The sequence below is a fragment of the Patescibacteria group bacterium genome, assembly GCA_026417895.1.
In the GTDB taxonomy this organism is placed as follows: Bacteria; Patescibacteriota; Patescibacteriia; order UBA2591; family CALHIP01; genus CALHIP01.
In genome coordinates, this window is the sequence record JAOACJ010000002.1 from 1 (window position 1) to 52607 (window position 52607).

The 52607-nt window shown below is 34.8% G+C and carries 49 protein-coding genes and 6 tRNA genes; 7 read left to right on the forward strand and 48 right to left on the reverse strand.

The window, feature by feature from the left end; translation table 11 throughout:
* From N2259_00185 to N2259_00280, 20 genes are all read right to left on the reverse strand, one after another.
* Positions 1 to 947 (reverse strand): hypothetical protein (locus N2259_00185; GenBank protein MCX7778660.1); only part of this gene is annotated, 947 nt, incomplete at its 3' end.
* Positions 948 to 980: 33 nt separating this feature from the next.
* Positions 981 to 1385: a four helix bundle protein gene (locus N2259_00190; GenBank protein MCX7778661.1), complete on the reverse strand. Its 405-nt coding sequence runs from the start codon at positions 1383 to 1385 to the stop codon at positions 981 to 983.
* 95 nt (positions 1386 to 1480) lie between these two features.
* Positions 1481 to 2410, reverse strand: a complete 930-nt coding sequence (locus tag N2259_00195) for a hypothetical protein (protein MCX7778662.1) — start codon at positions 2408 to 2410, stop codon at positions 1481 to 1483.
* Between the two features lie 33 nt (positions 2411 to 2443).
* A complete protein-coding gene (locus N2259_00200) occupies positions 2444 to 4174 on the reverse strand; it encodes a hypothetical protein (protein MCX7778663.1) in 1731 nt (576 codons plus the stop codon).
* Between the two features lie 143 nt (positions 4175 to 4317).
* Positions 4318 to 5937 (reverse strand): hypothetical protein, encoded by a 1620-nt coding sequence (locus N2259_00205; GenBank protein ID MCX7778664.1) that lies wholly within the window; start codon positions 5935 to 5937, stop codon positions 4318 to 4320.
* A gap of 17 nt (positions 5938 to 5954) precedes the next feature.
* The gene (locus tag N2259_00210; protein ID MCX7778665.1) at positions 5955 to 6389 is read right to left on the reverse strand and encodes a hypothetical protein; all 435 of its coding nucleotides are present in this window, start codon (positions 6387 to 6389) and stop codon (positions 5955 to 5957) included.
* Between the two features lie 29 nt (positions 6390 to 6418).
* On the reverse strand, positions 6419 to 6943 hold the full coding sequence (locus N2259_00215; protein ID MCX7778666.1) for a hypothetical protein: 525 nt from the start codon (positions 6941 to 6943) through the stop codon (positions 6419 to 6421).
* A 43-nt stretch (positions 6944 to 6986) separates the two neighbouring features.
* A complete protein-coding gene (locus N2259_00220; protein ID MCX7778667.1) occupies positions 6987 to 7358 on the reverse strand; it encodes a four helix bundle protein in 372 nt (123 codons plus the stop codon).
* Positions 7359 to 7391: 33 nt separating this feature from the next.
* Positions 7392 to 7904: a class I SAM-dependent methyltransferase gene (locus N2259_00225; GenBank protein MCX7778668.1), complete on the reverse strand. Its 513-nt coding sequence runs from the start codon at positions 7902 to 7904 to the stop codon at positions 7392 to 7394.
* Positions 7905 to 7961: 57 nt separating this feature from the next.
* Positions 7962 to 8234 (reverse strand): GxxExxY protein, encoded by a 273-nt coding sequence (locus N2259_00230; protein MCX7778669.1) that lies wholly within the window; start codon positions 8232 to 8234, stop codon positions 7962 to 7964.
* A 36-nt stretch (positions 8235 to 8270) separates the two neighbouring features.
* Entirely contained in the window at positions 8271 to 8666 is a 396-nt protein-coding gene (locus N2259_00235; GenBank protein ID MCX7778670.1) for a hypothetical protein, read from the reverse strand.
* Positions 8667 to 8796: 130 nt separating this feature from the next.
* Positions 8797 to 9516, reverse strand: a complete 720-nt coding sequence (locus tag N2259_00240; protein ID MCX7778671.1) for a hypothetical protein — start codon at positions 9514 to 9516, stop codon at positions 8797 to 8799.
* Positions 9517 to 9545: 29 nt separating this feature from the next.
* Positions 9546 to 12605 (reverse strand): hypothetical protein, encoded by a 3060-nt coding sequence (locus N2259_00245; protein MCX7778672.1) that lies wholly within the window; start codon positions 12603 to 12605, stop codon positions 9546 to 9548.
* A 5-nt stretch (positions 12606 to 12610) separates the two neighbouring features.
* Positions 12611 to 13282, reverse strand: a complete 672-nt coding sequence (locus tag N2259_00250) for a hypothetical protein (GenBank protein ID MCX7778673.1) — start codon at positions 13280 to 13282, stop codon at positions 12611 to 12613.
* A gap of 50 nt (positions 13283 to 13332) precedes the next feature.
* Entirely contained in the window at positions 13333 to 14859 is a 1527-nt protein-coding gene (locus N2259_00255) for a hypothetical protein (protein ID MCX7778674.1), read from the reverse strand.
* 17 nt (positions 14860 to 14876) lie between these two features.
* Positions 14877 to 16388: a cohesin domain-containing protein gene (locus tag N2259_00260; protein MCX7778675.1), complete on the reverse strand. Its 1512-nt coding sequence runs from the start codon at positions 16386 to 16388 to the stop codon at positions 14877 to 14879.
* A 177-nt stretch (positions 16389 to 16565) separates the two neighbouring features.
* A complete protein-coding gene (locus tag N2259_00265) occupies positions 16566 to 16775 on the reverse strand; it encodes a hypothetical protein (protein MCX7778676.1) in 210 nt (69 codons plus the stop codon).
* Positions 16776 to 16926: 151 nt separating this feature from the next.
* On the reverse strand, positions 16927 to 18405 hold the full coding sequence (locus N2259_00270; GenBank protein MCX7778677.1) for a hypothetical protein: 1479 nt from the start codon (positions 18403 to 18405) through the stop codon (positions 16927 to 16929).
* Between the two features lie 2 nt (positions 18406 to 18407).
* Positions 18408 to 20153 (reverse strand): arginine--tRNA ligase, encoded by a 1746-nt coding sequence (argS, locus tag N2259_00275; protein MCX7778678.1) that lies wholly within the window; start codon positions 20151 to 20153, stop codon positions 18408 to 18410.
* Positions 20154 to 20175: 22 nt separating this feature from the next.
* The gene (locus tag N2259_00280) at positions 20176 to 20562 is read right to left on the reverse strand and encodes a hypothetical protein (protein MCX7778679.1); all 387 of its coding nucleotides are present in this window, start codon (positions 20560 to 20562) and stop codon (positions 20176 to 20178) included.
* A gap of 232 nt (positions 20563 to 20794) precedes the next feature.
* On the opposite strand from N2259_00280, the gene rpmA reads away from it, so the two are divergent.
* Both rpmA and miaA read left to right on the forward strand, forming a co-directional pair.
* Positions 20795 to 21067 carry a 50S ribosomal protein L27 gene (gene rpmA / locus N2259_00285; protein ID MCX7778680.1) on the forward strand — a complete coding sequence of 91 codons (273 nt, stop codon included), beginning with the start codon at positions 20795 to 20797 and terminating at the stop codon, positions 21065 to 21067.
* Between the two features lie 145 nt (positions 21068 to 21212).
* A complete protein-coding gene (miaA, locus tag N2259_00290) occupies positions 21213 to 22160 on the forward strand; it encodes a tRNA (adenosine(37)-N6)-dimethylallyltransferase MiaA (protein ID MCX7778681.1) in 948 nt (315 codons plus the stop codon).
* Here the strand turns inward: miaA and N2259_00295 are convergent.
* From N2259_00295 to N2259_00330, 8 genes are all read right to left on the reverse strand, one after another.
* On the reverse strand, positions 22157 to 22624 hold the full coding sequence (locus N2259_00295; GenBank protein MCX7778682.1) for a flavodoxin family protein: 468 nt from the start codon (positions 22622 to 22624) through the stop codon (positions 22157 to 22159). The genes miaA and N2259_00295 overlap by 4 nt on opposite strands.
* A gap of 22 nt (positions 22625 to 22646) precedes the next feature.
* The gene (locus tag N2259_00300; GenBank protein ID MCX7778683.1) at positions 22647 to 24137 is read right to left on the reverse strand and encodes a DUF4070 domain-containing protein; all 1491 of its coding nucleotides are present in this window, start codon (positions 24135 to 24137) and stop codon (positions 22647 to 22649) included.
* Positions 24134 to 24679: a hypothetical protein gene (locus N2259_00305; protein ID MCX7778684.1), complete on the reverse strand. Its 546-nt coding sequence runs from the start codon at positions 24677 to 24679 to the stop codon at positions 24134 to 24136. The genes N2259_00300 and N2259_00305 overlap by 4 nt, the downstream gene beginning before the upstream one ends.
* Positions 24680 to 24743: 64 nt before the next feature.
* Positions 24744 to 25316: a CDP-alcohol phosphatidyltransferase family protein gene (locus N2259_00310; protein ID MCX7778685.1), complete on the reverse strand. Its 573-nt coding sequence runs from the start codon at positions 25314 to 25316 to the stop codon at positions 24744 to 24746.
* A gap of 10 nt (positions 25317 to 25326) precedes the next feature.
* Positions 25327 to 26574, reverse strand: coding sequence for an ABC transporter permease (locus tag N2259_00315; GenBank protein ID MCX7778686.1), 1248 nt, complete (start codon positions 26572 to 26574; stop codon positions 25327 to 25329).
* 44 nt (positions 26575 to 26618) lie between these two features.
* Positions 26619 to 27329 carry an ABC transporter ATP-binding protein gene (locus N2259_00320; GenBank protein MCX7778687.1) on the reverse strand — a complete coding sequence of 237 codons (711 nt, stop codon included), beginning with the start codon at positions 27327 to 27329 and terminating at the stop codon, positions 26619 to 26621.
* 9 nt (positions 27330 to 27338) lie between these two features.
* Positions 27339 to 28970, reverse strand: coding sequence for an efflux RND transporter periplasmic adaptor subunit (locus N2259_00325; protein MCX7778688.1), 1632 nt, complete (start codon positions 28968 to 28970; stop codon positions 27339 to 27341).
* 334 nt (positions 28971 to 29304) lie between these two features.
* Positions 29305 to 30285 (reverse strand): L-threonylcarbamoyladenylate synthase, encoded by a 981-nt coding sequence (locus N2259_00330; GenBank protein MCX7778689.1) that lies wholly within the window; start codon positions 30283 to 30285, stop codon positions 29305 to 29307.
* A 52-nt stretch (positions 30286 to 30337) separates the two neighbouring features.
* On the opposite strand from N2259_00330, the gene amrS reads away from it, so the two are divergent.
* The 5 genes from amrS (at position 30338) to priA (ending at position 38990) form a co-directional block, all read left to right on the forward strand.
* The gene (gene amrS, locus N2259_00335) at positions 30338 to 31351 is read left to right on the forward strand and encodes an AmmeMemoRadiSam system radical SAM enzyme (protein MCX7778690.1); all 1014 of its coding nucleotides are present in this window, start codon (positions 30338 to 30340) and stop codon (positions 31349 to 31351) included.
* Positions 31352 to 31486: 135 nt separating this feature from the next.
* The gene (clpB, locus tag N2259_00340) at positions 31487 to 34093 is read left to right on the forward strand and encodes an ATP-dependent chaperone ClpB (GenBank protein ID MCX7778691.1); all 2607 of its coding nucleotides are present in this window, start codon (positions 31487 to 31489) and stop codon (positions 34091 to 34093) included.
* 696 nt (positions 34094 to 34789) lie between these two features.
* Positions 34790 to 36145, forward strand: coding sequence for a hypothetical protein (locus tag N2259_00345; protein MCX7778692.1), 1356 nt, complete (start codon positions 34790 to 34792; stop codon positions 36143 to 36145).
* 100 nt (positions 36146 to 36245) lie between these two features.
* Positions 36246 to 37031: an MEMO1 family protein gene (locus tag N2259_00350; protein ID MCX7778693.1), complete on the forward strand. Its 786-nt coding sequence runs from the start codon at positions 36246 to 36248 to the stop codon at positions 37029 to 37031.
* A gap of 36 nt (positions 37032 to 37067) precedes the next feature.
* Positions 37068 to 38990, forward strand: a complete 1923-nt coding sequence (gene priA, locus N2259_00355) for a primosomal protein N' (protein ID MCX7778694.1) — start codon at positions 37068 to 37070, stop codon at positions 38988 to 38990.
* A 79-nt stretch (positions 38991 to 39069) separates the two neighbouring features.
* Here the strand turns inward: priA and N2259_00360 are convergent, their stop codons facing one another.
* The 20 genes from N2259_00360 to N2259_00455 form a co-directional block, all read right to left on the reverse strand.
* Positions 39070 to 39786 carry a glycosyltransferase family 2 protein gene (locus N2259_00360; protein MCX7778695.1) on the reverse strand — a complete coding sequence of 239 codons (717 nt, stop codon included), beginning with the start codon at positions 39784 to 39786 and terminating at the stop codon, positions 39070 to 39072.
* 181 nt (positions 39787 to 39967) lie between these two features.
* Positions 39968 to 40038: transfer RNA gene (locus tag N2259_00365), tRNA-Gln, on the reverse strand.
* Positions 40039 to 40121: 83 nt separating this feature from the next.
* Positions 40122 to 41234 carry a DNA polymerase III subunit gamma/tau gene (gene dnaX / locus N2259_00370; GenBank protein ID MCX7778696.1) on the reverse strand — a complete coding sequence of 371 codons (1113 nt, stop codon included), beginning with the start codon at positions 41232 to 41234 and terminating at the stop codon, positions 40122 to 40124.
* Positions 41235 to 41263: 29 nt separating this feature from the next.
* Positions 41264 to 43831 (reverse strand): type IV secretion system DNA-binding domain-containing protein, encoded by a 2568-nt coding sequence (locus tag N2259_00375; GenBank protein MCX7778697.1) that lies wholly within the window; start codon positions 43829 to 43831, stop codon positions 41264 to 41266.
* Between the two features lie 38 nt (positions 43832 to 43869).
* The gene (locus N2259_00380) at positions 43870 to 44397 is read right to left on the reverse strand and encodes a hypothetical protein (GenBank protein ID MCX7778698.1); all 528 of its coding nucleotides are present in this window, start codon (positions 44395 to 44397) and stop codon (positions 43870 to 43872) included.
* A 129-nt stretch (positions 44398 to 44526) separates the two neighbouring features.
* Positions 44527 to 44597, reverse strand: a tRNA-Trp gene (locus N2259_00385).
* A 26-nt stretch (positions 44598 to 44623) separates the two neighbouring features.
* Positions 44624 to 44785, reverse strand: coding sequence for a 50S ribosomal protein L33 (rpmG, locus tag N2259_00390; GenBank protein MCX7778699.1), 162 nt, complete (start codon positions 44783 to 44785; stop codon positions 44624 to 44626).
* 22 nt (positions 44786 to 44807) lie between these two features.
* Positions 44808 to 44880: transfer RNA gene (locus N2259_00395), tRNA-Thr, on the reverse strand.
* An 18-nt stretch (positions 44881 to 44898) separates the two neighbouring features.
* Positions 44899 to 44982: transfer RNA gene (locus tag N2259_00400), tRNA-Tyr, on the reverse strand.
* Positions 44983 to 44993: 11 nt separating this feature from the next.
* Positions 44994 to 45066: transfer RNA gene (locus N2259_00405), tRNA-Thr, on the reverse strand.
* Entirely contained in the window at positions 45057 to 45887 is an 831-nt protein-coding gene (locus N2259_00410; GenBank protein ID MCX7778700.1) for a hypothetical protein, read from the reverse strand. The genes N2259_00405 and N2259_00410 overlap by 10 nt, the downstream gene beginning before the upstream one ends.
* 115 nt (positions 45888 to 46002) lie before the next feature.
* Complete coding sequence (locus tag N2259_00415; protein ID MCX7778701.1) at positions 46003 to 46872, reverse strand: class II fructose-bisphosphate aldolase; 870 nt, start codon at positions 46870 to 46872, stop codon at positions 46003 to 46005.
* A gap of 9 nt (positions 46873 to 46881) precedes the next feature.
* Entirely contained in the window at positions 46882 to 47664 is a 783-nt protein-coding gene (gene tpiA, locus N2259_00420; GenBank protein MCX7778702.1) for a triose-phosphate isomerase, read from the reverse strand.
* Positions 47665 to 47683: 19 nt separating this feature from the next.
* On the reverse strand, positions 47684 to 48151 hold the full coding sequence (locus tag N2259_00425; GenBank protein MCX7778703.1) for a small multi-drug export protein: 468 nt from the start codon (positions 48149 to 48151) through the stop codon (positions 47684 to 47686).
* Positions 48148 to 48675: an SMC-Scp complex subunit ScpB gene (gene scpB, locus N2259_00430; GenBank protein ID MCX7778704.1), complete on the reverse strand. Its 528-nt coding sequence runs from the start codon at positions 48673 to 48675 to the stop codon at positions 48148 to 48150. Before scpB ends, N2259_00425 begins: the two co-directional genes overlap by 4 nt.
* A gap of 54 nt (positions 48676 to 48729) precedes the next feature.
* Positions 48730 to 48803 (reverse strand) — tRNA-Val (locus N2259_00435).
* Positions 48804 to 48811: 8 nt separating this feature from the next.
* Positions 48812 to 49504 (reverse strand): segregation/condensation protein A, encoded by a 693-nt coding sequence (locus N2259_00440; protein MCX7778705.1) that lies wholly within the window; start codon positions 49502 to 49504, stop codon positions 48812 to 48814.
* Between the two features lie 54 nt (positions 49505 to 49558).
* Positions 49559 to 50029, reverse strand: coding sequence for a YbaK/EbsC family protein (locus N2259_00445; protein MCX7778706.1), 471 nt, complete (start codon positions 50027 to 50029; stop codon positions 49559 to 49561).
* A 7-nt stretch (positions 50030 to 50036) separates the two neighbouring features.
* Positions 50037 to 50330, reverse strand: coding sequence for a hypothetical protein (locus N2259_00450; protein ID MCX7778707.1), 294 nt, complete (start codon positions 50328 to 50330; stop codon positions 50037 to 50039).
* An 11-nt stretch (positions 50331 to 50341) separates the two neighbouring features.
* Positions 50342 to 52607: GNAT family N-acetyltransferase (locus N2259_00455; GenBank protein MCX7778708.1), on the reverse strand; the 2266-nt coding region annotated here is incomplete at its 5' end.

Sequence of the window (52607 nt, forward strand, 5' to 3'; positions counted from 1 at the left end):
TTTTTATTAAGATCACAATTAAGATTAACTTTATGACAGCCAGCAGGTAGTTTTATTTCTTCTTTTTGCTCTTTCTTCTTTTCTTTCTTTTCGGCGGATAAAACATGAAAGGTTAAGGTCTTTGAGAAATCAGTAATCAGACCATCCCCATTGGTGGCTTTGACTTTGGTCAAGTGTTCGCCAATTTCTAAAGGAGTAGTATCTAAATGATAAAAATAAGCACCAACTAAATCAGCTTTTGTTTTTTTAATTAGAGGTTCTCTCGATGAGTAAACATAAATAGTAATCTCACTTTGCGGCGCGCTTTGACCCAAAATACCAAGTAATTCACCTTGCCTAACTTTATCAGTTGTAAGATCAATGGTGGGAGGAAGAAAGATATTAGAAACTGTCGTTGTCATCCCACCCTGAATACTGACCGTAAAACTAAAAGTTTGCGACCGTCTGCCTTTATGATCTTCAGCCCACAGAGAAAAAGTCCAAACACCGGCTGTAATGTTAGTAATTTCGCCTTTGAAATTGGCTAAGTTATCAGCTTTTGTCACCACCGCTACTTGTCCGTCTTTTAAAATAGTGACATCAACACCAGGATAAGCTAAACCTTGAATGATAACCTTTGTTTCGGTAGGTGGTGGAATAGATGGCATCCCCCCACCGCCACCTCCACCGGTGAGACACTTAGAAGTATTAAAAGTACAATTTTGATAACAGCTGAGAGTTCCGCCTTGATAGCCCAAACTTTGACAAGTGGCATTACCTAAATCAACACCATCGCATTGCTCACCACTTTCCTTAACATTGTTACCACAAACCGTGACCACTACCGAAACCGAAGTCGATAGATTACTGGCAAAAACTTTTTGAGAAAATAAAAAAGGACTAAAAAATAGTCCAAAAAAAATAGATAAAACAAGAACGATTAATAATCTTCGAAATAAAAGGGGCATAACATAATTAAATTGAAACTTGCCTCGTGAAACTCATTGAAATTTATTGAAATTTATTGTTTTAGATTTATAAGTAGATTGAATGAAATTATTTAGCTTGATTGATAATCTTTCTGCGATTTCTCTAAATTTTTTATAATTACCACTTTCAATTTTCTTGCGTTCTTTTAAAAGTTCTAACCAATGTTCAGTTGCTTCAGTAAGTGAAGCTCGGGCATTATAGAAAAATTTTATTTTCTCTAGAAAATGAAATCTGCCATACCCCTCAGCAATATTCGCTCCGGTAGAATCAGCAGATTCAATAAATTGATTTCCTATTATTTTCTTATCTTGCCATGATAGATCTTGATAAATTTCCCAGGCAATTTTTGAAAGTTCTCGTGCCAATTGATAAACATCTAAATCCTTTAATAAAATATATTTCTTTTTAATTTCCATATAATTCCATTGTTTTCCTTAAGTTTCTATCAATTTCTATTTCTATCTATTTCTATCTATTTCTATCAATTTCTATCAGTTTCTATCAGTTTCTATCAATCTCTATTTATTTTTTTCTTTTTAAAAATTAAATAACCAGCAAAAATTAAAATAATAAGAATAATAGAACCGCCAAGAATTCTAAATTTTATAGGCAGATCAGCCAGACTGATTTTTCCTTTAGAAATTGTGCCATAAGGTAAAAGACTGAAATGAAGACGAGCCTCTTGAACAATTTCTTCATTTTTATAAATTTTATATTCTGCCCAATAACCACCGGCTTTTAATTTAGTTGGTAATTTAGCTAAAATCCATTTTGTCTGAAAAGGGGGCACTTTTTCTAACTTTGTTGTTTCGATAACTTCTAATAATTGAGTTTGTTCTTCATTATAAATTTCGAATCTAACTTTAGTCGGTCCAAATTTAACATTTCCTACATTTTCGATATTGAGCCAAAATTTTATTTTCCCTGGTAAATAACCAAACCAGAATTGGCGTCCCTCTTCTGAATCTTCTATTTTTACCCCTCTAACTTTAAAACCAAAAATTTCTTTTGAGACAGTTAAATCAATTTCAATTCTGCCACCTAAAGCAATGGCTACTGTGCCTGGAGTCGGTGGATTAAGGGGTGTGGTTTTAACCCTCATAACCCCACGGTATCTTTTGTATTCAGCATCTTTTGGCACATCAACGCTGACTACCAGTGGAACCTGGGTTTCTCCTTTAGGAAGAATAAATTTATTTCCTTTGTCGATTGAAAGCCATTTTTCAATTTCTCGTGCCTCAATAGTAATTTCCGCCTGCCAGTCTTCAATTGGATTATCTCTCACTAAGACAATTTTTTGCTCAAAATGCGAACCGCGACCTAAGTTTTCATTCATAACATAAGGTGGAGAAATGCCAAAACCAGCCAGACATTTGTTAGCCAGAATAAAAAATAGAATTAAATTCAAAACCAAAAAAACAAAAACTTTCTTGGTTTTCATAAAAAACCTAAATCCTAAATTCTAATCCGCCATTTACCAGTTATCTTCGCTTACAACCCCAGATAAAGTATCTGTCCCAGTGTAAGTTCCGGCTGGTTGACCAGAAGGAATAGAGATGCGGAAATAAGTGGGTTTGGTCTGTGGCGACGCCGGATTAGTTGTTTTTGGACAATTTAATTCTCTTTCGATGGGGGCACTGCTAAGAATATATGTCATACTGTCCCAACTTTGATCAGTAAAATCATATTTTTGTTGAGACACAAGAATGTCAGGTTTGCCTGAAGCAGTCATATTAGTGCCGGAATATTCAGCATCTAAACCAGTATTACCTTTGGCGACAATAGTGGCTGTCGCACTCGAAACAGATTTTTGGCCAGGCGCTAAATTGCCATAACCAATACTTGATTCCTGGTAAGCATAAGCCATAAATAAGCCTAATTCATTACCATCGTCATCATCAATCCAGCCGGAATCAGCATTATCATCATCAATGGCTTTAACTTCTGCCTTCCAGTTGTAGGCATTTTTTGGTGGCGTTGGCGTACCAACCGTTGGATCAGCGACATACCATAAAGGAAAAGTACAAGTCCAGTTTACTTCCGTATCATTTTCACCCGCACAAGTTCCTGCATCTTGAGAGCAAATTAAATTCCAAGCACCATAAGCGCCAGGGTAGCAATTGTTGGCATTATAATCTCCGGAAACTCGACAAGCGCTCGCGGCCAATTCTGTCATTCGCACGTTAGCGGTTGCAGAAGCAATCTCATTACCACCACCCTTTTTAAGACAACTATTATTATCAGTGACAGTAAATTTAATTTTAAAACCAGTTGTCTGAGCCTCTGGTTGGGTCAAGGTCAAATCTCCGCTCTCATCCGTATCTAAAAGTTGAATGGTTGTGTTGGTAATACTTGGCGCAACATTGTTGACTTCAAAATCCTGTGTTGAACCTTGATAAGCACCACTGGCAGCAAAATGGTGATTATCAATGACATAAGGATAATAGTTGTAAGAGCCATCTGGTCGCGGGACATTAAAGTTGCAAGAAGGATTTGAAGATTGGCCAGTAACCGAACACCAAGTACCACCAGCGCCACAACCAGTACCAGTGAAGTCATTCTGTTTACAAACATAAAGAGAAACCGTATCATTATGACCATCGGTATCAGCATCAGAGGCAATAGCTGTAACACTACAAGAGGCGGCTGGATTAGCATAGTTGCAATCAGCGACACCAGTAAAACTGGGTCGGTGATTGACTTTAAAAGGTGAACCGGAATGACCTGAACCTTGATGAGAGGAAGAACAAGCAGGATTAGTAGCTGTCTTGTCACAAACAAAAGCCCACCAATTGTTTGATTCTGGATCAGCGTCCTGAGTTTGGTAGGAACAAGTAGCCTGACTTTCAGAATTGGTAGCAGAAGAAATACACCAAGCACCACCACCACAAGTAGGCGGAGCATTATTGCCGGGAGTGATTGAGTTTGTCTTGCAAATAGCTAAATAATACTGGTCGTTGTTTGGATCAGTGCCAGTGGCTTTGAAAGTAACATTTAAACCAGCATTGGTTGGTGAATCAGTATAAGAGGCAGGATCTTCATAAGGATAAACGGTCCAATCTGGTGCCGCATTAGCAACGGTCACTGAAGTGCCTAAATTAGTTTGGGCCCTTACTCTCAGGAAAATTAGGCCGTTGAGAAGCAAGGTAGTAATGATGATTAAAATTAGAAGCCAAGGTAAAGATTTTTTCATTATTTTTGCCATAACTTTCCACTAAATTAAACTAAAATTTCGACCTTTCTTTGTTTATTATAATCTATAATTTTAGAAAGACAAGAGAATAATAAGTTATCAAATCTGTGGATAAAATCAAGAAAAAGTAACGCATCCTAAATTCCCGATCTTTTTTATGGACAAACACTCTCACTGACTACTTCAAAATAAGCTGTGCCATGATAATTGCCGGCTGGTTTACCGATTGGTACTTTTAATTTCCAATAGATATATTCAGACTGATTGGAGGGATGAGTCGTTGGTTTTTGAATAGACATTTCGTAACAGGTTGGTGTAGTTGTTAGCTGGGTACCCTGTGTTTCATAGTCAAAATTGTTAATGGAGGAATATTTTTGCTCATTAACTGGAATTATATTTGATCCCCAAACTAAATTTGCCCCGGAAAGTTCTAAATCAATGGCTGTATTGCCAATGGCTGTTACTTTGACGGCCACTTGATTACTAATTTGATCTGGATAAACAGTCCCATAATTAATATTGGAGATGTCGGTTTCTATTGCCGCTAAAGTATTGACATCAGGAGATCCAGTTGGACTAAAATTTTCTCCGCTCTGATTTTGTGAATCAGTCGCTTTCAGCCACGCTCGCCAATATTCGTTTCGCCAAGGAGATCCATTATCGGTTGGGTCGGCGTGAAACCAAATTGAAATTGTACAAGTAACATCACAAGAACTTCCAGAACAATTACTCAAAGAACAAGAAGAAACGGCATAACAATTATTATCATTAGGCGTACAATTTTGGGCCCCAGAAACCCCTGATCGATAAATTTTTGCCTGAACATTAATAATATCTGAATAACCATTAGGGTCAGAAACAGTGGCGGTGGCTGAAACTGATGTTGTTGTCCCAGCGGTTAGGATAATATCATTTTGTCCATTCAACTGAACATTAGAAACACTCGGCGGTTGGTTAGTAAAAACAGTAACCGTTGGATATTTTGTATAAGTAAAATTACTCGTTGAACCGGCATTAGTTAAGCGAAAACAATATTGGGCATTCTGAGCATTGGTTGTGGGACGAAGACTAAATTCAATTTCGGTAAAATTTTCAGACGTCACAGTGATAGCTGAGGTTTGGTTACTGGTATCTTTGACTTGACCAGCAACAAAAAAAGCATTCTCATCAGTTAAACCATTGGTAATGTTAGTTGTGGCTGAACCATCAGTTAAATAAGTTGAGTCAGCCATTTCCCAATGTTCGGTGGTGGCAACGACTGGGACAGCCAGATAAGAGCCAGAGGGACAATCTGAAGTCTGGGCATATTCAAGACGAAAACTTAGTCCACCGCCCCTTGTCCAGCCTTCATTAGAAATCTCAAAACGCAAGCGTTTAATGGTGTTGATGGGTAGATTATAGATCGGTGTATCTTCATCAGCTGCCCAAGTCGCATTGGTTTCACTGCCATCATCATTCCGCCAACGATAATGAATTTGCTCATAATTTGGTGCAAAACGAGTATAAAGCCAATAAAGAACACCACTATAAACTCGTTTAAGATTGGTAATAAGACCAGTGGCAATTTGTCCTCCCGCACTTCTGAAACCAAAAGTATCGGAAGTACTTTGGCCAGAAATACTTTCCATACTTCCGCCGTGAATTTCGAAACTTTCAGAATTTGATTCAAAGGCATAAATCTCAGAATTGGAAAATAGAAAGTAGAAAATAGAAAATAGAAAAATAACAAAAAAAATGATAAGATATATTTTTATTTTTCCTCTTTGAAGAAACATTGATTTTATTATTCAAGTTATCTCTTTGTTTTTTTGATCCATTGCATAATTTCTGACTCTTCGCCCAATTTTTCCCAAAAAAGAACGGCCGAACGATTAATAAAGAGAACATTATCCGTTAAAGTCAAATTATCATCCCCTCTTCTGACTAATTGATAAGCCTTCTGGGGTGAAACCTGCATTTCTTCTCCGGATGAAATTGACTGAGAGGTTGGTGTAAAAGTTTCTAAGAAAAAAACATCTTTTAAGACCAGAATGTCTGAATTTATTTTTTTTATCTGACCAAAATAAACTTCTTTGTTGATTAGATAAACAGCATAATAGTTGTTTGATTCTTGATGAACTATTCTATCTCCTAATTTACTTAAGGAAGAATAAAAAATTACTAAGAGAATATTAAAAATTGTTAGAGTAATAATGAGGATAAGTAAAGTATTTTTTGTTTTCAGCATAATAATATTATAATAATATTTGAATTTATTTATCGTGGATTGTACCAAGAACCAGTTTCGCCTTGATCAGCGATAAAATAATAATATTGTCCGGCTGATAAAGATAAACTGGTTAAATCAATTTCTTTTTTAATTTTTTGTCCTCTTTGACAGGGAAAAGCTTTATTGAATTTAGCCAGAGTCGGATCTCGACGATAATCATCTTGTTGATTAAAAATTAAAATTGCATAGTAGTCATCCTGACAACGACCGGTTAAATTTATTTTCTTTGTCTCAGGATAGCGAAAAACAGAAAATTTCTCTGGTGCCGGAAATTGCCAAAGGTCAGGCGAAGAAGAAGTAGAGGTAATATGGTTGACACTAAAACCTTGACTCAAGGGAGAAATTTTTAATTGATTTTTATTCTCGTGTCTTGTTTCTGGCAGCCAAAATTTTATTCGCCAGAAAACAAAAATCAAAGACAGAGCAAAAATGGCCAAGGAAAGGCCTAAAATTTTATAACTCTTTTTTAAGATTAGCTGGTAGCTGGTAGGTTGTAGCTTTTTAGTCGGCATAAGATGATTATTCTCTAAATAAGATGATCATTCTCTAAGTTTTTTAAGTTTTTAGAGAGCTAATCATTTTATTTAACATTTTCATCGTTTCTTCTAAAAGAGTATCTACTCTAGCAAAATTCGCTCTCTTGCCAAATGGTAATTTCTTAACAATTTCAATTTGGGTTTCTAATTCTGCGCCAGAACCATAGGCGATATTTAAAAACTGACAAAAATCTTTTCTCGTCCCCCTCCGTCTTCCTTCGGCAATATTTGAGGGAATAGAAATCGCTGCTCGTCTCATTTGCGAAACTAATCCATAGAACTCTTCTTTGGGAAATTTGCTAGTTAATTCATAGACAGCAATTACTAAATCTACTGCCCGTTGCCAAACAATCAAATCTCGATAGGAATAAATTTTACCTTCTCCTCCCATAACCTAATAAGCTACAAGCTAAGAAGCTACAAGCTAATCCTTTATCACTTTTAATTCAACTAAGATATCTGAAACGACGTTCCAATAGTGCTGGGCAGCAAATTGGCGAGCTTCTTCGGTTTTTTTATCCCAAGGTGGATTAAAGAAAACCATAATTTGTTGAATTTTGAAATTTGATTTGATTGGATAATGGTCAAGCTTGTTGGCTTTCCGCCAATCACGGTCAAAGTAGAGAAAGGTCGCTTCTGAAATGGCTCTTTTATGCGTTGGATCCTGCCAAGCACGAATGGAAGTATAGTAAGGACATAAAAAAGTCACCTTAGCTCCATCCTCACAAATCCGCCAGACTTCATCCATAAATTGCATTAAATCAGAAACGTGTTCAAGATAATGTGAACAGTAAACTTCTTCAACCGAATCATCTTCAAATGGCTGCCAAGGGTATTCCTCTAAATTCCAGACAAAATCAATACCTGGACCGGGGACAATATCTACTCCTTTAAACCCTGGTCTTTTATTTTGTCCACAAGCAATATCTAATTTCATAAATCTTTTACGAAATATGAATTTTTACCAATATACTAATATAAATTGACTATTCTTTTAAAATGAAGATTCCGAGGCGCAAAATAATAAAAAATCAAAGTAGTTAGCGCCAACTCTTTCATTATTGTAAAGAAGCGGTAGATAAACCTGTTCAACCTGTTCTTGGAATTTTAATTTCGCGTTTTTTAAAGAGAGAGCAACTGCTCTTTGATATACTTTTTCACTTAAACCATAACCTAATCGATTATAAACATCAAAAAGTATGCCGATAATTTGGTAACACAATTCAGGATAAATTAAGTCTTCACGTCTTAATAATTTTTTACTCATTATTCGTAAATTCGTATTAATTCGTATTTCGTAAAGTTATTGTCCTCTGGCTCTTAAAATACTTTTGACTACTTCTGCTTCTGGGGTTAGTTTTTCCCAAAAAAGGACGACCTGACGATTGATAAAGAAAATATCATCGGTCAGCATCGTTGTATCGCGCGTACTTCTTTTAATCAAGTTAAAAACTCCTTGCTGGTCCGGCGATGGCTCTAGAAAATAAACTTCTTTCATAACAATTGTTTCGGCATTAACAGATTTAATTTGACCAAAATAAACTTGACCATTGGTCAGATGAACAGCATACCAATCAGGTGTCTGGTTTAAAATCTGTTTTTTGAGAGTAAAAAGACGGCCGGAAAAAATTAGCCAGAAAAGCAGATTCAAAACAACTAAAACAATAACGATCAATAAAATGTTTTTTTTGTTGAACATAATTTTTTAATTCATCATAAATTTTACGAAAGACGGATTTTTACGAATATACGAATTAATAATAATTAATAATCTGGTACTCATTCGTCAATTCGGATCGATTCGTATTTCGTAAAGTAAATTAATTATTTTACCAAACAATATCCATCTGAGGGTCATAATGGCCAACTCTAACCCTGGTATCACAGGCAACTTTATAGCCGAATTGCCGAATTTTTTCAAAGAAATATAAATCTTGAGTATAAATTTTTGAACCGCGTTGTGGATCATATTCCTGACAAGTTTTGAACCAAGGCTTTTCTATCCGCGGATCTTTAAAAAGTTCTAGACGAAATAAAGTAAAACCCATTCCTAAGCCATTACAAGGCTGAATTTCCATTCTTGGAGGCTGGGGTCGGAAATTCATTTCTGGATCATTAGGATCGCCATAAATCATTGGCTGACCACCCTCACCTTTTGTCCAATACAAACCACCGATAACATCATACTTATCCATATTTTCATAGAGTTTTAGAAGTCCGTCTGGCGGTGGGAGATTATCTTCCTCAAGAGTTAAAATATATTTCCACTTAGAAAGTTCTGGATTCGCTAGAATAAGTTCAATGGCAGCATTATAAGCTTCACCAACCTCCATGCCAATCATAAAAATGCGAGTGAATTTTTGATTCATTGGCGTAATTAACCCCATCCAACTTTGGGCTGCTTTGGCAGGAATCATGCCCCGGGTGGGAACAATACAAATAGTAGACAAGTCCTGATAAGCCTTGCCCTTTTCCAAACGTTCAATACTCTTTAGGATATTAGCATTGTGTGTTCCTTGATAATTTTCAATGACAATCTGCGGTTTCATTTGTTTTATAAAAATTGGTTCGATGAAACTTAATGGGTTGCTCTAAATATTATAGGAATGTTTGCCCTAACGCCTGCTGTTCCTGTCACTGTTATGTGTGACAAGGCAATGGTTTGGTTAGTAGCGGTGATAATAGTACTATAAACCCCCCCTAATGAAACATTGGTAGATGTGGCTGGTGTAAGTCCAAAATTTTCGAATGCCGACGCAGTATAGGTAGAACCAAGCAAAACTGAAAAAGTAGCACCCAGTGCCGTAGTGGCGGTTCCAATAGATGAAGTATTAGCTGTAGAAACCTGAACTCCTGCCCAGTATATCCCGGGAGAAAGGCTGCCTTGGAGAGCGAATGACAAAAATCTACCACCGGTTAAATTGCTAAAATTACTATTATTACTTGCCCAAGTATGGGTCGTTGTTCCAAAACTTCCCATAATCGGAATAAGCGATGAATTATTTGATAAGGTATAAATTACTAAACCAGAAGAAATCAGTAAAGCGGCGGTGTTCGCTGCTGATGTTGAGGATAATGAAACCAGAATAGGAACATCAATTCTTGTAAAAGATATAGCTTCTGGAAGGATAAACTGTCTAAATGAAGCGGAGCTGACGGTTATAGCAGAACTTGAGACTGCTCCAAAAGGAACCACATCCCATCTGGATAGAACCGCCTCCCCTCCTGGATTAGCTCCGGAAATACTAATGGTCTGGCCAGCGGTTTGTAAAGTGATATTCGGACCAGCGGCGAAAACAACCGTGCCACTGGTATAAGTGGTGGAATTACTAACACCAATACCAGCTATACCACCGGCACCAGCTGATGGGCCTGAAATCCATAAAGTATGAAGACCGCCGCCGCCAGTCGAACCGCTGACGGTAATATTATTTGTCCCGGCCAAAACCCATGTCCCATACTGTGTACCAGTATTACCCGAAGTATTCCCGATATTACTCGCTCCAAAAGCTGCCACCCCAGCATGCTGATGGCCCTCTAAAGCAAATCGTGAAGCCATAGCGCCAATGCTATTCGCTGAGCCAACCGGATTAACAGTCGTGGCCGAAGAAAGAAGATTAGAAATCACAATGGCTTGAGGGGCAGCCGTGCTTAAAGCAATGAGATTGCCGGCGGAAAACTGAACAGTACCACTGGTAAAAGTGCTAGCGATATTACTGACAGCTATGCCTGCCGGTGCGGTTGATTGTGAGTAAGAAGCTGAAGCGGTGAGGGTTTGATTGTTAAGACCAAAAGTGACATTATTGGCATTAGAAAAGATAACTGTTCCTGAAGTAGCTGTTTGAGCGCCAGCAGCAATGGCACCAAAATTGCCAGTGGCAGTGGCGCCCGCTGGTACAGAAATAGTAATTTTCTGGCCAGCCTCAGTACCAACAGTGACATTATTGCCACCAGAAATAACCACACTGCCAGAAGTGAAAGTAGCATTACTGGCAACAATGGCTGAAGGAGCAGTTGATTGCGAATAAGAGGCAGAAGCGGTGATCACAGAATTATTACTCATTCCGAAGCTAACATTATGGGAGTTAGAAAAAACTACTGAGCCGGTCGTGTTAGCCGTTTGAGTACCAGCGGCTAAGATATTATAACTTTGAATTGATTGATTGGGAGCGGAAATAGTAATAGTAGCAGAATTAGCATTAATGCTCTGATTTAAGGTAATGTTATTGCCACCAGCCAAAATGAATTGTAAAGCACTACCGCTGATGACGCCACTTGTGCCGCTAGTATTACCCAAATTTGACATTCCTAAAACATTAGAACCAGCTGCTCCACCACCAGCGCCAAGAATAGTGATGGCATTACCGGCCTGAGAAAGGGTGATATTATTACCACCAGCTAAAGTCATTGTCCCAGAAGAAATTTCAGCCAATGTCCCAGCCGTATTACCAGCCAAAGTGACATTGTGAACATTTTGCGTTTGAACAGTTTGGTTAGCCGCAGAAATAATAATTTTTTGGCCACTATCGGTGCCAACAGTAATGTTGTTGCCGCCAGAAATAACAACCGTCCCACTGGTATAAGTGGTATTACTAGCGCCAATACCAGCCAAACCACCACCAGCTCCAGCAGCAGCACTAGCGGTAATTGTTTGACCATCCATGCCAAAAGTTACGGTTGGTGAATTAGAAAAAACAACAGTGCCAGAAGTAGCTTGCGTTGTGCCGGCGCTGATAGCGCCAATACTACCACCGCCACCGGCTGTGCCAGCGGAAATAGTAATAGCATTTCCTTCTTGTGACAAAGTAACATTGGCACCACCAGCCAAGGTAAGAGTACCGCTACTGATCATCGTTGGCGTACCAACAACATTACCACTGACGGTGACGCCAACGATTGTCCCTAAATTGCCAATTTCTTGAATCGTGCCATTGTCACAGACCAAGGCGCGACTATTATTTGAGTTATACCAAAGAGTGCCGGACGGTGAACAGGCGGCGCCAATAGTGTCGGTAGTATTTTTGACGTCTAAAGCTAATCTTGTTGGCGAACCTGAACCAGCGCCAGTGCCAATTTGCACCCGGTTGTCAGCATTCAAAGTTCTTAAAAGGGCACCATAAACATCTCTTGTGGCTCGAGCATAAGCCACGGCATCGATACGCTGACGGGGTAACAAGGTTTCGTAGGTTCCACAGGCTGAGCCAGTATAATTGGCCACTTCAACCTGCAAGTAAATCGTATCATTGCTATAAAAATTAAAAGTAGATAAATCATCGACCTCACCAATACCAACATTAAAGACACCGTTGGCAACATTGACGATATTGTCAGATGGTGTGCCAGTTGGCCAAAGTTTATTGCCACCACTAACTGCATCATGAATCGAAAACCGAAAACAATAATTCGTCCCAGAACCGCCTAAGGGATTGCCACTACTATCAGTTAAGCGGCCCTGATAGGAAAGAATTTTTGAAACACCGACAGCCGCTTCCATTTTTTCCGGAAACAAGATATTAGCCGAAAGGGACACGACAACAATGAAAGAAAAAATAATCTCCAGTAAACCAAGCAAGGCCAGTAAGAAAAATGGTTTTCTGGCTTTGTAAAGAAATTTAACACCCTTGGAAGTGATGGCCATGTCTCCTAGAATTTAAGATTTTGAATCACCTCGTCAGTTTCATTATAGCACTTTTCAAAAAGCTGTTGAAGGGGGAAAACAATGTTTTTCGTCTCTGGCGACTCGCCAATGGCTGGGGGTAAATAAGGCAATTCTTGGGCCGGAAAGTGATGGTTGACATGAACTGTTAATTCTAACGGGGCTAGAATTTTCAAAAAGTATTGCTCCTTTTTTCTCCCCCCTTCTTTCTCTAAAGTAAATTGCGTGCCAAAATCTCGTAAATCACTTCTAGCTAAAATTTTTTCATCAACAAAATTCAAAAATAGATCTTTTAAAGGAATAACATTATTGAAGCGATAATAAATATCAAAATTAAAGCCAAAGCCTTGAAGTTTTGTTTGAGCAAAGAGTTTCTGATAAATTTTTAGTGATTCGCTAATCAATGAAGTTTCTTGAGGTTCTTTTTGAGAAAGATCTTCAACGATTAATCTTAATGGTTCAACAACCACTTTTAATTGCATTTTTGGCAATTCTAAAACTTTGGTTTGTAAAATCGGATCATCAATAAAGCGGGCACCAATGGCTGCTTCGCCATAATAAAGACCAGCCAAGGTTGAATTGTCAGGCGCGGTAAAACTTTTTTCCTCAAAAAGAAAGACGATGTTAGTATGGTAAAGAGATTTAGAAGTAATTGTCATATAATATTATACTATATCAATGTAATCTAACAATGTAATCTACCAACAATTTATTTAAAAACCTCTTCTATTTTAATCGGTTGAAGAGCGGTGATTGGATACCAAGGTCCGCTTTCGTCCTCTTCAGCCACTAAAAGATAATAGATACCTGCCGCTAAATTAGAAGGAAGATCGTTGAATGCGTAATAATATTGCCCATTCCGACAAGGAAAAGCTTTATTGTAGACAAAGTTGCTGGGATTTTTCTCGTAATCTTCTTCTTGTGAATAAATGAGAACGACAAAATATTTTCTCTGACACTGACCTTGTAAAAATAATTTTGATTTTTCTTCGGAGGTGACTTCTAAATTAATGGTCCAATTTTCTTGATTGGTATTTTTTTGAAATATTCCAAGATGCCAGTCCAAAATTTTCTTGGTTCGAATTGGTTCACCAGCCAGAGAAAAGAAATACACTCTTTGTGGCTCAAGCCAATGGAACTCCACCTGACGATCATAGATTTCATCACCGATGGCAAATTTTAGTTTAAATAGATATCGACCTGGCGACCAATTATCTATTTTTTTAATTTTAAAACGATAATGATTCTCTTCTTCTAAGAGATTAGGCAAGATAATTATTTCTTGGCTAGCAGGGCTTATTAAACTTGCTTGTTTAAGCTGGAAAAATGGTTGAAAAAGAAATTTAATTTTATTCCATAAATTCTGCTCTGCAATTTTTGGTTTTGACAAAAGAAATTCTGGTTCCTCATAAATTAAGAATTTATTTTTAGCGGCAACTAAACTTATTTTCCATTCTGGTGTTTCTGGCTCGATAATTTCTTCTTCTTCAATTATTTCTTCTTCTCTTATCTCGGCAGCTGGCTCCTCAATTTGATAATTGATTTCTAACCAAACCGCCTCAAGGTAAACAGCTGAGGATTGAGAATTTAGAATATAGGATTGAGAGGAAGAATAAGTAAATCTGATTTTAAAATTTTCTAAATCTTGCCAATTTTCAAATACCGGCAGGGCGTATAAAAAATAGCCACCATTAGTGGCATTAGAAATTTCGTTGGCAAAATTTAATTCACCAGCCCTCTGCCAATTGTTTTGGTAAAGATATTCAATCTTTAGTTTATCTTCAGCGCTACCACGACCGGCCAAGGAAAATCTTAATTGAATACTTTTGATTTTATTTTCTCTAAATTGATCAGGAAGAGAGAAATTGGATAACTCTAAAAATTTTTCCTCAAAAACTTCAAAAACTTGCTGTTCTTTTTGCAAAACCTCTTCTTGATCCGGTCTTTGCAATTGTTCTTCGGGAGATGACTCAAAAGCCTTAAAAGGAGAAGCAGAGTTTTCTGGGTTAAATTCTTCAAAACTCGCCTGCTCACCCAAATCTTGAATAAAAATTGCTTCCGGATTTTGCCAATCAGTAAGATAGACAGTGGGCAAAATTTTTGTTTCGTTCTTGGCCCGAACAAAATGAACAAAGGTTGATTTCCTGAATAATAGATTCCCTGCCCCGCTAATAAAAACAAGGCTTAAAATTAAACTAGTAACAAGAAGAATGAATCTTTTTTTTCTTAATAACATTGGAGACGAAAAGTTATTTATTGATTTTGGTTTCTTTCAGAAGATAAAAATTTGCGCAGATAAAAATCGCATTTTCTAAATTTTCTTTTGATCCCTAAACAAAGCGTCAAAGAAACCCCTAAAGCCCAGATAGCTAAACCGGCAATAAGACTCCAGACCATCGTTGGTGGAATAATCCAGAAAAGAAAACGCAGACCATTTTTCACTACCTTGACCTCAATTTCTTTAGAAGGACGAGACTCTTCTTCACCAATCATGGCAATGGCATAGCCAGAATATTGGCCCGGCAAAAGGACTTGAGAATAAGTAATGCCCCAATGACCATTTTCTTGAACCTCTTCTTCTGCACTTAAAGTCTTGCCTGATTCGTGATTTAAATAAAGTTTGATTTTTGCACCAGGTAAACCTATTCCTCTGACGACCAAACTTCCTAACGTCTCGCTGACTAAAAGTTCCTTTTGATAGTAATTAATTTTTGGAATGGGAATCGGTTCAATCGTAATCATTAAATTTTTTTCTGAATAATTTCCGGCTTTATCATAGGCCCTGACAGCGATTGAAAGATCGCCCGGTTTTTGTTTTGGTATTTGTAAATAATTTTCTTTCACTTGAATTGGTGGATTCTCTAATATTTTTACAGTGTAATAGTCAGTGCCAGAGAGTTCATCTTTAGCACTAAAACGAAGAGTAGGTGCTGGATTATAAGTAAAATGACCTTCGTCAACGGTGATCTGTAAGTCAACCGGTGGTGTGGTATCAATTTGTATCTTAAAATGATTAGTTTCTCCCCAACCAGCCTCATTTTTGGCTTTGAGATGAAAATACCAAATTCCTTCGTTTAAATTTAAATAAGCGGTGGAAGTGTTTAAGCCCTCACCACTGTTATCAGGCACCGTCTCTGGTTTTTGGTCTAAAATATAACTGTAATCAGTAATCCCACTTTGCCACGTCCAGCTTAAAATGATGTTTTTTTCTTGATACCATTTTGTTTCCTCAGGATGAGTTGAGGAAAAGATTTTTACTTTGGAGGGCGGTTCTGGCTTAACTGGCTGAAGGGGTGGCGGTTGAGCAGGTTTGGGTAGACCAGTTTCATAGAGGGTAAAATTTGCCTGAGAAGTGTTTTTTAAAATATTGGTACCAAAGCCATCATTAGCTAAAACCTGAGCTGAAGAAATTGTAACCCAAGCCGAACCAGCTGATTTGACTTTAAAATTAATGGTGAGAACTCGACCACTGCCATTAAAGCCAGGATTGGGAATACCGCCGGAAAAAGAAATCGTCCCGTTTGGATTAGAAAAACTTGGTTCATTAAACCATAGACTCAGGATTGTTCCTGATTTAGAAAGACTGATAACCTGTAAATTTTTTGAAAAAGAAAGATTGGCCTCAATCAAATTAATCGCATTGCCGCCTGTCTTAACCATCAAAGAGATAGAGAATGGTTTGTTGACCTCAAGGGTACCACTGGCTGGGGAAAAATAAAGACTGGCTGAAGGTGTGGCTTGAGCGACTGCCTCTTGGGGTGCCAAATCAAAAAATAAAAATGAAAAAATAAAAAAGAGAATGAAAAAATAAAAGTTTTGAATTCTGAATGGTGATTTTAACTTTTGCATTTTGATTTTTGAGTCTATTTTGTGTAATACAAATCTTTTTAGTTATTCAAACTAAACTCTAAATTCTATTTTCTAAATTCTAGATTCTAATATTTAGTATCTTTTTCTCAACTGCTCTCTTCTTTTTCTCATACAATCTCGACAGCGAAGCTGATCAATTCTGTCTGGATCAGGATTAAAGGGCAACTCTTTAATTTCTGCCCCACATTCACAACATTTGATATTCATCGCTGAAACATCGGTCATTTGACGCGGCTGAAAGCCACGTCCTCGAAAACCTTGATTCTTGCCTTGAAAAGCCATAGTAAGGCCTCAAATTTTGGAGACCTAGACTACGGCTTTTAATTTTGACAATGAAAATTAAAATCGTATTTTAGGTGCTCCAAATTTTAATGATAAATTCGACTTTATTTAAATTTTATCTTAAGAAAATGAAATTGTCAAATTTCAAATTTCAAAATACTGGTTTTTTCTCGGTAACGCGAAAACTGAATGGTTTATTAAGCATCAATTTAGTTTGGGCCTGTAAAACAGGAATTGAACCGAAAATAATAGTCGTCAAAGGAAAAAAGAGCCACTGAATAAACATAAAAAAGTACCGATGAAAAGCAATTTTTTCTTTTCGTGGTGGTAAAAGTTTCAAACTTAAAATCGCACAAATTAAAAGACCAACCATTGCTACTGTCATAATCCACTCCATGACAAATGGGACATTTTGAGCAAAAACTGTTGTTTCAATCTTTCTCTTGGCTAGCCAAAGTGGTAATCGACCAATGGCAAAAAGAAGAATAGGAATCGTTGCCCAAGAATAAGATCCTTCAAGTTGTTTCCAAAGGTAAGGAAGAATCTTTTTAAAAGAAATTTTTTTCTGGATGACCTGCCAAACCATATAAGGAAAGTGTTCAATCCCCCACCCCCAACGCATCACCTGTTTATATTGATTAACGACTGTTCGCCAAAAAGAACCGGCATAAACCGTATCCATTGAAACTGGAATGTAAAGTGGTATGACCTGATAGTCGCCTCGATAATGAACAAGACATTGAAGAGCAATGCGTGAATCTTCGGTGACAATATCTTTTTGCCAAAAGCCAACTTCAACCAAAGCTTTGAAACTCATGGCATGGGAAGAAAAGCTAAAAAGAGTTTTTCTTTTCGAGAGTTCGGAAAGAAGCCAAAAGGTCGTGCCGCGAGAAACAATCCGAGAAAAAAATGGCGATTCCCAAATATTGTTATTGTAGATAGCAACCGGTTGGTAACTTTTTCTTGTTGGCTGATCAACGGTCAAATAGGTATAAGTTAAATAAGAAAAATATTCTCGATGAACACGGGTGTCAATATCAAAAGCAGAGACAATAATATTTTCGTAAGGAATTTTTAATTGATCAATTATTTTTTTAGCCTGGTGACCAGCAAAGTGAAGATTTGAGCCCTTGCCGGGGATTTCATCTGGTAAATCTTTAGGATGAAGAGTAATTAAAAATTGAAAGAAGATTTTTTCGTATCGTTTTTTGATTATCTCGGCAATAGTCAAGAAATTTTCTTTATCCCTTTCTTCGCCAGCTAAAACAACAATAAATTTCTCTTTGGGATAATTAACTTCTTTTAGACTCTGAAAGGTTGACTCAATGATTGCTAATGGTTCTTTGTAGGTCGGTAAAAAAATAAGATGATAAATTTTCTGCCAATCAGAAATTTTTGATAACTTCTGCCACCAATTAATTTTCAAATGCTGACGAAGGGTTCGCCAGGCCGATAAAAGATGAATCATCAAATAAAAAATTCGACAAAGCCACAAAAGACTTAAAATAATAATAAAAAAAAGAACCCAGATTGGTTTAAGAAAAGAAAAAATGATTAAAAGAAAAAAGGTTAGCCAAACTAAGCCAGCAGGAATAACTTCAAAAAAACGATAAAGTAATGGCTTTTTCATATCTACATCCTTTCTAACACTTCGATACCCAAGATACTTAATCCGTTTTTCAAAACTTGAGCCACCGCCTTGATTAAAACTAACCTTGCTTCCCTAATATCTTTTTCAGCCGTTAAGACTTGATATCGATGATAAAAGGTATTAAAAGCCTGGGCCAATTGAAGTAGATAATTAGCTAAAAAAGATGGGTTATAGTAAAAAGCTGATTTTTCTAAAACTTCAGGAAAATTAAAAAGAAATTTTAAAATTTCTTTCTCTTCTTTTTCCTTTAAGAACGAGTAATCAATGGTGGCTAAATTTTCTTCTCGCCAATCCGATTTTTCTAGAATACTCTGAATGCGGGCATAAGCATATTGCAAGTAAGGACCAGTCGCTCCTTCAAAAGAGATTTCTTTTTCCGGCTCATAAAAAATGTCTTCCTCGGGTGTAAATTTTAAAAAGAAAAATTTTAAAGAAGCGAGGGCAATTTTTTCAGCTCTTTCTTCTAAAATTTTTGGTGAAATATCTTTTTCTCTTTTTAAAATTTCTGATTTGGCAATTTTTTTTACTTCAGCTAACAGTTCATCAATTTCTACCACTATTCCTTCCCGTGACTTCATTTTACCGGCTGGCAAAAAAACCAGGCCATAGGCAAGATGGAAGCAATTTTTGACCCAAGGATAACCAAAAACTTCTAAAATTTTAAATAAAACTTTAAAATGATGTCTTTGTTCTGAGCCAACAACATAAAGAGAAAGGTCTGGTTTATATTCATCATATTTTAATTTGGCCAGGCCTAAATCTTGAGTAATATAGATACTTGTCCCATCGGCCCGAATAAGAACCTTTTTACCTAATTGATAGTTGGAGAGATCAATCTCAATCGCCCCATCTTCTCTTTGATAACAAAGATTATTTTTAAGGGCCTCATTGACCATTTCCTTGCCGAGCTTATAAACCTCGCTTTCGTAATACCACTTGTCAAAATCAATGCCTAATTTTCGATAAGTTTCTTGAAAGCCCTGGATCGCCCAACCATTCATTTTTTGCCAAAGCTGCCAAACTTCTTGGTCGCCCGCCTCCCATTTTTTCAAAATTTCTTGCGCTTCTTTTAAAAGTTCTGGTTTTTCTTTGACCTTTGTTTCAAAAAGGGTGTAAAATTTGCCAACAAAGTGATCACCTTTTAAATGCTCGCTTTCGGGTGTTTTGTTCTCACCCCATTTCTGATAGGCCAACATTGATTTAGCAATATGAATTCCTCGGTCATTAATCAAATTAGCTTTAATAACTTGATAACCGAGATTTTTAAATAAATTGGCTAAGCTGGCGCCTAAAAAATTATTTCTTAAATGTCCCAAATGTTGAGGCTTATTGGTGTTCGGGGCAGAAAATTCTATCATCACCGTTTTACCTTGACCAACTTGACTAGTGCCAAAATTGTCTTTTTTTTCTAAAATTTCATTAAGGGTTGTCTGAAACCATTTAGTTGGTTGAAGAAAGAAATTTAAATAAGGACCGTTAGCAGCAACTCTTTCCACTATCTCATTAAGATTAATTTTTCTTGCTAAAAATTTAGCCACTCTTTCTGGTTTCATTTTTAATTTTCTACCTAATAAGAAGCAGGGATAGCTTAAATCACCCATCTCTGGTTGGGGCGGTAATTCAATTTTAAAATCTAAATCTTCTAAAATTGATGAACCAAACTCTTCTTCAATGACTTTTTTAAGATTAAGAATGATCGTTTCTCTAAATGTCTTAATATCAAACATAAAATATAAAAATAAAGATTTTTTAGAGAGTTAAGATTAAAATGGTAGCTGCTAGCACAGAAAGATTAACTAAAAAAGAGGCAAGTCCAAAAAAATAACCCAGCAACTTTTCGCCTCTTTGGAAAAGAAAATTGGTTAAAATAAAATTTAAAAATAAAATGACTAAACCAACCAATGGCATTTCGAAAAGATATTTTTTTGGCCCGATGCGATCTAGCCCAACGCCTGGAATGACTGAGTAATGAAGAATTGTTATCTCTGACAAATTTTTAGTTTTCAGAAAAATAAAAAACCAAAGAAAAAGATTAATCGTTAGGCTAATAATAAAAATATAGACAACTACTTTTTCTTGCCAAAAAGAGATTTTTTTGATTTCTTTGATGGCTTTTAAAATGGGCGTCTCTTCCATAGATTTATATTTTAATCTCCTTGACAAAAAAGTCAAATTTGATAACTTAAAATAATTATGGCACCCCGCACTAAATCTCGAAGATAGTCTATTTTTTAACAATAAATATCCCGCGGGACACCGCCTAACGGCTTTGTCATTAGTGACCACTTGGCCTATTTTAAGGTTAGTGCTGGATGCTCATAATTTTAGATAAATTTATTTCGTTTTCAACTCATAAATTTATAAAATTATGGCACATAAAAAAGCAGGTTCATCAACGGCTTTAGGCCGAGACTCAATCGCCAAAAGATTAGGCGTTAAATTATTTGCTGGCGAAAGGGCAAAGCCGGGCTCCATTATCATTCGTCAAAGAGGGACAGCATTTCGGGCCGGAAAAAACGTCAAACGAGGCAAGGATGATACCTTATACGCTGTCAAGGCAGGTCGGGTAAAATTTACTTGGCGCAAAATTCCAGGCTTTACTGGTAAATTAAAATGGGTAAAGTTTGTCGAGGTAGAATAATTTAGATAAAATTTTCAATTTACTAATTTTCAATCAAATTCTAATAATTCAATTTTAGAAATACTTGAAGATTTATTGAAAATTGGTAATTAAAAATTGATAATTTTTATAATTGAAAGATTCAAGTTTTGAATTTATTTTTATTATGAATAAATTAATTGTCATCTTAGGCCCAACCGCTTCTGGAAAAACGGAATTAGCCATTAAATTGGCTAAATTTTTTAATGGCGAAATTATCTCAGCTGATTCAAGGCAAATTTATCGTGAAATGGATATTGGTACGAACAAAATTAAAGATTCAAGACTCAAGATTCAAAATGAAAATTTAAAATGCAAAATTAGTAAAATTGAAAAACCAGTTTTTTATAAAGGAGTTCCGCATTATCTTATCGATGTTGCCAATCCGGATGAGGAATTTACCGTCGCTCAATTTAAAAAAAGAGCCATTAAAATTATCAAAAACATCCAAAAAAGAGGCAAAACTCCTTTTTTGGTTGGTGGCACTGGCCTCTACATCCAGTCAATCGTTGATAATTTAGTCATCCCAAGAGTCAAGCCAGATAAAGTCTTAAGAAATAAGTTGAGTACTAAAAGCAATGAGTGGTTGTTTAAAAAACTTAAAAAAATTGATCCTTTAACAGCTAACGAGATTGATCGAAAGAACAAGAGAAGATTAATTAGAGCTTTAGAGGTCTGTTTGAAAACAAAAAAAAGATTTTCTGAATTACGAAAAAGGGGGAAACCGTTGTTTGATATTTTACAAATTGGTTTAAAAATTTCCCGGCCAATTCTTTATCAAAGAATCAATCAAAGAGTTGAGAAAATGATAAGAGACGGTTTAGTTGATGAGGTGAAAAAACTTTACAAAAAATATTCGCCATCCCTCCCCTCGCTCAGTGGTATTGGTTATCAAGAAATCATTGCCTATTTACAAGGAAAAATAAGCCTTCCGGCGGCTGTTGAGGAAATTAAAAAAAATACACGACACTTTGCCAAGCGACAGATGACTTGGTTTCGTCGTGATCCAAGAATTGTTTGGTTAAAAGACTATCAAGAAATTAAAAAAAGGATTGCCTATTTTTTAAAAAATTAAAAATTAATTTTGACAAGATCTTGAACAAAGTTTTTAGCTTTTTCTAAATCTTTTTCATTGGGCCTGCCTTTATTTAAACCACCAATTATTTTTAATAAACCAAAAGTATCAAAACCTGGACAGTTGAATTGACCAATAACTTTGAAACCTTTAGCTTCTAAAATTTTTCTAAAATTTCTAGTAAAAAAATTATAAAAAATAGATTCGGGACGACCGCTGGTGGAAAAAATAAAGGCTTTTTTATTTTGGACGGGTGGCAAATTTTTCACAAATTCAATAAGTCGATGGTGATATTGACCAAAATAAATACCGGAGCCGAAACCAATTAAATCATAGTTTAGAACTTCTGCTGGTTGAATCTCTGGTGGCTTCACTAATTTCGCCTTTAAAAAATGAGCCATAACCTGAGCAACCTTCTCGGTATTTTGATGATGAAAAGAAAGATAAATAATTAAAGATTTTATCATTGTCTCAGGGTTTACTAAATTATTCTGAACAAATCTTTTCTGAAATTTTCCGAAAATGAAAACCGTAAATAGATAAGGTAATGGCTAAAGGAAAAAGTTTTGGCCGTCTAAATAATGTCCAGAAAAAAATTTTCCAGTAATGCCATCGTTCTTGGCCAATGATACCCAGTAACCAAATAGATTTTAAAAATGCTTTAAATTTTGATAATTGAAAACGAATCTTTTTTTTCTGAAGCGGTCGATAATTTCTTAAAAAAGTTTTAAGTCGCTGATAATAATTGTCTGGTGAATAAATGGTCTTCAAAATTTTCTGATAGCCCCGACGAAGTGTTTCTTTCCCCATTTTTGGCACAAAATTAATTGAAGTATTACTACCAAAGGTATTTTTTATCAATCGACCCTGTTCTTTTAGCCTCTGATAAAGCCTGGTTTTAGGAAAAGCATTTAAAATACCAACCATGGCTGTGACAATGCCACTTTTCTGAATAAAGTCAATTTGTCTTTTAAAAATTGAGGGTTGATCATGATCAAAACCAACAATGAAACCACCCTGAACCTGAAGTCCGGCCCGATGCATCTTTTCTACAGAAGAGATTAAATCACGATTTATATTTTGAAATTTGCCACACTCTTTTAAAGAATTTTCATCTGGTGTTTCAATACCAACAAAAACTGTATCAAATCCAGCTTTGACCATTAGATTCATTAATTCATCGTCATCAGCCAAAGTAATAGGTGCTTCGGTATTAAAAGAAAAGGGGTAATTTTTTTTCTCCAACCATTCAATTATGGCTGGTAAAATTTCTTCTTTGAGTTTTGTTTTATGACCAATAAAATTGTCATCAACAAAAAATATCTTTTCTCGCCATCCCAATTGATACAATTTTTCTAATTCATTTAAAACCTGTTCTTTTGTTTTTGTCCGTGGAACTCGACCATTTAAAACAATGATGTCGCAAAATTCACAATTAAAAGGACAGCCTCGTGAATATTGAAGACACATTGAAGAATAATCTTTCAGGTTAATTAATTCAAAAAGAGGAACTGGCGACTTGGTCAAATCAGGAAATTCAGAAGAAGTATAAATTTTTTTGAGCGATCCATTTTTAAAATCTTCTAAAAATTGCTTCAAGGTTATTTCTGCTTCATTCAGAATAAAATGATCGATTTCATCTTTAAACTCCTCAACGCCAAAACCGGTTGTAAATAAAGGACCGCCGGCAACAATTTTCGTAGAGAATTTTTTACATCTTCTGACAATTTTCTTAACGGATTTTTTTTGAATAATCATGGCGCTGATAAAGACAAAATCAGCCCATTTTAAGTCTTCATCTTTTAATTTATTCACATTTAAATCAACGAGTCTTTTTTCCCATTCTTTTGGTAAAAGAGCGGCAACTGTTAATAATCCGAGTGGCGGAAAGGGAGCTTTTTTATTAATAAAGGGTAGGGCATATTTAAAACTCCAGAAAGTCGCCGGAAATTTTGGATAAAGAAGTAGAATTTTCATAACTTAAATTTAACAAAGTTTTTCTTTTCAGAAAAGACCCGGTCAAAAACCAAAGAAAAAATTAGACTAAAAAGTGGCGTAAAAATGATAACTGAAAATAATTGATTTTTTAAAAATGGAAGACCGACTAGATAACATTGAATTAAACCTTGAAAATTCATTGGATACATATTAAAAGTTAACCACCAACCAAAATTTGTCCAAAGATAAAAAAAGAGCACGGAAATAATGCCACCACCAGTAATTTTAAAAAAATAATACTTTGAGTTTCTTTGGAAAAGAAGACCAAAAAAACCGATGAAAATAAAAGCTGACCAAGTAAAAAGATAAACAGAAACATTACCAAAATAGAGATCAGAAAAAAAGATAATCAAAAGAGGAATAATGGCTGTATAAAGACCTCCTAAAAAAGAACCAGTTAAAAGAGATAAAGAAGTAATGGCTTCAAAATTTGGTAAATTGATGATTCTATTCAAGAAAATTCGAGAAATTACCCCTAGGATAATTATTAGGATGGCTAATAAAATTTTTCTTTTGTTCATAAATTTTATCTCTTAAAGAAATAGGTTTGACTTCTATTATATCACCACATAAATAATTGAGCCATCATTGCTTTGTGCCAGTTAAAATCTGTTTTCTGTTAACGATGTCATAAAAATGAGCCAAAAGACTTAAAAAGGCAGAACAGAGAGAGATAAAAAGTAACAAAATAATTAACGGTCTAATGGCTTCAATGCCAGCAATCAAACCAGTGAGGGCTAAACTTTGGAGTGTCATTTTTATTTTTCCCCAACTGTTTGCTTTTGTGGAAATGCCAAATTTTATTTTAATTGGTCGGCCAAGGACAAGCAATGATTCCAAAATAGTGGTTATGGCAATCAACCAAAGAGGGAGATGTTTTAAACCATAGAGCCAAAGGATACTAAGAATTAATAATTTATCAGCTAAAGGATCAAGCCATTCTCCTTCTTTTGTTTTTTGGGCCCGAACTCTGGCCAGCACTCCATCGAAAGTATCAAGAAGGGCTGTCAAAATGAAAAGAATCATGGCTATTATATTTTGTCTAACGAAAAGTAAAATAATAATCGGTCCAATCATTAAAATCCGCAAAAGAGAAAGATGGTTTGGTTTAACCCAGGAAGGTATAATTTTAATAAAAGAATAGATAAAACCGTCCATAAATTATAAATTATTCATATCTTAAGGCTTCGATTGGATCCAGTAAAGAAGCACGCCGCGCTGGATAAATACCAAAAACAAAACCAACTACAGCCGCGACAGTAAAACCAATACCAACGGCGAGAAAGGAAATATGAAAACCCCAGTGGAGACCTAAAACTTTACCTAAGATAAAGCCGGCTAAAAAAGAGAAAAGAATGCCAAGAAAAATACCAATCAAACCACCGATGATGGTTAAAATGATGGCTTCTAAAAGAAATTGGTAAAGAATATCTGAATTTCTTGCGCCGACAGCCTTGCGCAGACCGATTTCTTTTGTCCTTTCTGTCACTGAAACCAGCATGATGTTCATAATACCAATACCACCGACCAACAGAGCAATAGCTGCTACACTTGATAGAAAAAGAGTGAAAATTCTGGTGACTTGACTTAGAATATTAGCCGCCTCCTTTTGGCTGGTGACTTTAAAATCGTCTTTAGATAAATCACCTTCCGGATTATAAATCTGATGGTTCCGACGTAGTATTTGACGAAGACTTTCAGCCGCTTCTTCAATTTTCTTTTCATTAGAAACCCGCGCAACAATATTTCTCAGATGATCAGTGCCTAACAAAAATTTTTGTGCCGCGCCAACCGGAAGATAAACATACTCATCTATATTCAAAAACATCTGACTACCCCTTTCTTCTAAAACACCAATGACACGAAAATTAGTTCTTTTAATTCTGACATTTTTCCCAATTGGATCTTCTTCGCCAAATAAATCTTCTTTAACTTTGAAGCCTAAAATTATTTCTCTTTCAGCTGACCTAACATTTCCAGAAAAATTTCTGCCCAAAATAATTTTTCCACTCATAATGTCAAAAAAATCAGCCGTTGTCCCATAATAAGTAATTTTTTTATTTTGATTGCCGTAAATGATCCTTTCGACCCCTAAAACCAAAGGAGCAGCTTTTTCCACATAGGGGTTTTTCAAAATATCTTCTAAGTCTCGAATTTTCAATGTTTTAGTGGTAAATTCTTCAATCATTGATTGACGTGCATCTTTAAGACTCGGACTACCCGGTTCAATAAAGAGATTGTTTGAGCCCATAGAAGCAATTTCTCCTAAGATTAATTCTTGCGCCCCACTACCAATCGAGACCATCATAATAACAGCAGCAATACCAATAACAATACCTAAAATTGTTAAGATGGAACGACTTTTATTGCTTTTTAAACTTTTGAGTGATGTCTTTAATATGTCAAGTAGTTTCATCTTTTTGCAATTTTTTACTATTTCACAAATGAAAATTTGACGATTTATTTTATAAAGCCATCCTTTGCAAAATGTCTCTTCTTTACCAATTCATCATTAACCACTCTCCCGTCTTTCATCTCAACAATTCTTTTCGCTGCCTCGGCGGTATAGGTTTCGTGAGTGACCATAACAATCGTATGACCCTTTTCATTTAGTTCTTGTAAAAGAGCTATAATCTGTTGGCCCGATTTCGAATCTAGGTTGCCAGTTGGTTCATCGGCAAAAATGACCGAAGGATTATTCACCAAGGCCCGAGCAATAGCTACCCTTTGTTGTTCGCCTCCGGAAAGTTGGTTAGGAAAATAATTTATCCTTCCTTTTAGACCAACTGCTTCAAGTGATTCTTTTGCTCTTTGATCTATTTTTTGTTGAGAAAAATGAGTATAAATCAGTGGCAATTTTACATTTTCTAAGACAGTCAAGCGAGGCAAGAGATTAAAAGATTGAAAAATAAATCCTACCTCTCTATTTCTAATTTTGGCTAACTCATCGTCAGAAAAATCGTTAATAGATCGACCTTTAAATTTATAAAGACCGCTTGTTGGTCGGTCTAAAAATCCCATAATGTGCATTAGGGTTGATTTACCACAACCTGATGGCCCTTTGATGGCAACAAATTCACCCTTCTCTATTTTCAACGAAATACCATCAAGAGCTACAGTCTTTACTTCACCCTGACCATAAATTTTTTTTAAATCTTTAACTTCAATCATTTTGATTGATTATTTTTTAAGAAAGGTAACAATTGTCTCGCCCCCCTCTAGACCAGAAATAATTTCAACTTCGCCTTTGTTGTTGACAAGACCTGTTTGAACTTCAACCTCTTTTATCTTTTTATCTTTAAAAACTTTTACAAATTTCTTGCCATTTTTTTGTCTTACAGCTATTTCTGGCACAAGAAGAATATTCTCTTTTTTAGCAGTAACAATTTCCACGTTGACAGTCATACCAACCTTGATTCTTTCATCTTGATGATCAAAGGCAACGGTGGCTTTATAATAGACCACACCTTGAATGACTGTCTCGGCAGGATCAATTTTAACGACTCGACCAGTAAAAAATTCATCAGGCAGAGCGTCTAAACTAATTTTTGCTGGTTGACCGACTTTAATTTTACTAATATCTGTTTCAGAAATATCAAGTTCTATTTCAAAATTGCCCAATGAATTTATGGTGATTGGTATTTGATTGGCCAAAACTGTCTCCCCAACCTCAACATTTAAATCGGTAATCAAGCCATTAATTGGCGCGACAAGAATTGTCTTTCGAATTTTATCTTGAATAATGGCTAAACTCGCCTCTTGCTGGCGAATTTGCGCCTCTTGATAGCGAATATCTTCTGGTTTTGGTCCAGATTTTTTAATCGCCAATTGATCTCGGGCCTTAGCTAAACTCGCCCGAGCACTATCTAATGAAGCTTGAGCATTATTGATATTAATCTGGTTAATAATTTTTTGACTATTAATCGCTTGTTGTTTGGCTAAAAGATTGGCAATGGCTGTATTAATATTGGCCCGAGCCGTATTCAGATAACCTTTGTAATTGCTCAAAGTCGTCGCAGAAAGACCGACGGCGCTGTTGACAGCCTCGGTGAGAGGATTGAAAAGGTCTCTAATGACTATCAAATGATTTTGTGCCTTAAGTAAGGCCTCGTCTAGCTCGCTCTCAGTAAAGGAAAGACGATTAATCTCGTTTTTAAATTCTTGAAGATGATAGCCAGCAATTGCCCTTTGCCATTCAGAATCAAATTCGGCTTGCTGATTGGTGGTAAGAAAGGTAAGTTGTGGATTAGTGGTTAAGTCATTAGAAAATAAATCATCAATCTGTCTATTCAGAGCATCTTCTGCTTTAGTATAAGCGTCTTGAAGAAGATTCTCAATTGTATTATAGATATTAGTCAAATCATTTTCGGCTTTAATTTTAACGTCAATGAGATTTTTTTCTGCATTCTCAACGCTTTTTTCAGCGCTCCTTACCTCTGTTTCCGCTAATTGAATTTCTTCTTGGCTAGCACCAGTTTTCAGTAAATCAAGTCTAGCTTTAGCAGCTTCAAGAGCAGCTTTTTGCTGAAGAAGTTGAATTTGTAAATCTAAGTCATCTAATTTAATTAAAGTTTGTCCTAATTTGACTTGATCACCAACTTTAACGAGAATGTTTTTAACTCGACCATTTGTCTCAAATTGAAGATCAATTTTTTGACTTGGTCTTACTGTCCCCGTCGCCGAAACTACTTGCTCAATCTCACCTCTTTTAACTATCACTAATTCATAAGAAATCTTTTTAGGTTTAAAAATTAAAAAACCAATCAAAACCAGAGAGATGAGAGTAAAAAGAATCAAAATTGTTTTTTTCATAAATTTTGACTTAAATTAACGATTTTCTAATTTTAACAAAAAAAGAAAACCTGCCAAGTCTACTAACTAAGCAGTTCTCCTATCTGAAAGTAATTATTTTCGACTATTGGACAGCGGATAAGGCATCAACTAATCCCCAGCCATAATAGAAATGGTTAAAACCAGCAGGACCTAGATCCCAAGCTATATTTTGCAGTCTGACTTGAATTTCGTCAGGCTCGCAGCGACTAATTGTCCCTACCAACAATAAGCCTCTAGCTGATTTCTAATTTTGAAATGACTAAACGTCTTTTGTTTTCCTTATCGTGTCTTATAATTAAAAGTTAAAATTAGATCAATTTTTATTCTCTTCAGAACTTGCCTTCTTTAATCTTTCCATAATGGCTCTACCCACTCCTTTCTCTGGCACTGCTTCAGCAAAAATCACTTCTGCTTCCGATTCATCTAATTGATGAAGAGCGTCAAAAAAATTACTCGCTGCTTCTTTTAAATCGCCCTTTGGCGATAAAATTTTAAAAGCGGTAAATCTATTTTTGTTCTTTACCTGACAAAAGGCTAAGAAACTAATTTTCTTTTTTAATTTATTTTTAAAAATTTCTTCCTCGTTTTTGACAATTTTTAATGGCTTAAAGGGTGAATAATGAGTAGGAAGATTACCAGGCGCTAAAATTTTTTTTTGTTTTTTTAAAATTTCCACTGGACCAATAACCTTTTTAATTTCCTCAATGGGTAAACTACCTAATCTTAAAATTTTTGGTTTTCGATCAATAAAAAGAATTGTTGATTCTAAGCCATAAGCTGTTTTCCCGCCGTCTAAAATTATTTTAATCCTTTTACCAATTTGTTTTTGAACATGCTCGGCTTTAGTTGGACTTAATTTACCAAATAAATTAGCACTTGGAGCAGCAATAGGTGCGCCAAGTTCTTGGATTAAAGAAAGAGAAACCAGGTTGGCTGGCATTCTTACCGCCACTGTCTCTAAACCAGCTGTGACTAAATAAGGCACCTTTCTCTTTTTGGGCAAAATAAGTGTCAATGGTCCGGGCCAGAATTTAGCCATTAATTTAAAAATGAATAGCTGATTAATTTTAGCTACTTCTTCTAATTGCCTCAAATTAGCAATATGAACAATCAGTGGATCAAAAAGGGGTCTTTTTTTCACTTCAAAAATTGTTGCCACTGCCCTTCTGTCATAAACATTAGCCCCCAAACCGTAAACTGTTTCTGTCGGGAAAGCCACAACCTCACCCCTTTTCAATAAGCGAGCTGCTTTTTTGACATTTTGGCCAGAAAAACCATTAAGAATTTTAGCCATAGATTGTTTTTTAACTTTTATATTATACAAAAAAATGGTATAATGAAAAGAGATGAAAGAAGCATTATTATATGAAAAATTAGCCAATAAAGTTGTCCGTTGTCAGGCTTGTGCTCATCGATGTTTTATTGCGGAAAAAAAACGAGGTTTTTGTGGCGTCAGAGAAAATCAAGGCGGTAAACTTTACTCCCTAGTTTATGGTAAAGTTATTGCCTGCCATATTGATCCCATTGAAAAAAAACCCTTTTTTCATTGGTTACCTGGTAGTTATTCTTTATCAATCGCTACTGTTGGTTGCAATTTTCGCTGTCTTCATTGTCAAAATGCGGATATTTCTCAAATGCCTCGTGATGCTGATGGTCAAATCTTAGGCGAGGTAATGTCACCCCAAGAAATCGTTGATTTGGCCAGGAAAAATAATTTACCAAGCATCTCTTATACTTATACCGAGCCGACAGTCTTTCTTGAATTTGCCCTCGAAACAATGAAGTTAGCAAAAAAAGAAAATTTGAAAAATAACTGGGTGACTAATGGTTATTTAAGTGAAAAAACTTTAAGATTAATTAGCCCATATTTAGATGCTGCTAATGTTGACTTAAAATTTTTTTCTGATGACTTATATCAAAAAATTTGTGGCGCCACATTACAGCCCGTCTTAGACTCTTTAAAATTAATGAAAAGAAAAAAAATTTGGCTTGAGGTAACCACTTTAGTTATTCCTGGTTATACTAATCAAGACAATCAATTTGAAAAAATGGCTACATTCATTAAAAACGAATTAGGCCCAGAGACACCATGGCACATCTCTCGTTTTTATCCAGCTTACAAAACGATAAATCTTTCGCCGACGCCGCCAGAAATGATTTATCAGGCCTACGAAATTGGCAAAAAAATTGGTCTAAAATATGTCTATGTTGGTAATCTACCTGGCGATGAAAAGGAAAATACTTATTGTCCAAAATGTGGTCAATTAAATATCAAAAGAATTGCTTATGAAATTGAAAGATTTGATCAAGAAGGTAAATGTCGACGATGTCAAGAGAATTTAAATTTAATTTTAAAATAACAGTTGTGGATAACTTAAATTAGCAGTCTTGACTGAAGAGTGCTAATAATATATAATAAAATAAATAAAAATTAAATTAGAAATCGAAAAATCTTTTATTTATTTTCTTTAATCTTTAATTTTGACAAAGTGCTTATGGATAACTTTACTTTAAAAGCCCAGGAAGCCATTCAACAAGCCCATACCATTGCTATGGAAAAGGAACAACAACAAGTTGATTCTCCTCATCTTTTTTTGGCTTTACTTTCTCAAGAAGAGGGTGTAGTGGTGGCTGTTTTAAAAAAAATGGGACTGCCAATTGAAAAATTAAAAGCCAGAACTGAAAGTGCTATTGCCTTACTGCCGCGAGTTATCGGATTTGGTGGAGTGGCCGAAATTTACATCTCACCAATTTTGAAAAAAATAATTTTTCAGGCAACTCGCGAAGCCAACCAACTAAAGGATGAATATGTTAGCACCGAACATCTGCTTTTAGCCCTAGCCTCTGTCCCTTCTATTGTTAAAGACCTTTTGATTGAATTTGGGGCTAACTATGATTCGATTCTGAAAACGTTAGCTGAGGTTCGTGGTACAGAACGAGTGACTGAACCAGAGCCAGAATCAAAATATCAGGCTTTGGAAAAGTATACGACAAATCTAACTGAGCTGGCACGCCAGAAAAAAATTGATCCGATTATTGGTCGCGACGAAGAAATCCGTCGTCTAATGCAGGTTCTTTCCCGACGAACAAAAAATAATCCAGTTTTAATTGGTGAGGCCGGTGTCGGTAAAACTGCCATTGCTGAAGGTTTAGCCCAAAGAATTGTTGCCGGTGAGGTTCCTGAGTCATTAAAAGATAAAGAAATTATTAGCTTAGACTTGGGTGGTTTAATTGCTGGCACTAAATATCGCGGCGAATTTGAAAATCGTTTGAAAGCCGTTTTAAGAGAAATAAAAAGAGCGGCCAATTATATTTTGTTCATTGATGAATTGCATACTTTAGTTGGTGCCGGAGCGGCTGAAGGTGCCGTTGATGCTTCAAATATGTTAAAACCGGCTTTAGCCAAAGGTGAGCTTCGTTGTATTGGCGCTACGACTTTCAAAGAATATCAACGTTATATTGAACGCGATCCAGCCCTAGAGCGACGCTTTCAACCAGTCTATGTTGATGAACCAACGATTGAGGAAGCAATTGCTATTTTGCGCGGTATTAAGGAAAAATATGAAGTTCATCACGGGGTAAAAATTTCTGATGAAGCTATTATTGCTGCTGTTAAACTTTCGGCTCGCTATATCACAGAAAGATTTTTACCTGATAAAGCTATTGATTTGATGGATGAAGCTTGTTCTTATTTGAGACTGGAAATTGAATCTGAACCAGAAGAATTAGATCGCTTAAAAAGGAAAATCAAACAGTTAGAAATAGAATTAGTTGCTTTAGAAAAGGATAAAAAAGCCCAAACAAAAATTAGCAGTTTGAAAAAAGAAATAGCGAAATTGAAAGAAAAAAGTCAAGCTTTTGAATTGCGCTGGCAATATGAAAAAGAAATTATTACCGCTATAAAAAAAGCTAAAGGAGAAATCGATCGGTTAAAACAAGAGTTAGAAATCGCTGAAAGAGAAGCCAATTTGGAAAAAGTAGCGGAAATCAAATACGGTAGAATTCCCACTTTAGAAAAAGAAATTAAAGATCAAGAAAAGAAATTAGCCAAAATTCAAGCCAAACAACGACTACTCAAAGAGGAGGTTAATACTGAAGACATTGCAAAAATTGTTGCTCGTTGGACGGGCGTGCCAGTCGAAAAAATGTTGGAAGAAGAAACAGAAAAATTAGCCAAAATGGAAGCAGAAATTCATAAGCGTTTAATTAATCAAGAAGAGGCTGTCAAAGCCGTAGCTGATGCTATCAGGCGTTCACGAGCTGGCGTGGCAGAAGAAAATCGACCGATTGGTTCATTTATGTTTCTTGGCCCTTCTGGTGTCGGTAAAACAGAATTGGCCCGCTCGCTAGCCGATTTCTTATTTAACGATGAAAATGCTTTAATCCGTCTTGATATGAGCGAGTATATGGAAAAACATGAGGTAGCAAAAATCATTGGCTCGCCGCCCGGTTACGTTGGTTACGAAGAGGGCGGACAACTGACAGAAAAAATTCGTCATCGACCATATTCAGTTTTACTTTTTGATGAAATTGAAAAGGCCCATCCTGACGTTTTCAATCTTTTATTACAGATCCTTGATGAAGGCCGTTTAACTGATGCCAAAGGCCGAACCGTTAATTTCAAAAATACCATTATTATTATGACCTCTAATCTTGGCTCAGAGACGATTCAAGATTTTGCCAAAAAATGTGCTCTTGGTTTTGTTTCTGATCGAGAAAAACTAGATACGGAAGAAAAAGTCAAAGAAAAAATTCAAGAGGCTCTTAAAGAGAGATTTCGACCTGAGTTTCTAAATCGGTTAGATGAGATTATTATCTTTCATGCTTTAAACAAAGAGCAAATAGAAAAAATTGTTGATTTGCAATTAAATTTAGTCAAAAAAAGATTAGAAGAGAAAAACATCAAAATTGAGGTTAGTCCAGAAGCAAAAAAGATGATTGCCGAACGCGGCTTTGACCCAATTTTCGGCGCCCGACCATTAAAAAGAGTTATTCAAAAAGAAATTTTAGATAAACTAGCCTTAGAAATTGTCAGGGGAAAAATTAAAGATGGAGATAAGGTAAAGGTAGTGGTAGAAAAAGATAAAATTGTGATTAAATAAATTTCAAATTTCAAACAAAAAATTCAATTCAAAAAAGCGAATAATGTTTAATAATTTCCAGGCTAACAACCTCAAAATCAACCGTCTTATTTTTTATAACGATCGTTATGAATTATAAGACGATTGGTTGGTAGTTTTTTTTCGGTTGAACCAGTAAGATTTAATCATTCAAAAATCAAAAGTATCAGATGTAGAATTTCATTGCTTAAACGAGATAACTTTGAAAAATTCAACATTCTTTTTTCAGATTTTAAAAAACCCCTTTAGTCTCGCACAAACCAAAGGGGTTTTTGGACTTTTAGCTAGCGGTGTTCACGGTGTTTGCGCCGTTTCGCTTGTGTTTGGCGTCGTCGAAGTTCTACCCGGATGGCTCATTTTAATAATTAATAATTGGCCGTTGAATTGTACTCGAATAGTCTTGAACAGTGTGGGCAGACCAAATAAATAAACCAATTACGTGCTTTTCGGTCGGAGTAACCCGAAGTAATAATTTTATATCTTTTAGTTGCCCCTCCACAATAGGGGCATTTGATTTTATTTTCTTTCATTTTCGTTTTCTTCATTTTCTTTTCTTTCATTTTTTCTCACCTCTCTTTCTATGAGATTTTAATTATTTTACTCCTTGCTCTTACTCTATCACCTCTTCTTCTTGTCAAGGGGAGAAGTTTTTGCTAAAATCTTAATAAATATTTAAATATGCGAAAAGTTTTAATTATTTTTGTCATTTGTCACTTATCATTTGTCATTAATTTGCCTGCTTTAGCAGCAAATTTCAATCCAGATTATCTGATTTCTGATAAAGAACTGACGCATCACAAAGCCATGACACTGGAAGAAATTGATCTTTTTTTAAAAAAATTCAATGGGGCCTTGGCTAATTATTATACTCAAGATATTGACGGTCGAGTAAGATCAGCCAGTGAAATTATTTTTAAAGCGGCTCAGCGATATAAAATCAACCCTCAAGTTCTAATTACTCTTTTACAAAAAGAACAAACGCTGCTGACGAAAAAGGCTTCTAAACCAACCCAATATGACTGGGCAATGGGGTTTGCCTGTTATGATGGTCGGGCACCGATTGAATTATTTCGTGGATTTGCCCGTCAGGTTGATCGGGCGGCTTGGCGGCTAAGATATTTTTTAGAACATCCCTGGCAATTTGTTTTTCGACCAGGTCAGATTTACAAAATCTCTGGTCTTTTTGTTATTCCCCAAAATTTAGCCACCGCTGCTTTATACAATTACACCCCTCACGTTTTTGGCAATCAACTTTTCTGGCGAATCTGGCGTCAGTGGTTTGGTCAAGAATTGGGGCCAATTGAAAATAATACTTTAGTTAAATTAAAAAATGAACCAGGTATCTGGTTGATTCAAAATGGCAAACGTCGGCCATTTTATTCAAAAAATGTTTTTTTAGCCAATTTCTCATTGAAAAACGTAAGAATCATTCCAGAGAAAGAGCTTTTGAAGTATGAAATTGGTGAACCAATGGATTTTCCTAATTATTCTCTTTTAGAAAACGAAAAGGGAGAAAGATATTTAAAAGTTGATAACGAAGTCAGATTTGTCCCTGACAATATTTTCCGAGAAATTGGTTTTAATCCAGAGGAAGTGATAAAAATTTCTGATAGAGAATTAAAAAGATATAAATTAGGCAAACCCGTCCTTTCCCCTTATCCAACAGGTGTCCTACTTCAAGATTCGAGTTCTGGCGCAGTCTATTTTGTCAAAGATGAATTTAAGTATCCAATTTTTACTAAAGAAATTCTACTCGCTAATTTCCCTTATGATCGAATTATTAAGGTAAAACCTGAAAGATTGGCTGAATTCATCTTAGGTGAACCGGTAAAATTTAGAGACGGTAGTTTACTCAAAACAGCCACCAGTGATATTGTCTATCTGATTTCCGAGGGTAAAAGGAGGCCAATTGCCTCACCGGCTGTTTTTGCTGAATTTGGCTATCAATGGGAAAGTGTCATCACTGTCCGAGAGGAGATTTTAAATTTACATCCTTTGGGCGAACCAGTGGAAATGGTTGATGGAATACAATAGAACGAAAACCTTAAGCACCAAAGTTCAAACAAATACCAGTATCCAGTGACCAAAATTCTCAATGTTTTGAATCTAGTAGAATAATTAAAAATTTAATCTTATGTCTCTAGTTTTTTCTTCAATTTGTCCTCATCCACCAATTATTATCCCAACGATTGGGCAAGAAAATCTGTCAGCAGTTAAAAAAACAATTAAAGGATTAGAAAAATTAGAAAAAGATTTTTCACGAGTCAAGCCAGAAACAGTTATTGTTATCTCGCCTCACGGAGTCATTTACGCTGATAGTTTTTCTCTGAATTTTTCTGAAAATTACTCTGGTAATTTTCAATCATTTGGTGATTTTACTACTAATTTAAACTTTAATCCCGATTTAGAATTTCTTCATCATCTCAAAGAAAAAATTGAAGAAAAATTACCGGTTGTTTTAGTCAGTGAAAAAAATCTTGATCATGGTTCTCTGGTTCCTCTTTATTATTTAACTAAAAATCACCAGCCAAAGATTATCCCCATTGGCTACTCATTTTTAGATTTTGAAACTCATTTAGAATTGGGTAAAATTTTAAAAGAAGAAATTTCTGCCTCGCGAAAGAAAATTGGTGTCATTGCTTCAGGTGATCTTTCTCACCGAGTCACACCAGAAGCACCAGCTGGTTATTCACCAAAGGGTGGGATTTTTGATAAGAGGTTAATCACTCTCTTGAAAAATAAAAATTTAAAAGGAATTTTAGAAATGGATAAAAATTTAATTGAAGAGGCTGGCGAATGTGGATTAAGATCCTTTTTAATCCTTTTGGGCATTTTAGAAAAAATAAACTATAAGCCAGAAGTTTATTCTTATGAAGCACCTTTTGGTGTGGGCTATTTAGTCATGAATTTCCGATTGTGAAAATTTCGATGGTCAAAATCAATGAATTTTTGAAGTATGATTGCTAAAATCATTCCCTTCACTCGGCTACCATATTTTGTCGTCTCTCATCAGGAAAAAAGAGAAGTTTCTTTTTTTGATTACCAAGTACCAAAAGAACTAGAAGAAAAAATTAGACTTGATCAAATCGTAAAAATATATTTTCGTAACAAAAAAATTAATGGTTTAGTCGTTGGTCTAAAAAAAACATCGAAAGAAAAAAAGCTAAAACCAGTTGAGGGAATTGTTTTTGAGGAGAGTCTAATAACGAAAGATCAGTTAAAACTTTTCAAATGGCTTTCTTCTTTTTATTTTGCCTCACTCCCGACTATTCTTAAAACCTCTCTTCCTCAGCCAGTAAAGAGGTCAACCATTGATCATAATCATTGCATTCTGCAGAGAGAGAGTTTAAAAATCTCTAAGAAATTCTTACCTGAACTCAAAAGAATAATTAATATCTTTATTACTTCAAAAAGAAAAAAATTTTACCTTCTCTGGAATGAGCCATTTAAAAAACTGGCTTTTTATTATGCGGTGATAAAAAAAACGATAACTAAAAAGCAGAAAGTTTTAATTTTACTGCCAGAGATTGATCAAATTAATTTTTTTTTAAAGTATTTAGGTCAACTAACGAATAGAATTTCTATTTTACATTCTCAACTAAAAAAGTCCGAGATTTGGCAAAATTGGCAAAAAATTATCCGTCAAGAAGTAGATTTAGTCATTGGTACAAGAATGGCAATTTTTGCGCCAATAAGTAATTTGGGCTTAATTATTCTTGAAGATGAAGAAAATGATTTACATCGTTCTAAACAATTTCCTTATTATGATACTCGCCTCATTGCATGGAAACTAACGAAATTGAATAAAATAAAGTTAATTTTTTCTTCGCCAGCGCCGCGCGTTGAAACTTATTGGCAAACATTTATCCAGGGTAAGTTTTTTCCTTTAGACTTGAGAGATATTAGAAAAACAAAAATGAAGTTAGTTGATATGGTTGAAGAAATGAGGAAGGGAAATTTTTCACCCTTGAGCGATGATTTAAAGGACAGAGTCATCAAGACTATAAAAAATAATCGGCGAGTTATTATCTATTTAAAAAGAAAAGGATTTACTACTTTTAATTTTTGTCAGGATTGTGGGTATCTTTTTTCATGCCCGCGTTGCGATTTACCTTTGACCGCCCATAAAAAAAATAAAATTTACTATCTTCTTTGCCACCATTGTGGCTATGAAGAAGAATTACCTTTAAAATGTCCAGGTTGTCAGGGCGTGGAAATAAAAATGAAGGGTTTGGCTATACAGAAAATTGAAGAAATTTTGTCTTCAATTGGACAAGTTAAAAGTATAGATATGGGCACTAAAGATAGGACACTCAATAAAGAAATTATTATTACTACCCTTCCGTTTTGGCGAGACTTCGAAAGCAAGTGGATGGAAAATATTGGTCTAGTTGGTTTAATCAATACTGATACTCTACTCAACCAGCCCGATTTCCGCTCTTCGGAAAAAGTTTTTCAAGAATTAGTCGGTATAATTAACTGGATAAATTATTTTAAAATTCCTTTCATCATTCAAACTTGGTCAAAGAATAACCCGGCCATTGAAAATGCTTGTCTATCAGATTTTAAAAATTTTTATCAACAGGAATTAGAAGTAAGAAAAGAGTTTTTATACCCACCGTTTCAAAGGTTTTTTAGATTAACCCTTCAAGAAGAAAGGTGGCAAAAATTAAAAAGAGTTTCAGAAGACTTCGAAAAAAATTTTGCTAAAATAAAAAATCAAAATATCAAAATTTTCTCTTACTCTATTCCTCCTCGCCGAAAAAAAACTTTTGAAAAAAGTTATCTTATCAAAATAAAAAATCTCCATCCTCTTTCACCCTTACCAAACGAAATAAAAAAAATTCTTCCTCAAAATTCCTTTTTAGAACCACACTAAATTTGTCAAAATAGACACAACGGCGTTCACAATAAATTTTTGACCATATCTTCCACTCATTCATTGCAGAAGATATTTGTTATAGAAGAGAGTGCTTTTTTTTAATTATCTTGAGTCCTTCTTCGTAATTTTTAATAGCTTTTGGTTTCAAAATTTTAAATGGAAAAATGTGCCATGGTAGACGATAAAGAAAAGAAGGCAGCCAGGAGCTTAAACCAATTTTCCTTGGTTTAACAGTAAATAAAATTTCTGGAATTCTTATCCCTCGATAACCTTTTTCTAACATCGTTAGCCATAAATCCCAATCTTGAAATTTGGTTAAAGATTCATCAAAGCCGGGAAAATGTTCGCGTCGAATTAGAGACATCATCGAAATATATGGCATTTTTTTTAATCTTTCAGAATCAAAATCAAAACTGGGAAAAACTTTCCAGCCAAATTTAAAGGAAGAGTAGGCATAACTTGCTTCTGGATGCTCTTTTAAAATTTTTACCATTTTCTCTAAACAATCGTTTTTTAACTCAACATCGGCATCGCAGAAAAATAAAAAATCGCCTTTTGCTTCTTGGAAACCGCGATTGCGAGCGCTATTGGCCCCCTTTCTTTCTTGATTAATAATTTTAATTCTTCCTGGCCACCTTTTTTCTGTTTTTTCTAATTTTTTTTTCGTATCATCAGTTGAACCATCATTGACAATAATCACTTCAAAATTCTGATAAGTTTGATAGAAAATAGTTTCCAGTGTATTTAAAATAGTATTACCGTGTTGATAGGTTGGGATGATAACAGAAATCATTTTACCCTCTGGCTATTTAATTATCTTTAAATTTTCACTAATTAAACGACGACACCCCTCCTCTTCTAAAGTTTTGATGCAAAATTTCCTGACGAATTTTTAAATTCTACGCTCGGGCGGAAACGGAGAAAAAGCAAGATGGCGGAGTGAAAAATGGAAAATATAAAATATACTAATTAAGCTGCGGGGCTTGGATTCGAACCAAGATTAACGGGTCCAGAGCCCGCTGTCCTACCGTTAGACGACCCCGCAAGCAGCATAAAATCCTAAATCCGAAACAATATTTAAATATTTAAATCCAAAATTAAAGCTGGTAACCGGTAAAACTCTTTTAATTAGTTTACTACACCAGCTGAACCCAAAGAACATATCTTAATAGTGGCTAATTCAAGAGGTAGTTGAGGAATCTCGGCGTATTCTAAAGAAACTTTTACCTTGATTAATTCTTCAATCATTTTAACTAAATAGTTAATCGACGTTTCTTTGGCCAAAACTAAAATTTTTTCTTCTATCTTCTCATCTAAAGAAAATGAATATTTTTCAGGATTAAAACCGATTTTTATCAAAAGCATTTTCCTTAAAAATTCAATCAGGTCTAAATTAAATTGTTTTAAATCAATCCCCTCTTCTAATAATTGATTAATTAAGTCAATGGCTCGGTGAAGATCTTTTTTAAATAAATATTCAGCGAGTTGGCTGACTTTTTCTAAATCGGAACGAGGTAGAATAATTTCTGCCTCTGCGGAAGTGATTTCTTTATCACCTAAAGAGAGAACTTGGGCTAATAAACTTTCGGCATCACGAACAAATCCCTGCGATTGACGAGCGATATTTTTCAAAACTTTTTCTTCAACTTTAACTCCTTCAAGTTTAACGATTTTCTTTAATCTTTCGAGAATTTCTGGCAAAGACACTTTGCTAAAATTAAATTTCTGGCATCGCGAGACAATAGTAAAAGGCATTTTATGAATTTCGGTCGTCACTAAAATAAAAACAACATAGGACGGTGGCTCTTCTAAGGTTTTTAGTAAAGCATTAAAGGCGTCGGGTGTAATTTGATGGGACTCATCAATAATAAAAATTTTATATTTACCAACAGCTGGAGGAAAACGAACGCTTTCTCTTAATTCTTTGATTTCGTTAATACCTCGATTAGAAGCAGCATCGATTTCAATAAAATCTAATGATTTCCCGGCTATAATCTCCTGACAGGAAAAACATTGATTACAAGGCTCACTTTGTCCCTCTTTTCTATTTTGACAATTGATGGCTTTAGCAAAAATTCGGCCAAGAGTCGTTTTACCAATACCCCGTGGCCCATAAAACAAATAGGCGTGAGAAATTTTTCCCATTTTAATTTCATTTTCTAAAGTTTTTTTGACATGTTCTTGACCAATGACTTCGGAAAAAGTTTGTGGTCGATATTTTCGATATAAAGCGAGAGCCATAATAAAAAAACATGATTAATTGACATTGATTATAAATTTTTCTCTAAACCAATATCCTGTCTGGCTGGTACGCCGAGTTGAGAGCGTTCTAGAATTTCTTTTTCAACAATAGCCTTTGGTCGACCATATTTCAAACGAGAAATTTGACGAATAGCTTCGGCAATTTTTCGATCACCGACCTTTGGTGGTAAGGTGACCATATTAAAAGGTCGAGTGGGTTGATTATTCACTAAAAGCTTGACATAGGCATTAAATTTTTCCACATTAATCAAATCATATTCATTAAAGACTGGTTTATATTCTTTAGCTAAAATTTCCGCATCCTCAATACCAATTTTAAAAGTAATCATCGTGCCAACCGTGCCTAAAACTGCATCGCGAATCCTTGCCTCGCCGCCACCGCCGCCAACTACCGAAGAAGAAACTAACAGTTGTCCTAAATACTGATGAGCCATAGTAAGATTTAATCGGTATTTTCTTGCCTCTGATAAAATGGTGGCAATGGAATCAGTAATAAAGTTCTGAAACTCGTCAATATATAAATAAAAATCTTTTCTCTCAGCTTCGGGTAAGTCAGCTCGTGCCATAGCCGCCATTTGTAATTTTGAAACGATAACTAAACCTAAAAGATTGGCGTTAACTTCACCGATTTTTCCTTTTGAAAGATTGACTAATAAAATTTTTTGTTTATCCATCACTTCGCGAAAATCAATACCTGAATGAGCTTGGCCAATAATGTTTCTCATCATTTCATTCTCGACAAAGCGACCAACCTTAGAAATCAAATAACCTAACATTTCTGATTTATGAAACTCGGTCGTTCTAGCCATTTCTTTTTCCCAAAAAGCGCGAACAATCGGATCTTTTAATTTGGCTGTCCAGGCTTTAGCATAATCGGGATCAGAAAACATTCTGGGGATTTCAGCAATTGTGCCTGGATTTTCTCGATCGGCCATTAAAGTTAACATTACGTTTCTCATATTATGTTCAAACATTGGACCAATAATTTCTGGCGGAAAGAGTTTATAAAAAATGGCAATCATTTCTTGAACAGCAAAGTCTTTCTGTTCTTCGGTTTTTGCTTCTAACATATTTAAACCGATTGGTCTTTCCGTATCTGAAGCATCAAAAAGAATGACATCTTCAACCCTTTCTCGAGGAACCGAACCTAAGATATCTTCAATTAAATCACCGTGTGGATCAATTACTCCAACACCTTCGCCATTGCAAATATCTTGTTTGACCATATTAGAAATCAAAACAGTTTTGCCGGTACCAGTTTTACCGATAATATAAACGTGACGACGGCGATCATCTCTTTTTATTCTAATCAAAGTTTCTTTACCACGATAGATATTTTTACCTAAAATAATTCCTTCTTTTGGCACTTCAACTGGCGCTGGGGCCTTTCGTGCGATCAGCCAACGAATGTTGGGTGTCTCAGTCGTCGGCAAAGGAAAATGGAAAATACTCGTTAATTCTTCAGTATTTAAAATAAAAGACCTTTTTTCGTCAATATTTCGATAAATAAAATCCTGACAAATTGTTTCTGGTCGCGAGACAAAATGAGGTTGAAAGCCATTACCATATTCATAAATAGTATACTGATGAAATGAATTAGTAATCGTTTCTAGATAACGTTGAGCCTGTTCTTTTGTCTTCGCTGAAACAATAATTCTAATGTTAATATCGAGACCGGCTTTTGAATTTTTGTTTTCAATACTTTTAACAATTTCTTGATCCATCGGCGAAAGTTGTTTTGGTTTTTCTTCTATTTCCTTCTCTTTCTTTTTTTCCTTTGGCAAAGCATAAGTTGTAAAATCAGCCATAAATTTGACTAATGGATTGGCGCCGGCCGCTCTCATCGCTTGTTTTAAATTTTTTCCCTGCTGCATTTCTCGAGCGACCTTGGCGGGAAAACGATGCCATTCTTTTTTTGCCGAACGAGCTATAATTTGAATAGCAGCCGAATCACCTTCTTCTATTTTAGTTAGAGAATTGGTGATGGCATTTAAGGGATCAACATTTAAGTTAAGATAGGTTTTAATTGGCAAAATGTGAGATTTTTTTAAAGTTAAAAAACTAGCTAAAATGACACTCTTGGGCGAAAAAAGATTATAATCTTCAACCTCTTCAATTTGGGCACTGGGAAATTGAGCATGAATTTGTTGCTCAGTATAATTAGCAAGATAGCGTGGCACGACCATATAAAAAGAAATGAGACCTTCTTTATCTCTGACAATTTCAAGTGAGAAATGGTCATGTCGGCCAAAGAAAAAGGTTTTCAATGACCTGTCGACTGGGAGACCACCTAAATTATCTAAAAAGGTTTCAGCCGGGCTCAAATAGTCTTTAATTTCTTTTTTTTCTTTTTCTTCTTCGAGTGATTCTTTGGGTAGAGTAATTAAAAAAACAACCTTATTAAAAATTTGTTGATAAAAACCAATTTTTCTGAAAATTATTCTTAAGCAACTGATGAAAAGAATGAGAGACAGTAAAATGATGCCAAAATAAATTAAAAATTTTCCCAATAAGAGCAGGTTGGCGGCTTGAGAAATTTCTGGAAGGTCTGTTTGAAGTGTTGGCAACGATCTCATAGTCTTTGGTTTATAAAAAATCTTTGGTCATTAATTGGTCATGAATTGTCCCACTTTTTTCTTTTTTCAGCTAAAAGAAGAATTTTGTCAGTTTTTATTTTTGCTTCCTGAATCAAAAACAATTTGTTAATACCAGGAATCATTTTGACGAGCATCAACAACCAATCTCGAATAAGGATCATAATTTTTTTTATATTGATTTTAATCTCACGGAGAAGTATTTCTATTTTTGAAGCCGTCTCTTCGCCCTTTTTTCTAAAAATTAATTTTTGTTCAGCCGTTAAAGAATTATAAATTTCGTCTAAGTTTTCTGAAAGAATTTGTTCAATCTCAATAAGAATTGGAGACTTTTCTCTTTTTGGCGGAAGCAAAACTTCTTCGACTGGCGTAGGAAGGGTAACGGCTGGCGGTGGAGCGGTCGTTAGTATTTCACCCCCCCCTTCTATTTTCGCTTCTTTCTCTTTTTCTGTTTCCGTCTCTTTTTCTGGTGGGGTAATGACCTCTTTTTTTTCAGACTTTTCAGAAATATCTTCTCTTTCTTCTTTTTTAAAAGGAAAAATAGCCATAAATTTAGAATTTATATTAGAATAGATTAATTAATAATATCTTAAAATATCCGCAAATATCCACCAAAGACATTTAAAAGACATTTAAATATTAGCAATTTAAAAAAATAGGTCAAACTAAATAAAAAACGGGGCTACTCCGATTCGAACGGAGATCAACGGTTTTGGAGACCGCTATTCTACCATTGAACTATAGCCCCATGGTTGATTGCCGGTTTTTATATAATTATTTCGTTTCTTTGTGTAAAGTATGTTTTCGACAACTTGAACAAAATTTTTTTAGCTCTAAACGATTTTTAATTTTTTTCTTATTTTTTCTTGTATAATAATTTATCCGATGACAATCAGAACATTCTAATTTAACTAAATTTTCTTTAATTCTTCCCATAAAATTTAATTATTAATTTCTTAGCCAGCGGTCGGACTCGAACCGACAACCCACTGTTTACAAAACAGTTGCTCTTCCTGTTGAGCTACACTGGCAAATTTATTTTTGGTATTTGGGCGGGGGAGGACTCGAACCTCCGAAGTCCAAAAGGACCCCAGATTTACAGTCTGGTGCAATTGCCGCTATGCGACCCGCCCATTTTTACTAAAGCCCACTCGCGGACTTGAACCGCGGACCTACTCCTTACCATGGAGTTGCTCTGCCAGCTGAGCTAAGTGGGCAAATTCTTAATTTTTTCTTCCCACTCACTAATCTTTTGATTTTCCGGATTCACTTCTTTCAGTTTAGTAAGGTATTTTTTTGCTTCCTCTTTTTTCTTTAAAATTATAGAGTTTTCTATTAAAAAGTCAAGAATTTTTGGATTATTTGGTTCAAACTCTAAAGCTTTTTTAAAATAAAAAAGAGATTTTTTTTCGTTTTCTGTTTTTTGATAAAAATTTCCTAAATCGATGAGGCGATTAATTAACTCTACAACTAAATCTTTGGGAATGCCCTCCTTCTTTCTTTGAAACCTTTGCCACCACTTTATTGACTGCCAGGTCAAATCTAAAAGATGTTTTAAATTTTTTTCCGCCAAAGAAAATTTATTTTGAATAAAATAGATTTCGGCTAAATTTTTAAAAATTCTCACATCAACTGGGCTAAGAGAAGCAGCTTCAAGAAATTTTTTTTCTGCTTCTAAATAATTATTCGTTGCTAAAAGTTTTTCTCCTTGTTCAATAAGAGATTTTACCTCTGCTTCTAATGCGAGAGGTCTTTTCTTTAATATTTTTTCACTTTTTTCTTTTAAATATTTACTTTCTAAAGCGATAAGTTTTTTGCTTAAATTTTCTATTTTTTTCTGAAAAAATTCCTTGAAGGTCATTTTTCTTAGTTTTTCTTTTATCTTTCTTTCCAAGATAAAAATTTTTAATTTTCTCTGTCTCTCTTTTAAATTTTTTTGCTCTTCAATGTTAACTGGAATTAAAAGTTTACTGAAAATAATTTTTAGACAGAAAAGAAAAGAAAAGGAAGCAATTAAAATTAAAAAAATGTCAATCATGGTAATTAATGAATAGTTTTTAACTATTGGTTCTGGTTATCTAGTTATTAGTTATTTTAAAACTAGGACCAATAAACTAAGACTAAATAAAAACTCATGGCCAATAACTAATAAACTAGGCTTTGCCGAGGCTACTAAATATCTCAATTTTCTTCTCAACAAGTCGCTTAACTGCCTCGATAGAGTGAGATAAAATTTTTCTTGGATCAATTTCCTTTTTTTCTTTTTTTAAAAATTCTTTTAATGCTGTGGAAAAAGCAATATTTATTTCTGTATGAATATTGATAATTCTTATCCCTAAAGAAATGGCTTTTTTAATCTCTCTTTTTTCCAACCCTGAGGCGCCATGAAGAACAAGAGGAATTTTTACTTTTGCAGAAATTTCTTTGAGTCGGGGAAAATCCAATTTTATCGGATGCTCCATTTTCCAAACGCCATGAACATTACCAATCCCAACGGCCAAGGTATCAACTTTTGTTTTCTTAACAAACTGATAAGCTTCATTAGGGTCAGTTAAAAATTCTTCTCGATGATACTGAAATCTCCTGATATCAGAAATAGTCTTTGGTACCCTGCCAATTTCTCCTTGAACCAAAACGCCGTAGCGATGAGCATATTCAACAACCTTTTTTGTCAAGGCCACGTTTTCGTCAAAGGGCAGCTCTGAAGCATCAATCATAATAGAAGAAAAACCAGACTGAATACATTCGACAGCTGAATGAAATGTTTCGCCGTGATCAAGATGAAGAACAACAGGAATGGAAGGAACGACGTTTTGAGCTATTGTCTTAACAAGATGAGTAATCGGTTTAAGGCCGGCGTAACGAATCGAACGAGCACTCACTCCGATAATAATCGGTGATGATTTTGCCTTTGCCGCCAAGGCCACCCCCAAGGTAGTCTCTAAATTATGAGTGGCAAAACAACCTAAAGCATAATTTTCTTTTTCTGCTTTTTTTAAAATTTGTTTTAGGTGAACAAGCATATTTTATTTTCAATGATTAATCGAAAATTTTTTAATCATCGACAAGAATTCATCTGTTTTCAAAGAGGCGCCACCGACTAACACACCATCGACATTTTCCTGCTCCAGAAAATCACTGACATTATTTTGTTCAACACTTCCGCCGTAAATTATTCTGACATTGTTCTCAATAAAATCAATTGGTAAAAAATCAATTAATCTTTGTTTTATTACTCGATGCGTGTATTCGGCTTCGGTTGGCTCTACCGCCTGACCAGAACCAATCACCCAAACCGGTTCATAGGCAATAACGATTTGATTTTTTTCATCGAAATGAATGCCATCTAAAGCAGCTGAAACTTGTTGAATAATGACAAAGTCTTTCTGTCCAATTTGTCTCTCTTCAAACTTCTCGCCAACGCAAAGAATTGGTATTAAACCATGATTTAAAATAACTTTTACTTTTTTGTGAATCATTTCGTCATCTTCTTTAAGATAATTTCGTCTTTCAGAATGACCAACAATGATATACTTAACACCTAATTCTTTAAGCATTAAAACGGAAATTTCGCCAGTATAAGCACCCCTCTCTTCCCAAAAAACATCCTGGGCACCAAGACAAATTGGCATTTCTGTTTTTTTTATTAGTTCTCCCACCTTTGGTAAAGCAGTAAATGATGGACAGAGAACTATTTCAAGGTTGCCAAGATTTTTTATTTTTTTTAGAGCAGCTAAAATTTCTTTAGTTAGATTTTCTGTTTCTGTTAGACTAATAGACATTTTCCAGTTAGCAATGAATATTTTATTTTTCATATAAAGCAACTTAATTATTCTATATTATCTTAATGAAAGTAAAAAATCCGGTACTTATAAATGTAACAATTAAGCCAGCAATTAAAATTCCGACAAAAATTAGAAAAAGTGATTTAAGATATGGAATACCAAAGAGAAAACTGGCAATGGCACCAGTCCAGGCGCCAGTCATAGGTAAGGGAATGGCAACAAAAACAACCAAGGCTAGGTCGCCGAATTTTTGATATTTTTTGTAAAACCTGTTTCTAGTTCTTAAAAAAAGCCAGGAGAAGAATTGATGAAAAATTTTAAAATTTTTCATTAAAAATTGAGATAGGTTTGGCAAAAACCACAAAAGGAAAAAAATTGGTAAAAGGTTGCCAATGACAGAAAAAGTAAATGCTTCTAAAGGAGAAAGACGGAGCACCGAGATGGCAAAAGGAATGGTTCCCCGTAATTCATTGATTGGTAGAGTAGATAAAAGAATAGTTTGAATTTGTGGACTCATTGATTCAAATCAGAAATTCTAATTTCTAAATGATGAAATTTTTCATAATCAGGTAATTCTTTTTGACTTCTTAAACCGAGATGTTTTAGAAAATCAAAACTAATATTATAGAGTATTTTTTCGTTTTCCTTCAATTCATCAATTAAGCCTTTAACCATTAAATGTCTCAAAATAATGGAACAATTCACGCCTCTTATTTGATCGAGTTCTTCTTTGGTAATTGGACCACGATAAGCAATAATCGCCAGAGTTTCTAGAGCGGCAGGAGTAATTTCTTCTTTCATTTCATAATCTAAAAATTTTTTTACCAGTTCGCTAACACTAGGATTAGTGGCAAGTTGAAACTTGTCTTCTTTATTTAGAATAATAATGCCTCTTTCCTCCGACTGATATTCTTTCATTAATTCATCAATAGCCGCCTCAATTTCCTCTAATGGTTTTTTTGTTATCTTCGCCAGTTCTTTTTTAGAAAGAGGTCGATCAGAGACAAAGAGAATGGCCTCAAGACTTGATTTAAGACTCATAAAAATTATAAATTAGAAAAATTTTTCATCTATTTTCTTATATTTCTTATTTAATGGGCATGAGAGGATTCGAACCTCTGACCTTACGGATGTGAACCGTACGCTCTAACCAACTGAGCTACATGCCCAACAACTATTATCTTCTATAAATCTTGATTTCGCCAAAAATTTTATTTTGTTCAACTTTTATCATCTGCCTTTTCACTAATTCTAAGATAGCTAAAAAACTAATAATAATTTCTAATTTAGATTTTGCTTTTTTCATTAAAAAATTAAAATTAAATTTTCTTTTTAACTTCAGAATCCCGTCAATCTCTTTAATTTTATCAGTTAAAGAAATTATTTTTCTTTTTATTTTTTTTCTAATTAAAAGCTCTTTTTCTAGATTTTTAATTAGTAACTGAAAAGAGGTGAAAATTTTTTTGAGGCCGACCTTTTTCGGCGGAATAAAAAGCCTTTCATTTAAGAAAAATTTTTCCCGAGAAAAGGAGTATCGTTTGTGACCCAGAATGTCTTTAATAATTTTTGTTGCCTGTTGATACTCTTTATAAATTTTAAGCTGCTCTTCAAACTTCAAAATTTCTTTCTCCTCTTCTTGAGTCAAATGAGGTAGTAAAATAATCGATTTGAGATATAAAAGTTTAGCCGCTAGGTAGAGAAAGTCCGCTAATTCGTGCAAGGCAACGTCTTTGATTTTGTCTAAATAGTCAATAAATTGATCAGTAATTTTAGCTAAAGAAATTTTAGAAATATCTAATTTTTCTTCCTCAATCAATTTTAAAAGAAGATCAAGTGGTCCGGAAAATTGATCCAATTTAATCTCATACATAAAATAATAAACAATGAATTTCTATATCCTCTACGGTTCGGTTGTCGAAGCAAACTATTTTTTCTTACTGAAATTACCCTGAGTAGGTTTTTCTAGTTTTAGGAAATCTTTTACCTTTAATCTCAAAGAATCAGTATAACTACCAGCATTAATAATCATCTCCTTCGTCTTCAATAAAGCTTTATCAAGATAAAGTGGTACCCTTTTATGAAGTGAAGCAAAAGGAGTAATAGTCCCTGGCTTAATCTTAAAAAAGGTTTTCATTACTCCTTCTTTGGCAATTTCAACTTTCTTTGCTTTGAGTGCTTTTTTTAATTTCTTTAGGTCGGCTAATCTTGAAGCCGGCAAAACTAAAATAGCATAACCTTTCTCGGTTTTAATCACCAAGGTTTTGGCAATCTTATTAATTTTTTCTCGAAGTGTTTGGGCTAAGTCGTAAGCAGTATAAACAGTGCGGTGAACAATCTTTTCAAATTTAACTTTATTTTTCTCAAGATAATTAAGAATTTTTTTAGGGATGGCCATAAAATTTTTAATTTTTAATTTTTAAAGGCAGTTTTTGCCCTTGATTCAAAATTCTTTTTGCTAACTGTCGACCGAAGGTAGTTAGCTTGATTTCTTTAATAAATAATTTATGAGGAGTTTTTTTTGCCACAACAGAAATCAGTTCTTTTTTCATTAATCTTTCTAAACTCTTAGTAATAATACCTTTAATATTTTTACCTGCTCTTCCTTTATAAAATTTAACTATTTCCTCAAATAAAATTTTACCAGAACGAAAATAAGATTCAAGAATAATTTTTCTTTGCAGATTTGATAGATACATAGAATGCTGTTTTAATCAACCATTACTTCATATTTTTGATACAACGCATCTTCACCTTCATCATAGTAGTCAGGAACAAGCACAGACTCTTTTAATAAAACACCTAAATTCTTTAAATCTTCCTCATGTCTTTCAAAAAGATCTTGAGAATCTTCGCGAAGATGCATATCAAAGAAAATTGATTGATTCCTAATTTTAGCTTCTTCTTTAATTCGTTTAATTACTTCCTTAACAAGAGACCAACCCAAGCCTTGTCCTCGTGAATCAGGTCTGACTGCAATATCGTCAAGATAAACACAAAACTCGCCTTCATCAGTTTCATCTTCATAAGCAATAGCATAGCCAAGTAATTTTGACTCTTGCTCATCTAATCTTTGTCCATAAATGACGACAGAGTATTTCAAGCCATTTTTCTCTTTTAAATCATTAATCATCTCTTGTCCGCGTACTAAACCAATTTCTTGATAAACCTGGCGCTCTAACTCTACAATCAATTTAAAATCATTTTCATTTAAATTTCTCTGTAGAAGGTTTCTCAACTCAATTTTTTTAGATACCGCCCTCTCTCTTCTTTTTCTTTTTTCTTTGATCAATTTAACCGACCTTCCTTCAGCCTCAAGAAAATAATCATCTCGACCATTATACCCTCCAATTTTAGAATATTTTGTCCCAGCTTCGGGCAATTTAGCCAACTCAGAAGGAGTGGGTAAATCATTATTTGCTTTACCTAAAACAAGTTTTTTTACACCAATTGCCTGAGCGTATCTTGTCAAATAAGTCCGCAATTGATGCCAAAGCTCAGTTGGATAATTTGAGGAATAAAGTGTGTTGGCTTCAATATTATCAACAACTAAAGATGTTTCACCATTCTCGTCCGCACCAAGCCAACACCAAGCCGCTAAAATTGGTTCCCCTTTTGTTTCGTCATAAATATTAACAATCTGAATACCTAAATCAGTTAAATAATCAGCGATTGGAGATTCCTCGCCCATATGGCTTGATTCAATACGAATACAACAAGGTGAATAATTTCCTTGGTAAAGATCAATATCTGGGTTTCTGGGCCAGACAAAAATGCTCATTGGTCTATTTTCTAACTTTTCTTTTTCTTTTTCTCCTTTTTCAGAAAAAAGATTAACCAGGGTTTGGGTATCAGATTCAAAATGAGTAAATTGTTCACTCACCCTTTCCTCTATTTCCTGCTTTAAAGATTCTGCTCTTTCTTGACCAAGAGGAGAAAGTAAAGACACGAAATTGTTGCGAAAAAATGCCAAGCGTCTTTCCAGTTGAGACAATCGTTTTATCAAATCTTCTTTAATTTGAGCTAATTCTGACTTAATTTTTAACAGTTCGGCGCTTTGATAGATCTTGGTTGACAGAAGTTCTTGATATTTCTTCTCTTTATTAGTCAGACTTTCTTGTGTTTCGATTAAGTCTTTCTTTAAAACCGTGAAGCTATTAATTTCGCCCAAAATTTTATCCCAAAGAGAGATTTTTTTAATTTTTAAAAGTTTGTTCTTCAAGTTTTCAATTCCTTTTTTAATGCCTTCCCTTTTCTTCTCGCTAGTGGTTTGAGTCAATATCTTTTCCATTTCTTTAATGTTTATCTCTATTTCTTCAGCTTCTCTTGGTAAAACTTCTGTTTGAACGAGTTCTTTTTGGTAATTCTTTAAAACACCTTTGATTTGATAGGTATAAATTTCAATTGTTTGGCCTAGACGATTAATTGGAAAAGATATTCTTTCAGACAATGGGACTAATTCTTTGCCTGTCCGAAGAATAAAATAGTGAGTTTCTTCATAATTAAGCCATCTTTCAGTGTTAATTCCGCCTCTTTCTAACGCTCTAATAATTTCTCTATTGCGCGAAAAGGTCAAAAGTTTTTCCTGCATCCTCTGACGAAATGTCAAGCTTTGTGGGTCCAGATCAGGAGATCGTGTAAGAATTTCTTTTTTGCTTTCAAAAAGAAATCGAATTTTTTCTTTAGCAATTTCGTCAAATTCGGGGTATTTAATAATAAGTTTTGTGGCAAAACGAGGGTTGTTTAAAATAGCATCTTTAAAAAAGTCATTTTCCTTAACAAGAGAAATAAACTTTTCCGAATTTCTAATAAACACACATAGGCTTATAGCAGATTCAATTGAGTTTTTAATTTGAGAGGCAAAGCCGGGACAAAAATTTTCAATTTCATAGACTATTGCTCGAAGCTCTGGAAGATTATTAAATAATTCTTCTGCAGAAATAAAACAGGACCAGTTCTCTTGGATTTTGAAGGCG

Coding starts and splice junctions, on each gene's coding strand:
- N2259_00200 (MCX7778663.1), bottom strand. CDS start 4,174: ATGGCAAAAATAATGAAAAAATCTTTACCTTGGCTTCTAATTTTAATC.
- tpiA (MCX7778702.1), bottom strand. CDS start 47,664: ATGAAAAATAAAATATTCATTGCTAACTGGAAAATGTCTATTAGTCTA.
- N2259_00310 (MCX7778685.1), bottom strand. CDS start 25,316: ATGGACGGTTTTATCTATTCTTTTATTAAAATTATACCTTCCTGGGTT.
- N2259_00190 (MCX7778661.1), bottom strand. CDS start 1,385: ATGGAAATTAAAAAGAAATATATTTTATTAAAGGATTTAGATGTTTAT.
- N2259_00250 (MCX7778673.1), bottom strand. CDS start 13,282: ATGACAATTACTTCTAAATCTCTTTACCATACTAACATCGTCTTTCTT.
- N2259_00225 (MCX7778668.1), bottom strand. CDS start 7,904: ATGAAATTAGATATTGCTTGTGGACAAAATAAAAGACCAGGGTTTAAA.
- N2259_00315 (MCX7778686.1), bottom strand. CDS start 26,574: ATGAAACTACTTGACATATTAAAGACATCACTCAAAAGTTTAAAAAGC.
- N2259_00450 (MCX7778707.1), bottom strand. CDS start 50,330: ATGTATCTATCAAATCTGCAAAGAAAAATTATTCTTGAATCTTATTTT.
- scpB (MCX7778704.1), bottom strand. CDS start 48,675: ATGAGTCTTAAATCAAGTCTTGAGGCCATTCTCTTTGTCTCTGATCGA.
- priA (MCX7778694.1), top strand. CDS start 37,068: ATGATTGCTAAAATCATTCCCTTCACTCGGCTACCATATTTTGTCGTC.
- N2259_00330 (MCX7778689.1), bottom strand. CDS start 30,285: ATGGCTAAAATTCTTAATGGTTTTTCTGGCCAAAATGTCAAAAAAGCA.
- N2259_00235 (MCX7778670.1), bottom strand. CDS start 8,666: ATGTTCAACAAAAAAAACATTTTATTGATCGTTATTGTTTTAGTTGTT.
- N2259_00230 (MCX7778669.1), bottom strand. CDS start 8,234: ATGAGTAAAAAATTATTAAGACGTGAAGACTTAATTTATCCTGAATTG.
- amrS (MCX7778690.1), top strand. CDS start 30,338: ATGAAAGAAGCATTATTATATGAAAAATTAGCCAATAAAGTTGTCCGT.
- N2259_00280 (MCX7778679.1), bottom strand. CDS start 20,562: ATGGAAGAGACGCCCATTTTAAAAGCCATCAAAGAAATCAAAAAAATC.
- N2259_00345 (MCX7778692.1), top strand. CDS start 34,790: ATGCGAAAAGTTTTAATTATTTTTGTCATTTGTCACTTATCATTTGTC.
- N2259_00325 (MCX7778688.1), bottom strand. CDS start 28,970: ATGAAAAAAACAATTTTGATTCTTTTTACTCTCATCTCTCTGGTTTTG.
- N2259_00360 (MCX7778695.1), bottom strand. CDS start 39,786: ATGATTTCTGTTATCATCCCAACCTATCAACACGGTAATACTATTTTA.
- N2259_00440 (MCX7778705.1), bottom strand. CDS start 49,504: ATGTATGAGATTAAATTGGATCAATTTTCCGGACCACTTGATCTTCTT.
- dnaX (MCX7778696.1), bottom strand. CDS start 41,234: ATGGCTCTCGCTTTATATCGAAAATATCGACCACAAACTTTTTCCGAA.
- N2259_00270 (MCX7778677.1), bottom strand. CDS start 18,405: ATGAAAAAGCCATTACTTTATCGTTTTTTTGAAGTTATTCCTGCTGGC.
- N2259_00255 (MCX7778674.1), bottom strand. CDS start 14,859: ATGTTATTAAGAAAAAAAAGATTCATTCTTCTTGTTACTAGTTTAATT.
- N2259_00410 (MCX7778700.1), bottom strand. CDS start 45,887: ATGATTGACATTTTTTTAATTTTAATTGCTTCCTTTTCTTTTCTTTTC.
- N2259_00240 (MCX7778671.1), bottom strand. CDS start 9,516: ATGAAACCGCAGATTGTCATTGAAAATTATCAAGGAACACACAATGCT.
- clpB (MCX7778691.1), top strand. CDS start 31,487: ATGGATAACTTTACTTTAAAAGCCCAGGAAGCCATTCAACAAGCCCAT.
- N2259_00445 (MCX7778706.1), bottom strand. CDS start 50,029: ATGGCCATCCCTAAAAAAATTCTTAATTATCTTGAGAAAAATAAAGTT.
- N2259_00375 (MCX7778697.1), bottom strand. CDS start 43,831: ATGAGATCGTTGCCAACACTTCAAACAGACCTTCCAGAAATTTCTCAA.
- rpmA (MCX7778680.1), top strand. CDS start 20,795: ATGGCACATAAAAAAGCAGGTTCATCAACGGCTTTAGGCCGAGACTCA.
- N2259_00305 (MCX7778684.1), bottom strand. CDS start 24,679: ATGAACAAAAGAAAAATTTTATTAGCCATCCTAATAATTATCCTAGGG.
- N2259_00425 (MCX7778703.1), bottom strand. CDS start 48,151: ATGAGTCCACAAATTCAAACTATTCTTTTATCTACTCTACCAATCAAT.
- N2259_00320 (MCX7778687.1), bottom strand. CDS start 27,329: ATGATTGAAGTTAAAGATTTAAAAAAAATTTATGGTCAGGGTGAAGTA.
- N2259_00210 (MCX7778665.1), bottom strand. CDS start 6,389: ATGCTGAAAACAAAAAATACTTTACTTATCCTCATTATTACTCTAACA.
- N2259_00350 (MCX7778693.1), top strand. CDS start 36,246: ATGTCTCTAGTTTTTTCTTCAATTTGTCCTCATCCACCAATTATTATC.
- argS (MCX7778678.1), bottom strand. CDS start 20,153: ATGTTTGATATTAAGACATTTAGAGAAACGATCATTCTTAATCTTAAA.
- N2259_00245 (MCX7778672.1), bottom strand. CDS start 12,605: ATGGCCATCACTTCCAAGGGTGTTAAATTTCTTTACAAAGCCAGAAAA.
- N2259_00415 (MCX7778701.1), bottom strand. CDS start 46,872: ATGCTTGTTCACCTAAAACAAATTTTAAAAAAAGCAGAAAAAGAAAAT.
- N2259_00265 (MCX7778676.1), bottom strand. CDS start 16,775: ATGGCTTTTCAAGGCAAGAATCAAGGTTTTCGAGGACGTGGCTTTCAG.
- N2259_00215 (MCX7778666.1), bottom strand. CDS start 6,943: ATGCCGACTAAAAAGCTACAACCTACCAGCTACCAGCTAATCTTAAAA.
- N2259_00380 (MCX7778698.1), bottom strand. CDS start 44,397: ATGGCTATTTTTCCTTTTAAAAAAGAAGAAAGAGAAGATATTTCTGAA.
- N2259_00220 (MCX7778667.1), bottom strand. CDS start 7,358: ATGGGAGGAGAAGGTAAAATTTATTCCTATCGAGATTTGATTGTTTGG.
- N2259_00205 (MCX7778664.1), bottom strand. CDS start 5,937: ATGTTTCTTCAAAGAGGAAAAATAAAAATATATCTTATCATTTTTTTT.
- miaA (MCX7778681.1), top strand. CDS start 21,213: ATGAATAAATTAATTGTCATCTTAGGCCCAACCGCTTCTGGAAAAACG.
- N2259_00300 (MCX7778683.1), bottom strand. CDS start 24,137: ATGAAAATTCTACTTCTTTATCCAAAATTTCCGGCGACTTTCTGGAGT.
- N2259_00195 (MCX7778662.1), bottom strand. CDS start 2,410: ATGAAAACCAAGAAAGTTTTTGTTTTTTTGGTTTTGAATTTAATTCTA.
- rpmG (MCX7778699.1), bottom strand. CDS start 44,785: ATGGGAAGAATTAAAGAAAATTTAGTTAAATTAGAATGTTCTGATTGT.